The organism is Sphingobium sp. TKS, from assembly GCF_001563265.1.
GTDB lineage: Bacteria > Pseudomonadota > Alphaproteobacteria > Sphingomonadales > Sphingomonadaceae > Sphingobium.
In genome coordinates, this window is the sequence record NZ_CP005083.1 from 234,387 (window position 1) to 292,057 (window position 57,671).

Here is a 57,671-nt window from a genome sequence, read left to right on the forward strand (position 1 = left end):
CCTGCGGGATGGCATCATCGACCGTGCCGCATATGAACTATGCGCCTTGTCCCAGCTACGCGAGCGGCTGCGAGCGGGAGACATATGGGTCGCGGGAAGCCGCCAGTTTCGTGATTTCGACAGCTACCTCATACCACCGGCCACCTACGCGGCGCTTCGCGAGAAGGGGCCGCTGCCGCTCGCCATCGAAACGGACTTTGAGCGCCATATCGAGGAAAGGCGCACCAGGCTCGATACGGCGATCGAACAGGTAACGGTCCTCGCGCGACAGGGCGAACTGCCCCAGGTCAGACTTGACGAAAACGGCCTCATCATCTCGCCGCTGAAGGCGGCAACGCCGCCCGCCACCGAGATGGCCCGTCGCGCCGCCTATGATCGGCTGCCGCGCGTGAAGATCACCGATCTCCTGCTTGAGGTCGATGCCTGGACCGGGTTCAGCGAATGTTTCATCCATCGGCGTTCGGGCCGGCAGGTCGACGATCGCAATGCTTTGCTCACCGTCATCCTTGCCGATGGCATCAATCTCGGCCTCACGCGCATGGCGGAAACCTGTCGGGGCGCAAGTTTGCGCCAGCTCGCCCATCTTCACGACTGGCACATCAGCGAGGCCGCCTATGGTGAAGCGCTGGGAAGACTGATCGACGCCCATCGCACCATGCCGCTCGCCGCGCTGTGGGGAGACGGCACCACCTCGTCGAGCGACGGACAACAATTTCATGCCGGGGGTCGTGGGGCCGCGATCGGCGACATCAACGCGCGCAGCGGCAACGAACCGGGCGTCGCCTTCTACACCCATGTCTCGGATCGATATGATCCCTTTGCGAGCCGGGTGATTGCGGCGACTGCCGGCGAAGCGCCCTATGTGCTGGATGGCTTGCTGTATCACCAGACGGGCCTGACGATCGAGGAGCACTACACCGATACGGGTGGAGCATCGGACCATGTGTTCGGCCTCATGCCCTTCTTCGGCTACCGCTTCGCCCCGCGCCTGCGCGACATCAAGGAGCGTCGCTTGCACCTCCTGCCTGGCCAGGAATCTGGCCCCTTGCTCGGCGGCATGACGGCCGAGCCGATCGCATTGGGTCATGTCGCCGCGCATTGGGACGAACTGCTGCGGTTCGCCACATCGATCCGTACCGGCACCGTCACCGCTTCGGCGATGCTGCGCCGCCTGTCCGCCTATCCGCGACAGAATGGACTGGCCCTCGCGCTGCGCGAGCTTGGCCGCCTCGAACGCTCGATCTTCATGCTCGACTGGCTGCGCGACATCGATCTGCGCCGGCGCACCCAGGCGGGCCTCAACAAGGGTGAAGCCCGCAACGCGCTCGCTCGCGCGCTCTTCTTCAACCAGCTCGGCGAACTGCGCGATCGGCGGTTCGAGAACCAGACCTATCGCGCATCCGGCCTCAACCTGCTCGTCGCCGCCATCATCCTGTGGAACACCCGCTATCTCGAAATGGCGTTGGCTGACATCGCAACGCCCGACGAGATTGCACGCCACATCGCGCCATTGGGCTGGGAGCATATCTCGCTGACCGGCGACTATAGCTGGAATGTCGAAGATCGGCCTGATCCGGATGCCCTGCGCCCCCTGCGCGCCGTCAGTTCCCTGCTCGCCGCGTGATGTTCGCCCTCCGTTCTCCCTTAGCGTGCAGATACGTCACTTTCGTGTAGTGACCCCTACAATGGTCGCACCCGTCTGGGATGGCTACGCGAATGGCCGGAAGCGCCATCGGCGTCGAACCTGAAGGGGATCGTCGAACGGCTCGACGCGGTGCGCGGCATCGGGATCGCAACCGATCGGGCACGACGTATCCATGCCGCCCGCTATGCCGTCATCGCCCGGACCGCCGGCATCGTCACTGCGCAACACCTCCGGCGTCTCGAACGCCCGCGCCGACTCGCGATGCTGGTCGCCTCCATGATCGAGATGGAGGCGGCGCTGACCGATGCCGCCTTGGTCATGGTCGAGAAGATGGTGGGGGCGCTGTTCCGCCGCGCCGACCGTACCCGGTCCGACCGGCTGCTCGGGCAGGCACGGATGCTGAAAGACACGGCGCGCTTTCATGTCCGGCTCGGCCGCTTGCTGGTCGATGCACGCGCGAGCGGACGCGACGCCTTTCGCACGATCGATGACCGGGTGGGCTGGGATCAGCTCGAACGCAGCATCCGCTTCGCCGAGGATCTGACGCGTGCGGCCGATGACGGTCTGGAGGAAGTGGTCGAACGCTACCCTGCCGTGCGGCGGTTCGCCCCGACCTTCCTCGCCGCCTTCACCTTCCGGACCGCGAGATCGGGCGATCCGCTGCTCGGCGCGATCGAGGCGCTGCGAACGATGTACCGCGACGGCCGATCGGTCCTGCCGAAGCGTGTGCCGACCAGCTTCATCAAGCCACGCTGGCACAAGGTCGTGCAGCCGGCCGAAGGGACAATCGACCGCCGCGCCTATGAGATCGCGGTGATCGTCCACCTGCGCGAACGGCTCGGATCAGGCAGCATCTGGGTAGATGGCAGCCGCGCCTATCGCACGCTGGACGATTACCTGCTGCCGGTGCCCGCCTTTGAGACGATGCGCACCGATAGCGATCTGCGCCTCGCCGTGCCGTCCCGTTTTTCTCAATGGTATGAGGAACGGCGCGCGATGCTGACCCAGCGCATGACCGAGGTGGAGCGCGCAGCCGCGGCCGGCGAACTGGTCGACGTAACGATCGAGCGCGGGCAGTTGTTGATCTCGCCGATCCGGCGATCTCCGTCCGACGATGCCGAGGCGCTGAAGGCCCGGCTCTACGCGATGCTGCCGCGTGTCCGCATTACGGACCTGCTGGTTGAGGTCGCCGCGTGGTCGGGCTTTGCCGACCGTTTCGTTCATGCCCGCAGTGGCGAGCCGGCCTCTGACCAGTCCGCGCTGATGGGGTCGATCCTCGCCGATGCGACCAATCTCGGCCTCGGGCGCATGGCGGAAAGCTCGCGTGGGCTGACATTGTCACGCCTGCGCTGGACTGCGGAATGGCATGTGCGCGATGAAACGTACCTGTCGGCGCTGGCGGCGATCGTAGACTGCCACACCGCGCATCCGCTCGCCCAGGTCTGGGGACCGGGCGACACATCGTCCTCGGACGGGCAGTTCTTCCGCGCCGGCGGTCAGGGCGAGGCGCGCGCCGATCGCAACGCCCGCTACGGCAGCGAACCCGGCGTGCTGTTCTACACCCACGTCACCGACCGCTTCACGCCGTTCCATACCAAGGTCATAGCCGCCAATGCTGGCGAGGCCGCGCATGTCCTCGACGGCCTGCTCGATCATGAGAGTGAACTGGTGATCCGCGAACATGCGACCGATACCGCCGGGGCGGTCGATCATGTCTTCGGCTTGTGCCATCTGCTCGGCTTCCGCTTCGCACCGCGTATTCGCGACCTCAACGAACGCCGCCTGTATAGCCTGTCGTCGCTCGATCCTTGGCCGACGCTGCGCCAACTTGTCGCGGGCCCGGTCAACGTTCGCGCGATCGAAGAGGATTGGGACGAGACGCTGCGGCTCGCCGCCTCGATCCGCGCCGGCACCGTCAGTGCCTCGGTCATGCTGCGCAAGCTGGCGGGTTTCCCGCGTCAAAACCCCGTCGCCCGCGCGCTGCGTGAGATCGGGCGGATTGAGCGCACACTGTTCATGCTCGACTGGTTCGACGATCCCGAACAGCGGCGTCGCACCGGCAGCATCCTCAACAAGGGTGAGGCCCGCAACGCGCTCGCCCGCGCCATCTTCTTCAACCGCCTCGGCGAACTGCGCGACCGCACCTTCGAGAACCAGCGCCATCGTGCCTCTGGCCTGACCCTGCTCACCGCGGCCGTCACGCTCTGGAACACCGTCTATCTCGACCGCGCCGTCCGGCATTTGCGCGCCAGCGGTGTCGAGGTGCTGGACGAACTGCTTGCCCATGTCGCGCCATTGGGCTGGGAGCATATCGGCCTCACTGGCGACTATCTGTGGAGCGAGATGGACAAGCCCCGCGAGCGGTTCAGGCCGCTCCGCCTCCATCGGAACGGTCGGGATGCTTAGCGTACGTTTTCGAACATTCTCTCACCGGCCCCCTCCAGCTCCGCTTCCGAGATCGGCCCGAGCAGCTTCTTTGCCCAGGCGGCCCGAATGACCCGCCTGTAGATGAGCGTGATGCTGTTGGGGTGCAGCCGTTCGGTGCCGATCGCCGCGACCGACCCATCAAAATGCGTTTCGACCCGGCGGAACAGCGGTCCTTTGCGGATGCCTGCCTTCTCGCGCCATCTCGCGATCGCATCCATCGTCGCAGGCGAAAGATAGGCATAGGCCCCCTCCCCTTCCCGGTCGGTCTTGCTCGACGGAATGAACAGCGTGCCCGCGCCATCGCTGTCCGGCCCTTCGATATGTCCGACCTCGATCGCCACCAACTCGGACCGGCGCGCCCCGGCGTCATAGGCCACGCGCAGCAGGGCGGCGTCCCGCAAGCCCAGCTCGTCCCGACGGCATGCCTTCAGGAGATGGACAAGGCAAACGCCCGACGGCGGGCTGTCGAGATCCGCGATGTCACCCTTGAAGCGCAGCGCGCGCGCCTGGCGCTGGCGGACGCCGAGCGATTTGCGCGCCGCTTTCATCTCGAGCTTGACCAGCGGTGCGGCGGTGGGATCGGCAATGCCCGCCATTCGGTATGCCCAACCGACGTTTACGATGTAGCGTTCAATCGTCGCCATCGCCCGAATCGTTTCGTCGGACAGCTCGAGCCCAGCAAGCGATCGAACCCAGCGGGAGACGTCGTGTGGCTTGGCCGACGGCGGGTCGAGGCGATTGCGGCGGCACCATTGTCCCCAGATGGTCAGGTCCGATCGGAACGCGCGGCGTGTATTATGCGACCAGCCCCGGACGGCAGCAGACACAAGTTCCGCATCGATCGGCGCAGATGCACCGACCAGGTCGCGCACGTCGCGCACCACCAAGTCGAGCACAGCGCCATCGCGCACGTCCATGGCTGCCGAAAGCGTCATCGGGAGCGTCTCGTCACGCGCCCCCTGTCAGATCGGCAGGACGCGCCCTCCAACGATCCTGATCGTGGCGCCGCCATTCGGGGTCGATCGCCATCACCTCGCGATCGAGGATCTCGACGATGCGCTGCGCGGCTGGCCTCCCGAGCAGCACGTCCGCCGCGTCGTAGATGCCGCGGCCGTAGCGGCCGACGAGCAATGCCGCCAACCCCGGCGTTTCTTCTCCGCGCGATACGGCAACTGCCCGGCTTCGCGCATAATCCGTTACCAGCGCGGTGAGCTTACCTTCTGCGGCATGTTCGTCCATTGACTTCTCCGTGCTCTAGCCGTTGGCCGCGAGCGCATTCAGGCTTCTTGGTCCACTTTCACCAAGGCCGACTGGCCTTGTGAAGCGCGATATCCGTCACCGCGAAATCCTTGCCCGTGCACAGCAGCGGCTCGCCGCGTTCTCTGGCCACAGCATAGACCATAAGGTCGAGCAGGTTGAGCGGTCCGCCATTGCCGTTCCCAGAACCGTAAAGCGGTTCGGCTTCGTTTGCGATCCTCGCGTGGTCATGCGTGAACGCCAGTGTCGCGCAGCCGCGGCGTTCGAACTTGGCAAGCATATCCTCAGCTTCGGCCCGCAGACCAAATCGCTGGTTGCTCGCGACACGCACAAACTCAACCATGGCGGGTGCCGGAATTCCGCCTCGTTCGGCGACGATCGCCTCGACCAGCGCCTCACTGCCCTCCTCGCCCGTCAGCACCGCGATCAGCGCCGAAGTATCAATGATCATCGGGGCAACCCGTCCTCGTCCCAAAGCTCGGCGTCAATCTCCGCCATGGTCGGATATGTTCGCTTGGGGACGCGCGCTTGGATCGCCCTAATCTCCGCAAGGAACGCGTCTCGGTCCTTTTCCTTTGGCAGCGGCATCCGGTCCAGCGCCTCTTCGATAATTTCAACCTGGCTGCGGCCGTCGCGGGCGAGCAGTTCGAGGCGCTTGAGCGCATGATCGGAGCGGATGGTGATGGCGCGCTGTTTGCGGCGCGGCGGATGATGGGCGGCAGTAGCCACGACGGCACTCCTACGGTTCAGATTTGATCGGCCCCTGATTATAGTGGCCGTGCTGCTACAGCGCAAGCACGGTTCATCTAATGTTGATAACGATCCATTATCAACACTAGGCATCCGGGCATACTTTACTGAACTTTGCTTTCAGTTCACTATTGGGCATGGCTGACATGCCCTCGCCCGCCTCTTATGGCCCCGATTATACCCCACAAATGGCGGCAGCCATAGCGTCTTGCACCGCGTCCATTTCTCGCCTGGATGCCCGAATTTTGTGAACGGACAAAGAAGACTGCATCAGTTGCCCAACGTCGCTCTCGTCTGACAGACAGACTTTACTGCAGCGGCATCATTTTCTGACACCTTTCAGCATGCGCGCGGCTGCGTTCGAGGATGGTGCCAGCTTGCGACCGTATCGGAGCGCGGTCGCGGTGGAGGTCCAGCGCAACGCCTGCGCGATCGGCCCCGCATCCTCGCCGTTGGCAAACAAATCCTGGGTCAGCCCGACCCGCAGCGAATGCGTGCTGAGCGCCTTGACCGCCTCGTCCAGATGGACGCCCATGAGATCGACCAATCCCTGATCGGCCGCGGCCAGCGCGGTGCGCTTGATGATCAGCCGCACGGCCGCCGGGGTCAGCGCATCCTTGCCAATTTTGTAGGTCGCACTCGCCGACCGCGCGGGCTGGGCCGCCATGCGCTCGCGATCGACGAGCGCATGCAAGGCCAGATCGCCGATGCTGCGCTCGCGCCGCGCTGCGCGGGCCTTGGTCCGGGTCACCACCACCCTGCGGAACAGGACTCCCCCCCGGATCGAGGCGGCTTCCCGCCACAGGGTCACGCGCCGCATCGTATCGGGCGAGAGCCACACAAAGGCCCCCTTCCCCTCCTGGTCGGTTTTTGAGCGCGCCAGCTCGAGCAGACCGGACCCGTCCTCTTGGCCTTCGATCTGCTCAAGCTCAACGGCCACCACCTCCGACACGCGCAGCCCCGCATCATAGCCCAGAGACAAGAGCGCCGCATCGCGCAGCCCCACGACATCGCGACCGCAGGCCTCGAGCAAGACCGACAGCGTGAACCCCTTGACCGCTTGCTCCCCGATGCCTTCGCCAAAGCGCAAGGGTCCGGCCTGGCGCTGGTGGGCTCCGACCCGGCGCCGCAGGCCCCGCAGCGCATCGCGGACCACGCCGGCACCGACCCGGTTGGGAAGCCCGAGGAGGTGATGGGCCACCGCCAGCGAGGACAGGCGCCTGGAAACGGTCGCGGGCTTGAGCCGCCGCGCCTCGCAATCCTCGATATAGGCCACGAGCCGCGTTTCGCTGGCGGGCAAGCCAATCCCGCTCTGTTTCGCCGAGAAACGCGCGTAGCAGTCGAGATCGACCGCCAGCGCCTTGATGCTGGCGGGGGCCCGCGCCTCGAGGCTCTTGCGAAAGGCGAGCGCGTCCAGGCCGGCGCCTTCCCCCGTCAATTCCTGGAGCAAGGCGACGAGTTGGGCCTCGCGATCTTGTGCGGAACCGGAGTGGCGCCGGGGCAGTGTGGCCTCGCCCGGCGCCAGCACCGTCACGATCTCCTCGGAAACCACAGCTTTCGGCTTCGGCGGGCGCTGTGCCCGCGCAGACACTGGCAAGGCGGATTTCGCGCTCACTGTGTCGCTTCAAGCCTAGTCCCGGACTCGCAAGCCGTTGCATTGGCCTCAACCGCGTTTGCCGCTATAACCAGACTGTGATCTGTGGAACCCATTTGGTCAGAATAGAACCTGACTTGCGCGGTGCAAGACTCTGTCGCTGGCGAGAACGTCCATCCAGCACCGGCAGGAGCATGGCATCAGGGATCTGCGACGGCTTCCAGTCCGGCCTTATTGGACCAGAGTCCGGTCTTATTAGGACAGAATCCGGCCTTATCGGGAAAAACCCGCCCACTGCCACGGAGCGCGGGGAGTCCGGTCTTATTGGGAAAACGACACTTCGTCGGAAGATCGCGGCAAAAATATCGAAGTCACTATCGATAAGGCTCCATTATCGTTAGTTCATAAAAAGGCGTGCCATGGCTGGTGCAGTGAAGTCGATTTAACTAGACTTGAGAGATGCAGGACCTTTCAGCGCCATTGATCCCCATGAATCCGCTCCAGTCGGACGAAGACGCGCCCCTCGACGCACTCATGGCGGCGCGGGTGCGGGCCTCGCTTAGCTGGGGCCACCTCCAAGGTCGCTTGGCCCATGTGCCGCTGCAAGTGGCGCACCATTTCTGCTGTGCCTTGACCCGGCTCCTGCTCGTCGAGGCCCTCGGCCACTCTGGTTTTCCGGGTGCCGAAGGCTGGTTTACGCCGTGGTTCTGCGGCCTCGAACCGGTGCCGGACACCACAGTCCAGGCCACAGCTCCCGCATCGCTGGTCGCCGACACGCTGCTGTCCGAACTCTCCCTGTGCGCCTGGTCACCGCTGGCGCAAGCGGCCGCGCAGATCCGCGCTGCAGCGCGCTTCGATCGCGACGATCGGAGCGAGCCGCCTGAAATCCTACCCGCGTTCGCCGTCGAACAAGCGGCCAGGCTGGCCGAGCTCCTCGCCAGGGGGAACGAGGACGACTGGCCGCTCACCCCGCTCGATCGCCTGCATGGCGCGGCCGCAGATTCCCCGCATTTCGCCCCTCCTGAGCGGAACCGGCAGCTGCTCGCCCTGCCCTCTGGACCGATGGTGTTCGAGCAGACCAGGCCCGGCATGGCGCTGTGGGCGCTGGATCTCGTGGCCGGTCCCCTGATCGCCCGCGCCAACCCTGGCGCCCGCCCCCTCCCCTTGCCCGGAACCGTGCGCGCCGAAGCGCTCCGGCCCGAATTGTGGCCCCGCGAACGGGCCATCCTCGTCGCCCAGGCCGCCGGACAAGCCGCGCAGCGCCTCTGCGAGCAACTGGATGCGGCCCATGCGCGCGTGCAGGACATGCAGCAACCCCTATCCGGCCTGCGCTCGACCTCGCGCGCCCCGCTGCTTTACCGGCTGCTCGCCGGCTTTGGGCCGCTGCGCCCGCTCCAGATCGAGCAGGCCCTCGCCGTCTCGAAAAATGGCGTGCGCGATCTCGTGGCGTCCCTCGTCCATGCGGGTCTGGCCGAAACAAGCCTGCACCGCCATCAGACGGTCGTCCGGGCCTTGCCGCCCCGACGTGCGCCCACTGTCCCGGCGACAGAGCATGAAGAACTGCCCGACAGTCCTTATGCCGAACACGATGCGGCCATGGCCGATCTCGACCGCTTGTTGGCCCGCTCGGATGCCTCACGGCCATGAGCTGGTCAATCGCACAGCAACGCAAGCGCCGGATCGGCCCAACAGCCGATGAAGGAGACATTGGACGCGCTGAACAGGTTGTTTGGACAGGCACGCCGGCGATCGGCCAAAAATAGCGGCAAATGATTGGTTTTGAACGAAAAATTAAATTGCCCGTAAAGGCCCCTTAGGGCGCGAAAAGCGCGCCTTGGGTAGTCATGGGTGCCCAGATGCCGACATTGAGCTCTACGGGCCTCTGAGGGCAAAATTGAGCCTAGACAGTCATTCCCAACGATTGCCAGGGTGATAACCCGCCAAATCGAGCGGGATCCGAAAGAGGGGATCAGCAAAACGCTCCTTGAGCCGCGCCCGCAGAAGATCGACGTCACCGTGGCAGCCCGCCCATGGATCGCCGCCGCAATGCCCGACCAGGACCGCATCATCTGCCATCCCGGATTCTTTCAGATAGGACAGCGCCTCCTGGAAACCGCGCAAGCAGGTCTGCGTCAGCGTCTCAGCCCCGGCACTGGCGGCCGCGCGACGGAGGCGCACCTCACGCGCCAGCGCCACACGCGACTTGAGCGCCATATTCCGCGAATACACAAAAACGTAGTTCCGCTTGGCTCGCTCCAATTGCTGGCCGACCGCGTCCAGCATCCGTCGCTTTCGCTCAAGCTGCCGCAGGCCAATCCTTGCGATCGTCGTCATCAGGTCCGATAATTTGGGTTTGACCCCGCGGCGCACCCGGACGGGTGACGCGACGCGCGCGGGCCGCGTCGCGAAGCGGAAAATCTGCTCCAACTGCCCGGCTTCCAATCCTTCGGTGCTGTGGACGGCCGCCAGGAGCAGGTGGCGCGCAGGCGCATAATGGAAGTGGTTGCCGACCAGCGTCGCCCGATAGCGCGGCGAAACGATCTCGGTCCGGGGGCGAAGACCGCGAACATGCTCGCGCGAAAGGGTCCAACTCCAGGTCAGACGCGTTTTGACGAAAGTAAACCGCGCCATGTCCGCGCGGGTTCGCTCGACCCTTTCCTCCAGCAACCTCCGCGCGACGTTGACGCGTCCCAGCGCCATGATCCCCCGCAAATCGGTCAGCAACAACATATGGGTTTGGCAGCAGGTCGCCACGCGCAAAATCCAGCTCCGCTCGATCCGCCATGGCTCGCCGGCTACCAGCCATTCATGCCAGCACTGGGCGCAGCCAATCGAGCGCAGCGCCCGTGGCAAGAGATCGGCCTTCCCGCAGCCCACGAACGTCCCGACAACCGCCTCCTCGGGTACCATCGTCGCCCAAGCCAGCCGTTCAACCATGACTTGACGCTGCTCCGGCACGCCAGCGGTCAAGGAGGCCAGGTCACGACCGGCCAGAGCCGCGTCGATCCCGAGATGGTGAAACAGTGCTTTGGAGGTGGTGTCATGACGCTCAGCCAAGCGCCGCAACCAGGATTCGAAACATTCTTCGGGCAGCGGTTTGACCCGAAATGCCAACGGTTCGATTTCCTGCCCCCTCATTCCGGGCTGTAGGGCGTAAAGAACTGCAAGGCCTGGCTGATATCGTCTTGCGTCACCAGCGCACGGTCGTGCCGTTTGGCGACCTTTCCAGACCAGCGCAGGATCCGCTTGAAATTCCCGGTGACCCCGCCGCTTTCGCGCCAAATGCGCTCGGCAAAAGCCGGTTCGGCCAGATGATCGGGTTCTACCATTCCCATCCCGCGGGCCAACGCCCTGATCAGGCGCTGCGAGGGTTCGCCTGGCGCCCATAACGGCAATTGGAGCATGATCGAGCGGTACGCCAGTTCGACATCGTCGGCAAAGATCTGCCGGGCGACTTCGAGGCCCGCCACGACCAGGGGCACATTGCCCGCGCTCATCAGGAAACGGAACGCATCAAGCGTGTCGCGGCGCGCGACGCCGCTGGCCGTCAGCATCACGTGAACATTGTCGATCGCAACCAGCCTCGTACCCTGTTCGGCAAGCAGATCCACCACCTTCAGATCGGCGGTTTTGTGCGTGTTCGAGCGGATCGGCCAGCCCTGTTTCCAGAGCAAGGCGAGGTTGATCTTCAGCGAGGTCGGGCTCGAGGGAATGACCGTCCGTAGCATGGGCTGATACCGCGCCTCGCCCCAACTGGCTGGCTCAGGAAATGCCTCGGCCAGGCGCCGCTGGGTTTCGCGCAGGATCGAGGTCTTGCCCATGCCGGACTGGCCGGTGAGCACGATGCAGGTTGGGCGTTCCTCGGGATCGTCATGGGCAACGTCGACAATCGTCTCGACGGCGTCGCGGGCTTCGGCAAAATCGATCCAGAATGCGGAGGATGGTGCCGACAAAGGCGCTGTATCAGCGGCGCTCATATCCGCTCCTGCAACCAGTCATCCTCGCCCAGATCCGCGACCGATTTCCACTGAACCGGCGGTTTTTCGGGCTCTCGGGGGATCCGCAGGTCCGCCAGCGTCGTCCCCTCCCCTTCCCGGCGCTTTGCCTGGCGTCTTGCCTCCTTCGTGCGAACGCGGGCGCGATGGATTTCCTGATTGGCGGCCGCGATCGCCCGCGCGGTCGCCGCGCGACCGCCATCTGCCTGATAGGCCCTGCCCAAGCCCCTGACCCTCGCCCTGGCGGCTTCCCAATCCGCCTCCCCAACGTCCGGATACTCGCCGGTTATCGGCAGTTCCACATAGCCGCCGTCCAGTTCGGCATAAACATGGCGGATCGTCCGCTCATCCCAGCTGATCTCAACCTTTTGGCCTGTAGGCGCTTGCAACCGTAGCAGCTTCTGCTCGCAAACAGCGCCTTTTCCTGCCCAGATTACCTGACAACGAGCCGACTATGCTGCTCACGCTATCCGACAATGTGCTCGCCATCATCCGCGTCTGCTCGCAAACGGCAAAGGGCCGCTCATGGTATCTGCCAACTACAAAGTCGAGATTAGCAGTCATTTGCTGATGCGCGATGCTCACGCAGCTTTGTGGAACCCAAGATCAGAAAGTACACGATGGGGCAAACCACCATCAGCATCACTGCTGGATCGGTAGCCCATCTCGTTGGGCCATCGCTGTCCGGCTCACTTGCTACCGCGAGCATGAGCGCGATTGATCCTCGCACAGCGGCGTAGGTGGCAGGAACAAGCAGGATGTGGAGAAGCCACCCGTAGCGGAACCGCATGGCGCCAAACCAGCAGAGTACAGCTATGGCGGGTGGAGCGAGTGTGGCGGCTACGAAGCCGCAGAACCAAATGGCAAACCCTGCCGGAGTCAGCGTATCGCGATAGTAGCTGGCGATCCCATCCGGTCGCAATCCGAGAGCGACGAAAGAGCCTGCGACGACAACGGCACCCAAAGCCGTCAGTCCGACGCCACGCAATGTCCCGTGTCTCGGCATCAATCTATGCAATCCAGTAAGCCATTGATCAGGCTGCTCGCACTTTGGCTCGGAAGAAGGTCGTTTCCGACCCAATCAGATCGGGGTCGATCCCGCTCTCCTCGGCGGCCAGTTGCTGGATGATCCGCCAAATCTCGGGGGCGGTGAGGCGCGCGCCGTCGCGGGCAAGCCTGCCACGGTTCTGCTCCGTGACCAGTCGGGCGAGATCGCCGATAGTGTCGCACCTCCGAGGTAATCGCCGGCGGTCGAGGTGCCGTAACCATAGCCCCGCGTAGGCGCTCGCTCCAGCAGCGAAGATGCGAAGGGGAGGTGCCAGCGTCGTGAAGGCGAGGATCGCGACCGCGACAGCGAAGCAGAGACCACTGACAATCCCAAGCCATCCGGCTCGCGTCGCCGGCATCTTGAGGTCGGTATCGGCTTCCAGGTCGCTGAACGCTTGGCGCAGCTTCCCACCGATCAGCGGCGCCAACGGCGCATCCGGCCCGACGTGCCGGCCAAGCCCGAGCGCGCGTCGAAGCCTGTAGAACGTCATCTGCGTGGCGCATGTCGTGCCGCCCCCGCTGTAGGCTGCGACATGCGCGACGACATGGTCACGCACCTCGCCGAACGTTGTCCAAGGCAGGTTCGAGCGCAGGCGCAGATCGAAGGTGCGCTCGATTGCGAGGAAGAAGTCGGTGTCGTCGCCATCACCGACCCAGCCAACCGTATCGAGCACCTGCATGAACCCGGCTCCTCAGCGGTTCTGCAAAACGACCGTTTCTGACGAGCCGATCGCCTTGCTGGGCCGGCAACGTAAATCTGCGGGCCGCACTTTGTCAAAACTGTTCTGGAAACCCGCGTCGCAAAACGGTATGCCCCGCACGAGTTTGGAGAAGATCAGACGCTCATGCGGGTCGGCTATGCCAGGGTCAGCACCAGCGACCAGAACCCCGAGCTCCAGCTCGATGCGCTGCGGCGGGCCGGCTGCGAGCGGGTGTTCACCGAAAAGGCGTCGGGCGCGCGCGATGACCGGCCCGAACTGGCGCGCATTCTGGAAGACGTGCTGCGCGCAGGCGACACGCTGGTTGTTTGGAAGCTCGACCGCCTCGCCCGCTCGCTCAAGAAGTTGATCGCCACGGCCGAGGATCTGGAGCGCGAGAAGATCGAGCCTGACGGCGAGCGCCTGGTGCCAATAATGGCGATATTTGATCCGAACGCCCTTGGGGTGGACGGTTAACGACGTCGAGGGCAGGAACTGGCGGAAAAGCTGGTCGGAATTAACCGACAAAGGCAGCAGCGGGCCGTGCCTCGCTGCTTCCCGCTCCCACATCTGAGCCGGGCACAGGCCCCCCAGCGCGCTATGCGGCGTGTAATGATAGATCGCGATCTGGCACAGGAGCCAGCGCTCGAACTCCGCAAGGGTCATCGCCGCTTCAGCCTCAGCATCATGCCCGTCACGTGCCAGGACGTTTGATCCCGTCGCTCCGGGCAAAAGCCGCAGCTTTCCGACCATTGTTCCGATCAGCCGCTCGATATGGCCGCCCAGATGGGCGGGTCCAGGCTTGCGGACATCGGGGTCGATTCCGTTGCGGACACAGGCCCGCCTGAAGGCCTCCGACCGATGCGGTTTGGCCTGATCCGCATGCAGGCGCCTGAACAGGCCATACATTGGGTAACTGACATCCACCCCCAGATGGGCGAGGATCGGCTCCTTGGGCAACAAGGCACTCGCAACGGCCCGCCCGCACCGGAATATCGAGGGGTCGCCAAAGCTGACATAATAGCCAAGGATGGATCGGGTCCAGATTTCGATGAGGAAGGTGATCCAGGGCCTGCCGAGCTCTTCGCGCCCCAGACTATCGACCAGGATGACGTCTGCCTTGGTATGATCCATCTGGACGAGATCGAGAAATCCTTCGCTCGAATATTCGCCGGGGTGCGGCTCATGGGCACTTCTGGTCTTCGATCCCATGGTGGCTTTGGCCCACTTGCGGCTCGAAATTTCCGACAGCAGCCGCTCGATCGTTTTCTCACTGGGGATCATATCGGCGGGAAACCGGTGATTTCCGTTGTCCGCGTGCAGCAGACCCCATATCTGCCGCGCCACTTCCGCGCGCGATGGCGAGACCATCTTGAGCGCAATTTCGTCGATCAACACGTCGATGCTAGCCCTCACCGCCGGATCGATCCTGTGCGATCCGACAACGGGTCCACGTGGTTTTGGCGCAAGCGACTCCGCGACCGGATGCGTCCGAAACCGCGCGGCCAGTGTCCGTATCTGGCGCTCTTTCAATCCGGTTGCCTCGGCAATCGCCGCGATCTGGGCTGCCTTCACCGGGCCGGTGGGCGATATATGTTGTCGGAAATGCGGGTACAGCGCCAACCCCGCCTCGAGCGATTTGAGGCTGCGTCGGGGCGCAGGAGACGGCTTCCGCTCTATCATGGAATGGGCTCCACAACGATTTTTGCTGTCGCCGAAAATGTAGCTTATTTTGTCGAACCCCGCGATCTGCAAATCGCGTTACCCAGAATTGCTTGCAGTATAGCCGCTATAAGAGTCTGATTTTACTATAAATCAGTGCGCTGCAGGCTATTCTGTCTGCTGACAGCATGGAACCGGCGGGCTACCTGGTCAGGCTATGCGCGGGCGCTGCAACTGCAATCGGCCGAGGTCGACGAAATCGACGTATTTTCCTGGGGTTGCGGGCTCCAGATCCCCGGCCGGCCGCTGCGCTCGACCACCCTCGACCTGTTCGACCGCTTCGATGCGTGGGCCGCGGCGCTCGCCGATCCCGACCCGCTCGCCTGGCGCGATACGCTGCCCACCGCCATCAGCGCGCCGGCGGTTGCCACGCAGCACCCTGCCCTCGTCCGCGCGCTCGATCAGGTCCGCCAACACGCGCTGGCGGATGGCGGCATCCTGCCCTGGCTCGGCCTGCCGTTCGCGCTACGCGATAGCGGCCTCTCCGCGAGCACCCTCCCCTGCCTCGCCGGCGGCGCCAAGGCGTTCCGGCTGAAGCGCAAACCCGACGCCGATGATTGGCTGGCGGTGTTGCGGGCGCTCGAACGATCGGCGCGCGAGGGTCTGGAACGGCTTCACGATCTGGAGAAATTTCATCGCAACGCCCAACGCGCGATCGTCGAAGCGTTCCGTCCGGGCGCCCTCCCCCGGCTGCTCGCGCTCACGCATCATCGCCCGCTGCTATCGCCCCAGGGAGTTGCCGATGCGCTGGCCCTCAGCGTCGCCGGAGCGAGCAAGCTGCTGGAGCGGGCCGTCGCCGCGGATCTTCTGGTCGAGATTACCCAGCGGCGCAGCTGGCGGCTGTTTCTGCCACCGGACCTTGCGGTCGAATTCGGTTATGCAGCACCGAAGCGCGGCCGTCCGGCGAAGGAGCCCCCTCCCCTGCCCGCGAGCCGCGACCTCACCGTGGCTTTCGATGCATTTGATCAGGAAATGGCCGCCATCGACAAGCTGCTTACAAGCGCGCGCGGGCCAAAGCTTTCGTCGCCATGACAGGTGTTGCGAATCAAATGCGAATTTGCGGTGGGAGCAAGTGGGGTTCACAATCATGTGCGCTCTGATTTTGATCACAAACTTGTGACAACTGGCCCAAAATACGGCCCAGCCAGACGCCCGCACAGAGCGATTTGACGCTATTCATGAGGCCGTGGATGCCAGAAGGCCCAAAAGCGCCTGGTAAGGCTCTGGCGGCGTTTTAGGACTATTTCTCGGTTTGTTCCGATTTTGAGGGGTGCGCTGGATATGAAGCACCCTGGCTTCGGCGGTATGTACCCTAACATTTCACAAGCTGATCGAACGAGGTGATGTCGCGTGAGCGCTACGCCAGCTGGATGCCCGTTCGATGGCAGACGTTCAGCATCGAGGTAGATCCAGGCTTCCAACAGGCCCTCGAGAGTTTGGACTTCGATCTGGGCTCGCCGACATTCGATTCTTTCGAAGGCGTCGAGGCAGACCCGGTGATGAGGTAGGTCAGGCGACAGGATGAGGTGAACCGGGATCTCGTCCGCCATCGTCCGCGGGAATCAAGGCAGGGTAGCCAAGATGATGGGACCAGCTTCGAGTGCGCATCGTCGAGTGTTGTCGCGCTGATTGATCGGGAGGCGGGCGATGCACGGTTCGGCAGCGGATGTTGAACGCCATCCTCTGGATGCTCTATGCTCGTGCGAGATCGGGCACTGGGCCTTGTCATTGTGTTCGGTGCTTGCCGATGGCGTCCCCTCCCCCTTCAATCTTTTCAAAGAAAGGGAGAAGCGCCGCAGGCGCCGTTAATTCCTTTAGAAATAAAGATAGAAAGTTAGGCTGTGGATGCGCCGGACGCGACTCATGGATTCATCACGAGTCGGGGAATTCAGCGCGTTCCCGTAATACCGTCTGACCGTTCCTGAAATACCCTGTGCGGTGTTCCCATTGGACCGTGATTCGGTTCCCAATGTACCGTGCGCCGTTCCTGAAATACCGTGTGGGCGGGTCATTGGAGATCGGGGCGGAAAGGGCGGTAAAACGCGTTTTACTCGATGCTACATCCCTGATTTCCCGGAGTTTTGAGCTTCCTGACGACACAGGCGGACACAGTTGATAGCCACTCTTGTAGCCGCGATCATGACACTCGGGCACTTGCTGGCCGGGAAATCGGCAAGGCCTCCCGACTCTCCCACGGTATATTAGGAACGAAGGGCCGATCGAGACAGGCGGCCAGCCTCTGGAGCGGAGTTTCGCTCTGGTTTGAACTTCAATGACTGGCTGCCGGGCGCTTGAAACGGCGGTCGCCGGGCCATCATCTCCGGGCCTGGCGAGGCGTGAATACACGTCGATGGCGCGGTACTTTGGGAACGGCCGCCTATTGGGCTCGGCCGTTTGATCTCGTCTGCCATGGCGGACCGAGGCGGCGGAGTTTTCCTCCGCACGGTATTTCAGGAACGCCTGATCGATTGCCGCGGAGCCGATCTCGATAAACGATCGCAGCGTTCCCCCCTTCCCTTCCCTCTCGTTCCAGGAAGCGCCGGCACGAGATTGACCCGCCATCTGCTTTATCCGGCTTATATCCTGGTTGCTTGGAAACGACGTGCGATGATCGAAAGGGTGTCCGCGTTCCTGATGTACCCGGCGCCGGTCAACTGGTGGGATGATCGATGCCCGAGCCTGGCCCGGAAGGACGTAACGGCTTGGCCAAGGTGGCTGTGACTTCGGCCCGCACAGCGTAATAGGCGAAAATAATGGCGGCAACGCCCGGCCGCTGAGCCCCGCGTCATGGCTGAGATCTCATATTCTATGGGATAGCGTCCCGGTAGGACGGGGTGCTCGGTGGGGAGGGGCCGCGCAACTGCCGGCCCTTGTCCGTCGGTACTTCAGGAACGCAAGAACTATGCGCAACTCGGGTAGCGGAAGGTTGTTCCTGAAAGGCCGCGCTGTTCGAAGCGGCGCTGTAGCGCGCTACAGCGCCGCGCGTTGCTTCGAACAGAATGTTGCGAAGATCTGCGTGATGTTCCTGGCGTCGTATGCGATTTCGCGCTGCCTCAGGAATGACCGAAAGTCGTCGGCGACCATGCCGTGGTCACGCTGCGGTTCGGGCAGGTTGGCCCGTGCGATGGCGCCAAAGGCGCTATGGGCGATATGTCCATATTCCGGGAAGGCGATCGGCGGTTCGTCGATCGCCTTGTCTTGTGCGGAAGGAGTAGCCCGGCCAGGCGTGGGTGCAGTCTGGACCAGGGCAGGGGAGGGGGCTCCGGGTTCGCTCGTGAGGTTGCGCCTGACCATGCGCAGGAACGGTTCGGCCTCTGCGCGCAATTCCAGTTCGAGCGCGTAACCCGGCAGCGCGTTTTCCCGGACGATCTTGGTCATCTCGAATTTGAAGCGACGATAGTCACCTTCCGCGCCCGATTTTTCGAACAGCGTCGGCATGGAGATCGCGAAGCCGTCCGTTCCGGCGCCGCCGGCGTGCTTGCGCGCAACCCGGTACAGCCAGCGTTCTCTCCCCCCGGTGAGCGAGAAATAGGCGGGATCGATCGCGAGGACGCCGCCTTCCATCAGCACGCCGTCGTAAAACCACTTGGCGAGGGTGATGCGCATACCTCGCACGTTGCCCGTGCGGTCCTTGAGCTGACTGTAGCTGTCGATCCAGGAGAAAGTGGTTTCGACAGCGTCGCCCGAGCGGATATTGGTCTTCACCGTGGTTGACTGCAGACGGTCAAGCGCATTGCCCAGCAAGTCATAGGCTCGGCCGCCGACCTCGCGTTTGAGTGTCCTGAGCATGTCGTAGGGCACGACGTTCAAGGTTTGCGGAATGTCGTTCGCACCGCGGCGCTTATGTTCGATGAGCACCGAGGCGCAGTAGATCAGGATGTCGAGATCGTAGATCGTGGCGAGGCCATATTCCGAGTTGGCCGAAACATGGACGGTAACTTTTCGGTCCGGACTGACATAGTCGATCGGCTTCAGGCGCTTGCGCTTGGACAGGGAAAAGAATGGGCGTTCCATCGTTTCGCGCTGGTCGCGAAGCGGCAGTGCCGTCAGTTGCGGCAGAAAGAGGTCTACTTGACCGTCTTCGCGGTAGTCCTGTGGCATCTCATGTCCTGCAACACGCGTAAAACGCGTTTTACTCCATCATAACGATTTGAAAATAAAAGATTTATTGTGGATTCTCATTATCGCGCAAATCTCGCGCTCTCGATGACCGGACGCAGTGCGTCCAGAATCTCATCGACCGATGCGCGGCCTTTTGGATTGATGTTGATCGTGATGCCCTTCGCCTTGGTATCGGCGAGAACTTGTCCGATCTCCTTGCCCGAAGCTGCCGTCAGAGCCGGCTTCGCCTTTGGCGAAGGCGCAGGCCTGGAAGGTGTCACGGCCGCGGCCAGGCGTTCGCAGACTTTGCTGCCCTCGATCTTTTCCGCGCCGGCGGCCAGCAGCTCTTTCTGCTCGGCGGCGATTATGGCCGCCTCACCGAGAATGGCGTCGCGATAGCGCTCATCCTTGATGAGCGGCGACAGGCGCATGCCGTGACGGACCTTCAGGTCGCCTGGTTCCGCAAATGCGCTCACCACCTCGTCGGGGAGTTCGGCGAGTTGCAGCAGATTGTGAAGATTCTGCTTGGGGATCGCCAGGCGCTCGGCCATCTGCGCCCTGACGCCCTTATAATAGGCTTCCACCGCGTGCCGATAATTTCGGGCCCGCTCGAGATCGGTGACGTCCTCGCGCTCCCGGTTTTCCAGGTCCGCGAGACGGAAGGCGCCTTCGTCATCGAGCGTTTCGATCCGGGCTACGAGTTCGATCTCGCTATGGTTGTTCGCATGGAGCCAGGAGATCGAAAAATGACGACGTGTGCCGACGATCAGCTCATAGGGCTGTTCGGCATTGGGGGTTCGCCTGACGACCACCGGTTCGCGATTGGTTCCTTCCTCCCTGATCGATTCAATCAGGGAGGCGCAGCGGTCATAGCTAAGCGCCGCATAGTCGCGCGCATTGCCTGGCCAGATCGAGCATTCCGACGGCTTCAGGCGAATGGTGAGGCGCTTGACGGTGCGCGCGATCTCATCGAACGCAACCCCGCGCCGTTCGAGGAAGGACGGTGTCGCCGGTTCTTCGGCGGGCTTTTCTCGATCCGCGTGATCCCCGGCGACGGGACCATCGGCCGCGCGTGTCGGGGGCGGTGTCGTGCCGATGCTTTCGATGGCGTTCGCCAAGAGACTCCGCCGTCTGCCCCCCGCGCTGCTCATGCGGCCTCCGTCAACCGATCGGTGCCAAGCTGCGCCATCCGCGATGGCCACTGCTTGCAGATGTCTTTCTCTACCTCGCGGAAGACCATGTTGAGATTGTCGCGGCAGCGAACATAGGTCTGATGCGAGCCGTAGGGTTTGTTGATCTCGTAAATCGAAGACATCGAAAGTCCCGCATTCTTGATCTCTTCCGAGAGCAGAATCGGTGTCGAGAGCATTTGTCCGGCGTAGGTCTTCTCCATGACCTGGAGCATCTGCGCCTCGTTCGTGCGACTGGGCTGGAACATCGTGCAGACGACCCGAATGAAGCCATAGTCGATCGACGTGTCGAACTTGGAGACGAGATCCATCGCCTCGCGGCAGGTCTGCATGAAATGAATGGTCGACAGATAGTCGAGCTGCCGGGCAGGGACGGGGATCAACAGGCCATCGGCCGCAGTCAGCGTGTTCACGCCGAGAAACCCCATGGCCGGGGGAGGGTCGAGAATGACGACGTCATAGTCGTGACGAACTTCCTCCAGTCCGATCCGCAGCATGCGGAACGCGCCCGCGATCGCTGTCGGTCCTTCCTCGATCGTCGCGGTCAGTTCCCATTCGGTGTCCTGCAGGCCGAGGTTCGCCGGGCAGATGTCGATATTGGGCCAGGCTGTCTTCTGGATCGTCTTGCGCAGCGAATCCGCTTCGTCGATGCGCGGCGACAGGAAATTCGACAGCGTATGGGTCTCGTCGACCAAGGCCTCGAGATTGACGTCGAACATCACGCTCATCGAAGCCTGGGGATCGCAGTCCACGACAAGAACCCGGTAACCCCGCAGGGCAAGATAATCGGCAAGGTGCTTGCCCGTGGTCGATTTGCTGACACCGCCCTTGAAATTCTGCACGGCCACGACGACCGCTCGCTCGGACGGCAATTTGCCCATCTTGATACCGAGCGCTTCGCGAATCGCGATCAAATCCTCGACCGTGTAATATCTGCGCCCGTTGGCGGACGTCTTCGGCGCAGGAAGGCGTCCACGCGCTTCCGCCTTGGACAGGGCTTCGGGCGTCCTCCCCAGAAACTCCGCGGCGACCGAGGCCCCCATTGAAATATTGAGGGTTTTCCTGTCGGATGGATCTATCGCCGCTTGCCGCAGAACGGTTTTTGCATTCTCGCACGAGGTGATCATCGCATCGAGAATCTGACCCGACAGCATGGGCGTTGTCCCCCTTCTCAACCCAAATTGGCCTTGGTTCGTGAAAAAGGTCGAAAAAAGACCCCTTATCCCGGACAGCTATGCCAAAAGGATGGTGGTTAGTCAAATTGGTAGCAGCTGGCGCCATCATGCAAGGACAACGCTGCTCTCAGATGGAGAGTCCGGGATCATTCCGGGCGAACGGACAAGCTCCGGTTTCCATGCGAATCAAGTGATCGCCAGAATTGGCGGCAAGCATAGATCGGTCTTGTCGCCGCTTCGAGAATGGAACTCAAATTCCTTCCCGGCGGCATCCGAGTTGGCGGTGGTCCACGAATCGGACAGGGCCAGAACTGCCGCTGACGATGTTCTCCTGGCGCTCGAATAGGCGGCGACAAGGCCCACCGCCATCGAGGCATTCATTCCGCTCGCAGGAAATCCCATCCGCAAACCGGCCGTGCACCCCGGTGGCTATTCGCGCTTCCTCGATCCGCGCACGCAGCCCGGAGCACAGATAGACCGCGATCTGATGGCCGGGAGAAAGAGGGAGAGGGGCAGGGGCATGCAAGCAGGAGGAATGCCATGCCGCTTACAGCCCGACGACCATCCCAGGAACTCATCGATCTCGTAGGTGCTCTCGGTGGCACCTGGCATGGCCGCACCGCCATGTGCCTGTGCCCGGCGCATGCTGATAGCACACCAAGCCTCTCGATCCGTCAGGGCGATCGCGGTATTCTTGTCACTTGCTTTGCCGGTTGTGATCGCGAAGATGTCCTGCGCGAATTGCGCCGGATACCGATCCGGCAACACTACTCCTACCGGGACATGCCCGCGCGCGCTTCGGGCAATGCCGCACGGCTCTGGGAGAAGGGGCTTCCGATCCCGGGCACTCTCGCTGAGCGTTACCTGACGCTGCGGCATCTCGAGCCGCCTACCGATGATCTCCGATTTCATCCACGCTGTCCTTATCGTCCCAAGCCCTGGACCACGTTCCATCCCGCCTTGCTCGTGGCCGTGCGCGAAGGGCGGCGACTGACTGCCATCCAGCGCATCTTCCTCGACCGGGAAACCGGCAAGTACCGCATGAAGCTCATGCTGGGGCGGCCAGGGCAGGGGGCATGGCAAGGGGGAGGGCGGGCGGCTTCTTGCCTGGCGCTTGCCGAGGGCTTCGAAACCGCGCGGGCCTTCACCCTCATTCAAGGAGCTCCCTGCTGGGCGAGCTTGGGTGCACGGCGTCTCGATCAGATCCTGCTGCCGCAAGGTCTGACATCCTTGATCCTCGCCGTCGACAATGACGCCGAAGGTGAACTGGCGGCGGCACGCGCGGCGTTGCGATATGCTCGGCCCGGTCTTGAGATAACGTGGATGGCGCCGCGCGGCGTCAAAGACTGGGCGGAGGTATTGGAGGCGTCTATGGGATCATTGCGATGAACGAGGCCCGCAGGACGCATATCCGCTCGATCGCCCTGGACCGCGACGTGCGGTTCCTGCTGCATTTCACCCAAGCTGCGAATCTCACTGGGGTCGTGAAGCATGGCTTATGGCCGCGCCGCGATCTGGCAGCAGCCGATCATTTGGCATACGCCAGTGATTACGGCCGATTGGACGGAAACAAAGACGCCGTCTCTGTTTCGATTTTGTGCGTGAGCGAGCCGAGGTTCGCTGGCGGCGAAGAGGAGAGGCGAGACCTCGCACCCCATTTTCCCACCGACCGTGAAGCCGAAGTGCAAGTTTTTCAGCGGATCGAAGCCGACCACATTCCTGGTGCCATCGTCGGTCAACCGGGACTGGCGGAACCCGTGAGAGCTACTCTGAAATGGCTGTCCGGCCGACTGCGGCAGGTTGAATTTCAGGATTTCGGTCTGGTCTGAGGATAGAAGCGACTGCGGCGGTGGTCGATCGCATCCTCGCTACTGCTCCGATTCGAAGTTGCGGTTTTCGCGGCAATGCCAGAGGCGCAGTATGAAGATCGTTCCGGCCGCGATCTCGTAGCGCATCTCGTAGTTGCCGACGATGATCCGGCGGACCTCGCGCGGCTCATAGGCTTCCAGCTTCTCGCCGATCCTCGGATAATCGATCAGCCGATCCGGTGCGTGGGCGAGTTGCTGGACCACGCGCGCCGCCGCTTCGGGGGCGACCGGACCCAGATGCTCGTGCAGTCGCACAAGGTCCGACGACGCCTTGCTGGTCCACTGGATCTTCATTTGACCGGCGAGGGTAGCGGCTTGTCCGTCCCAAGGCTGTCGGCCCATGCCGTGATCGCCTGGTGGTCGATCACCCGTCCGGCATCGACATCCTCCAGGGCTTCGAGCGTCATCCGGTGACGCTCCTCCTCCTGATCGACCCAGGCGGCGAGCGCTTGCTTCACCACCCAGCCGCGCGAGCGTTCGAGTCGCGAGGCCATTGCTTCAACCTTTTCCGCGAGCCCCAGAGGGACATGCGCGGTCAATACCTTCGTCTCGGTCGCCATGTTTATCACCTGTTATCAGTCCGATTAAAATATAATCATACTGACGAGAAAACGCAAGTTGGGGAGCCGTGGAGTCGAGAACCGGGCGAAGGCGCTGGAGGCCGCGCTCCGCTATTTGCCGTCCTTCAAGGCGTCCTTGACCCGCTGCCGCATTTCCGCAGCCTCCGCCACGTCATGCGGCCTTAGATCGAAGCCGTCGGGCAATTGCCAGCGGCACCGATATTCGCTGGCGCGCATCGAATGGGACGAGGACAGGTGCCGCTGCAGGTTGCGTACACAAAGCGCCGAAAGAGTGTCGGAGCAGCGCGTTCCGGATTCGAACAGCCAGTCCAGGGCGGCTTGATCTGAAGGTCGCTCGGCTGTCTCAGGCCAGGGAGCATTCCGAGTGAAGGTCTTCGCCGACGACAGATCGGGCGATCGCCGCCAGATGGGGGTGATGGGTGAAGAACAGCACCTGCGTCGATCGCGCGAGTTCCGCCAGCACCCTGAAACCGGCCTCGGAACGCTCATCGTCGAAATTGACGAACAAGTCGTCCGCGAGGAAGGGCAGGCGAACACCGGCCGCGATGGATTGCTCGACAGCTGCGAGGCGAAGCGCGAGAAAGAGCTGGTCCGTGGTTCCCTCGCTCATCGCCCCGACGTCCACCACGGTCCTGCCATCGTCGCGCAACCCCAGGAGCCGTGAATTGGGTCCGTCGCTGTCGATCCGCAGCGCCGCATACCGCCCGATCGTCAGCCGGCGGAAGATCTCGCTTGCGCGCAGCAGCATGGGATCCTGATGGCGCTCGCGATATTGTTCAATCGCCCAGCGTAGCGTGACGGCCTCGGTTCGCTTCAGGATAAAATCTTCGGCAAGAACAGCGAGCTCGGCCCGGGCCTGCTCGGCATCCGAGGCCGCGTCGGCGGACGAGCCGCTTTGCGCCTCCAGACCGGCAAAGACTCTCCTGGCATCGCCGTGGGCGCTTGCGGCAGTGGCAACCTCATCGTTGAGCTGGGTCAGCTGCCCCGAGAGCGACTGGATTCGGACAGCCAGACCGTCAGCATCGACGTCTTCCAGGGACGCGACAAGCTCATCCAGTCCCTTGCCGTCGCCCGCCGCGACGATCGCGGCTTCCGCTTCGCTGACCGCGTGGCGCAGGGCGCGCGCTGCTCGCGAACGCTCGATGGCCGCACCCAGGCCCTGCAGGTCGGTAGCGCCCGTCTCCTCCAGAAGCGCGGTCAGCGAAGCCCAGGCCGCAGCATGCCGTGCGTCTTCGGCCGCCATCTCAGCGCTTCGGCCGGCAATGCTTTCCTCGAGTGCCTCCAGGACGCTTGCGGTCGAGCGCGCCGCCGAGAGCCGGGCCCGCATCCCTTCGAGTAGCGTCACTCCGCCGCCCGAGGCGGCAATCCCCAGCCTTTCGGTTAGGGCCGCAACGCTTTCGTCATGTTCACGCGCGTCTCTCGCTATGCCGTCGATGCGTGTCTGCAGGTCTCGCTGCGCGGCAATCGCGGCTCTGAGCTCGTCCAGGACGTCGAGAGTTGCCGGAGCGCTGGCTATGTCGAGATCGATGTCCGCTTCGACCAGCAGCGCGCGCCAGGCCTCCATCCGCGTCGCCATACTCTCATCGACACGCGTGCGGCGGCGCTGCAGACCTTCCGCATCCTGCCCGATTTGTACGAGTGCGGCCTCGTCGAGTCTGTGCTGCTCGGCGGCCGCCTCGCCGGCTTGCCGAATCCGTGTGGCGAAGGCGAGCAGCGGCAGGAGGTCTTCTCCCTTGGGCACCGACTCGTCTGCGAGGGCGGCGACCAGGCTGGCACGCAATTCATTGCGCCGCGCAACGATCGCCCTGGCATCGTCGTGGGCATCGATTGCCTCCTGATGTGCTGCTTCAGCCGTTTCCCGCTCGGACACCCAACCGAGGAACCGATTGGGCTCCAACGCCGGAAAGCCCGCCTCCGCCAACTTTCGTGCCCAGCCCGTCAGCGCGCTTTCGCGACGATCGCTTGCCGCCTGCGCGCGCGTGTCCGCCTGGTCAGCGGCCAGAAGGAGCCTGGTCCGGCGTTGACCCATGACCGTCAGACGGCTCGACTCGTCGGCGGCGGCGTAGCGGGCATCTCCGCGTTCATCTGCTCGAGCGACTGCCGTCTCATAAGCATCGACAGCTTCATCAGGGGAGGGGAGGGCCATGCCTTGCCGCATGTGCGCGCGCAGCGGTCGCCAGAACGCGTCGCGCTCGCTTCGAACCGCGGTGATCTCCTCGTCAGCCACCGCAGCGCCCGACGAGAGCTGCTCCATTTCGAGCGAGAGCGCCTCGGCCTCTTCGCGGGCGCGCGAAGCGGCGTCTGTTGCCCGCTGCAGATCGGTCTCGGCCTCGGCAAGGACGGATCGCACGTCTTCGATTTCGTGCCGTGCCAGTCTGGGAAGCGCGGCCAGGGCCGATGCGTCCCCGCTCCAGGGCGTGAGCCGAGCGAGCGCCACGTCCAGGCTGGCCGCGGCCCGGTCGGCTTTGCGCTGCGCCAGTTCGCAGCGCGCGTCCGCATCGGCCCCGAGGGTCCTGGCAAGGTCGATCGCCGTTACGATCGCGGTCAGATTTCCTGTTTGGGGGCGATCCGCAATCTTCCGCTCGATCGCGACACGCCTTTCAGCCAGGTCCTGCTCACTCTCGTCGATCTGCCGGAGCGCCGCGAGATCCTCGGCATGACCGAGCGCGATTTCGCGCAGTCTGGAACTTACGATCCGGGTGGGGGGATCGGAGGCGAGCGCGCCGGCTTCGGCGCGGAGCCGGGCGACAAGACCTCCCGATGCGGATCGCTCCTCGCTCAGACGCGCTAAGTCCTGTTGACCCTTTGTCACCGCGCCCGACGAAGCGATCAGCGCGTCGATTTCGGCGTCGTGGGCGAGGACCGACGGATCAGGAGAAAGCGCCTCGATCTGTGCCCGGGCTTCGTTCACCAGATTCTGCGCGGCGGCCCTTGCACGCGAAGCGGCCTCCATCTCGGCCATTGCCGCTTCGGCGGCGTGCTCGCGCTGCGGCCCGATATCAATCGTATCCATGTGGGCGGCAAGCGCCGCGAGATGGTCGCTGCGAAGACGGACGGCAGGCGCAATCCGGCGGATGCGCTCGAGGCGGCTGACCTCGGCAAGAACTTCGTCGCGCCGCCGCTGAACCTCTTCGAGCATCTGCTGGGCGTCCGCGACCGCGCCTTTGGCATCGAGCCAAGCCTTCGGCTTGAGGGCCTGGTCCCGGACTGCTCGGGTCTGCGCTTCGAAATCGCGTTGGGCCTGCGTGAAGCTCCGCCTCGCCGCGGCGCGTTGTCCCCAGATCGCATCGGCTTCGCTCTCGAGGCGAGCCAATTCGTCCGCAACACCCGTGAGCCCGGAGCCTGCGGCAAAGAGGGCTCGGCCCAGGTCGTTGCGGGCCTCGACCATGGCCCGCCCGCCCGCTCGCAGGCCATCCTGGTCGAGGCTGAAGGAGAGTGCGAATGTCTCGCGCGTCTGCCCCCGCAGCATGGCGAGCAGCATAGCTTCGTCGAGGAGACGATCCTCGGCATCGATCAGTGTCCCGGCCGTCCCCTTCTTGCGGCGACAAGCGAAGCTGTGCCCCTCGTCCTCGAGCACGGCCCCAACGCGCAGCAGGGCGTAGTCGTAGACGAAGTTGTAGGGAGACCGTGCCGGGAAACCGAACAACAGATCGGAGACCGCCGCAAGCGAGGTCGATTTTCCCGCTTCGTTGGCGCCGTACACCACGTGAAGATCGGGCTCGCCTTGGCGAAAGGAAAGCTCGCAATCCTCGAAACGACCATAACGCTCGAGTGACAGGGTGGCGAACCGCATCGCTCAGTCCCCCTTCGTCAAACGCGAGCGGAGCGCCTGGGCGGCGGTTCCGATGACCGCGTCCCACTTGCCGTCGCCGGCATAGCGGCGAAGGTCCGCTTCGTCGGCATCGGGGAGCAGGCTCTGCGCCGCGAGCAGGAAGGGCGCAAGGTCCGCGGCCAGCAGTTCGTGCAGTTGAGGATCGGTGGCGGCCCGATCGATCAAGGCAGCGAGATCGTCGCCGACAATCACCTCACCGGCGGCGGCGGGCTTCGTCACGAGCAGCTTCACTTTCTCGATGAAGAGATTGGGCGAGATCGAAGCGGCCACGGCGCGCGCGACGTCGCGCAGGTCCGCGGCGCTGTCGATGAGCGCGCCGGCGCTGTCGGTCTCGCCCGTCAGCACAAGCCGCGTAACGAGCGGCAATCCATCGCCGCCGTGCTGCCACGCTTCAAGAAGCGCCGAGCGCATGCGTTCCGCAATGCTATCGGCCGGCACGTCGGTACAGTCGATATCGACCGCGAGCCAGCGGATCACATCCAGATCCAATCGATCGATGGAGGAAACCTGACCATCCTCCACGGTGACGATCACCGCGCCCTTGGGGCCCGTCTCGCGGATCGTGCGACCCTGGATGTTGCCCGGGAAGACGACATGAGGCGCCTCGCACACGATCTCGTGTTGATGGACATGGCCGAGCGCCCAGTAGTCGTATTGCTTGGCTTTGAGATCATCCAGGCTGCAGGGCGCGTAATCGGCGTGGCCCTTCCGGCCTGCCAGCGCGGTGTGCAGCATCCCGATATTGAAGTGATGCTCCGCAGCGGCGGGATAGGACGGAACGAGATTGTCGGTGACAGCCGGTGTCGAGAAGCTCTGTCCGTGGACCGCGACCTGGAGCTCGGCAAGCAGATGGGTTTCCGGTCGGCGCGCGCTGAACAGGCGGACATTGGGCGGCCAGGGAATGCTGCGGGTGATGACGGAGGCGGCATCATGGTTGCCGGCGAGAAGGAACACCGGGATTTCGGCCCGATCCAGGCGGCCCATGGCGCGGGCGAAATAGAGGCCGGTGCTCATGTCCTTCCACTCACCGTCGAAGAGGTCGCCAGCGATCACGACGAAATCGACATCTTCGTCGATGGCGCGTTGTACCAGATTGTCGAAAGCCGCGCGGGTGGCTCCTCTTATGTCGTCCTCGGGCAGACCTTCATATCTCGACAGGCCATGGAGCGGGCTGTCGAGATGAATGTCGGCGGCATGCAGGAAACGAAAATCGCTCAAAACTCTTCCCCCCTCGAAAGCGGCGATATTCTCTGGGTCACCGCGATCCTCCGTTTGTGTAGTGCCCCATGGGAGAACACCCCCAACATGGCCGCAGAGCTATTGGCCATGCGTTCCGCACAGTCGCATGTATTGTAATCAGGGTTCCTCCGCCAGTTTCCCGACTCTTGCGAGGAAGAAACGCTCCCCCTCATAGCTCAAGTGATTTCATCTCGGCTGGCCGGTGCCTGTCGCCACCGACACTCCGGGATAATCCCAATTGCACGACGATGCGTGGATGGCGGATTCAGGAGATGTCATGACCCGCATCACGATTATCGATGGGCATCCCGACCCAAACGGGACCCGGTACGTTCATGCGCTTGCGGATGCCTATGCGGCGGGCGGCGAGGCGGCAGGCCATGAAGTGCGCCGGATCGAGATTGCAGAACTTGATTTCCCTATCTTGCGATCGGCCGGGGAGTGGCGGGACAATGCGCCCGCCGCCGCCATTCACAAGGCCCAGACAGACATTCGCTGGGCGAATCATGTGGTCATCCTTTACCCACTATGGCTCGGAGACGTTCCTGTGCTCAGAGGTCATTCAGTGTATTTATTGCGTTGCAGATGCCAGCGAGTCGGGGAAACTTCTCGGGACCGGAGAAGTTCATAGATCCGAGGCACAATTGAAACCTTAGGGGGTAATGTGCAACGCTTCATCCTGCACGAAAACTTGAAGAAATTCAGGGCCTGCCTGGGCGCAGACGTTGCCGACACCGAGCGCAGCTATCTGCTGCAGCAGATCCGTTCAATTCAACGCGAGCTTGCATTGCTCAACGCCGCCGCACTTGGCGTGCAGAGATATCCTATTGAATTTGGCGCGCTATCATCATGTGATCGGAGCCTTTTTCAACGCCTGACGGAGACCTCTACCCAGCCTACGATGATCATCGATCCGAGGGCTGGTATGCGAATCCTCGACGTCAACGATGCGCATACTGCCATCACCTATACCGAGCGCAGCAGAGTGGCCGGAGAAAGGCTCTTTGACGTCTTTCCGGATAATCCGGATCTTGAGGATGCAACCGGCGTCGCAGGCTTGTTTGATTCCATCCGCATCGCGGCACAGGGACGGCGCCAGCATGCCATGAAAGCACAGCGCTATGACCTGCGGGGTTCCGATGGCCGGTTTCTCGAGCGCTATTGGCAGACGGTGTCCGTTCCGATCCTGAATGACGAAGCGCAGCTGGTGTGCATTCTGCATCAAGCACGAGATGTCACCGAAACAGTCGGCACTGCGGGTTTCGTTGGTCATTGACACCCTCTAATGACGTCTCATCGGCGGTCAGCGCCGCTCTCACAGGAGAAGTCCGTCACATTCAGATTGTGAAGCATCGCGTAGCGGTGACGACGTTTACCTCGAGATCGGGGGGAGGGCGTGTCCAAAGCGGCGAGGATAGCTTCGCGAGTGGTGCGCCATTGGTATTCCGAAACTCGGGGCGGTTTCAGCCCACAGTGAGTTTCATGATTTCATGATGGGTAACTCGGCAAGGCTGTTTCTCAGGCGCAGCATGTCCCATGGCAGATGTTCGGCGATGGCAAGGCCAACCATATCCACTGCCGCGCCGATCTCTTTCAACAGGCGCACCACCTGGTCCAGCTGCATACGGCCTTGCTCTATTCCATCGAAGGCCCCCTCCGGCATGCCCGGCCTGTTGAACAGCAGCGGAGAAAAATGAGCCGGATCGAGGACATCGAGGTCGAAATGTACCGCAAGATGCGTGATTCCCTCGGTCTCGATCCAGTCGAGGATCGGCCGGCTGCTGTCAGCAAGGACGGCTGGCGGGATATGCCGGATGCCCAGTTCCTTCAGGATCAGGTCTTCATCCGCGTTCCATCCCTGCATGCCGGCGATCATCACACGCCGGGCGTCCAGCTTGCGGGGCACTTCTGCCGTGAAAGCCTCGTCGCCCCGGCCAAGCAGCAGGGCAAGCACATGGGCATGGGCGTGCGAAAACTCGGCAGCGCTCATCACGTCGGGATGGGCATCGAGCCAGAGAACGCCCAGCTTTTCACCATATCTGCGGCTTAGATACGCCATCGGCGCAAGATCGACCAGGCAGTCGCCGCCAAGCGTCACGATCCGATCGGGCGCATGCCGCTCGATGGCTTCGCGCGCCGCTCTTGCTTGAGACAAGAGGGCGGCGCACCACTTGATGCCACGGCTAACCGGCGGGGAGCTTCCGTCCGGTTCCGGAACCGCCACGGTTTCCTCGGGGCCGTCATGCGGCGGGGCAAGCCAGCGCAACAATTCGGAACCAAAGCTATAGGCGGGTTCATCGCCACCCTGCCATTGCGGCATGTTCAAACGGAGCGTCGTGGAGGTCACCGCAGATCATATTCTTTCGAGGCCGGAAGAGAAGACAATGTAGGTTGTCCGGCGGAAAAAAGCCACGCCCACGGGGCGCCCCGGGGTTCGAGAGGGAAGGGGGAGTGATGCTGGTGTCCGGGCTGATCCGGATGCCAGAAGGAGTTCCTCCGATGACCACGACCGTTAAGCTCTCGAAGCTTACGCTTTCTCCCATCAATGTCCGCAGGCGGCCCGACGACCTGCTGGAAATACCGCAGATGGCCGCCGATCTCGAAGCTCGCGGCGTACTCCAGAACCTGCTCGTCACGCCTGTGAAAAAGCCGCGCGGCACTTTCGAGGTCTTCGATGGCGGTCGCCGCCTGCGCGGTCTGCTCATGCTCGCCGAGCGCGGCACCATCGACCCTGAAACCTACGATGTTCCCGTCAAGGTTCTCGTCGGCGACGAGGCGACCCTGTCCGAGACCTCGACCGCGGCCAACTTCCATCAGCTCAAGATGACGCCTGCCGAGGAATGCCGCGCGTTCCAGTATTTCATCGGTCTCAATAATGATATCGACGGTGTCGCCAAGCGCTTCGGCCTCACCCGTCGGTTCGTCGAGGGCCGCCTGCGGCTCGCGACCCTGGCCGAGCCCATCTTCGAGGCGCTGAGCGAAGGCACCATCACGCTGGACGTCGCCAAGGCCTATGCCTCGACCGAAAACCAGGAGAAGCAGCTTCTCGTCTGGAACAGCTACGGCACCAGCTATGCCAATGCCGACACTATCCGCCGCGTCATCGCCAACGAAACGATGAAGTCGACCGATCCGGTCGCGATCCTGGTCGGCGAGGACCGCTATGCCGAGGCTGGCGGCAAGATCGACCGCGACCTTTTCAGCGACAGCGGCGACAAGTGGGTGAACCCCGAGATCGCGCAGCGGCTCGCCGCGGACATCATGGAAGCGGAAGCCAAGCGGATCGGCGAGGAACTCGGTCTCGCCTGGATCCGGCCGATTGCGTCGAACTACACGCATAGCGCGGCGACCGGCCTCTACCGGGTGATCCTGCCGCAGCCTGATTTCACCGAGGCGCAGCTGGCCCGCCTCGATGCGATTGCACAGCGGCAGGAAGCCATCGCCGAGGAGATGGATGACGAGACCATCGATGAGGATGCCTACAAGGCGCTCGACCAGGAATATGATGCCCTGTCCGAGGAAGAACACGCGCTCCACAACATCCCGCCGGTGCTGCCTGACGAGATCAAGCCGCTCGTCGGCGCGTTTCTCAAGCTGACGCCCAGAGGCGAGATGGTCCTCGACACCGAATATTATAGCGAGGAACCGGTCAGCATCGGCGGCGCTGATGAAAACGGCGAGGACGACCACGGCGATGGTGCCGGCGGTGGCGGTTCGACCGGCCCGGGCGGCAGCTACACGCCGCCTGCTCCGCCGCCCGAAGCGATCGCCCCGGGCGGCAAGCCGCTCAGCGCCCGGCTCTACGATGAGCTGGCGATGCAGCGGCGCGACGTGCTCGCAGCGACCCTGCTCAGCCATCCGGCCCTGGCGCTCGACTATGCGCTCTTCGTCATGATTGACGATCGCGCCAGCACGTTCAGCGCCTATGGCTCGACCATTCGCGCTCGCTCGCCGCAGGATCCGGTGAGTGGCGACCAGCCGACGACCCGCGCGCGGGGCTATCTCGCCGAAGCCCATGACGGGCTCGATGCGAGTTGGCTGGAGCACAAGTCCGAGGTCGACCGGTTCGAGGCGTTCCGGGCGCTCGACGACGACAGCAAGGCGGCCTGGCTCGCCTACATCGTGGCGATGTCGCTCGAAGCGAAGGCGAGCTACCGCGCCGAGCAGTGTCCGCTCCACAACCGGTTGGCGACGATCATGGATGTCGATGTCGCAAGCTGGTGGCGGCCGACATCCGAGAACTTCTTCGACCGCATCAGCAAGGGCTCGATCCTGACGCTGCTCGCCGATGTCGGCGGCGCGGCGCTGACCGCGCGCCACGCGACGATGAAGAAGTCGGAGATCTCGGAATCGTGCGCGAAGCTCTTCGCGGGCGAAGCGATCGTCGAGCCCGAGGTCCGGGACGCGGCGCTTGCCTGGGTGCCCGACGCCATGCGCTTCCTCGACAAGACCGAGGCGGACGATCTCGAACCCGCCGAAGGCGATCCTGAAGAGCAGGCGATCGTCGAGCCCGAGGATGCCGAAGAGGTTGGCGTGGCTGGCGTCGACGAGACAGTGTCCGGTGCCTGCGAAATCGAAGCGGAATCGCCCGATCAGGACGCTCTCGCGGCCTGACGCCGCTTTCTCCTGGATGCCTTGCCGCCGGCGCGTGGTCCCGTGCCGGCGGCCTTTTCCCCTTCCGCACGGAGAAGCGCCATGTCCCTTGCGAAACGCACGAGCCGCGATGTCGCCGCCGAAATCACCGACCTCATCATCCGCAAGCTCGAGGAGGGTGTTCCGCCCTGGTCGAGGCCCTGGCGGCTGAACGGGGCGGGCGGACGCCCGCTGCGTCATTGCGGCACGCCGTATCAGGGCATCAATACGCTTTATCTCTGGGCGCTCGGCGATGCCCAGGGTTATCGTTCGCGTTACTGGATGACCTGGCGCCAGGCGGAAACGCTAGGCGGGCACGTCCGCAAGGGTCAAACCGGCGCGCTTTCGGTTTATTATTCCTCGTTCAAGAAGCGTGAGGAGCACCCCGAAACCGGCAAGCAAGTGGAGCGGAGCATCCGGTTCCTGCGCCATTACATCGTGTTCAACGCCGATCAGATCGACGGTCTTCCAGCCTATTTCTACCCCTCTGACGAACCGGAGCAGCCTCTGATCCCGTCCGAGCGGCAGGCGGCGATCGACGCCTTCTTCACGGGAATCCCTGCCGACGTTCGCCATGGCGGAAACCAAGCCTACTTCACACCGACCTTCGATCATATCCAGCTGCCGAACCGAACGGCCTTCCGCAGCATGGATCACTATGCGTCCACGCGTTGCCACGAGACGGTTCACTGGTCGGGCCATTCCAGCCGACTCGCACGGACCTTCGGCAAGCGCTTCGGCGACAAGGCCTATGCGTTCGAAGAACTGGTCGCCTTATCTGGACAGTCTGCGCCGCCCGCAACATTGCAGTAAGGTCGGCGATGGACGCCCACGGTAGGCAGTAATCAGGCTGGCCGTAGCGCTGACCCAAGAGCTGGCGGAGGCCAGCCTGATTGCTGCCGGGCCATCAGGCGCACCGGTGTGAAGGTCAGCTTCCGGGTGGGGGGTCCGGGGGGAGGGTTTCGCGCCGGTGTCGATCATTACTGTTTGCGAGCGCCGCGAGGCCAAGGGCCTTGATGCGCATGTGCCGCTGATCCTGCGGGACGATGCGCTCTATGATCCCGATCTGGATCGCTTCTTTCTCGACCTGCCGCTGTCGGGGGTCCGCTCGCGGCACTCGCTTCGCGCCTACGCCTATGATGTTGCGGTCTGGCTTCGCTTTCTCGATGCCTGCGGCAAGACCGTGTGGGCTGCGACCCGCGACGATGTCGATGCCTATCATCGTGAGCGACGCCGCGACGAGGCCGATCACCGGATCACGGCGGCAAGCTGGAACCGGGCTGTCGCCAGCCTCGATCGCCTCTACCGCTGGGGCGAGCAGCAAGGGCTGATCGCCGACGCGCCGTTCAGCCGCCGCGCCGTGTGGCGACCGGCGCAAGGTGGCCGTCGTGGCATGATCGCGGCGCGCAACGACGCCTATGAACGTGTCGCCAGGCGGTCGGATGTGCGGTTCGTCACGATGGACGACTACCACATTTTCCGCGAGGTCGGCCTGCGCGGCCTCGCCCCGGACGGCACCGAGCGCCCCGGCGCTCGCGATCGCAACGGGCTGCGCAACGCGCTGTTCGCCGACCTTCTCGTCACCACTGGCCTGCGTCTTGAAGAGGCGTCGGGCCTGCTCGCCGATGAGCTTGCGGCCATCGATCACGACCACGATCAGGCTCAGCAGCTTTGGCTGCGCCTGCCGCCGCCGCTCACCAAGGGCGACCGGGGACGCAGTGTGCTGGTCCCGCGTCGGCTGCTGCGTCAGATCGCCGCCTATGTCGCCGTCGAACGCGCCGCAGGCGTGACCAAGTTCGCCGCGCGCGACGGCGCGGCCAAGCTCGAACGACCGATCCCTGTCACCCGCGCCGGTCTCGACCGCATGCGCGATGTCTGCACCCCAGAGGAACGATGCCGCCTGATCCTGTGCGACGAGGATGGACCGCCCCACGAGCCGGCGGCGCTATGGCTGACCGAGGTAGGGCAGCCTGTTCGCCCCAACTCGTGGGAGGTGATCTTCACCCGTGCCTGCAAGCGGTGCGAGGAGAACGGTTTCCCGCTGTCGATCAGTCCCCACCAGCTTCGTCACACCTTCGCAGTCCATATGCTCGCCTTGCTGATCCAGCAGCGGCTGCGCGAAGCGGCATTGCCGGCGGGGCCGGTGGAGAGCTACCGGCTGATCCTGGGCGACCCGCTGCAACAGGTGCAACGTCTGCTCGGCCACGCGAGCCTCACCACCACCTATATCTACCTCGATCATATCGCGACGCGCGCCGATACAGTGGACGCGGCCGTCGAGGAGCTGCTCGCGCTGCTGCCGGGACCGCAGGGCGCATGAGCGGGCATCCCCGCAAGGGCCGGCCTGTCGCTTTCGCGCCGATCACGCCGGAGTCCGTGCAGCCCGATGCTGTGCTCGGCCTCAAGTTCACGATCGAGGCACGGCATGGCGGAACGGTCCTGATCGATATGATTGGGCTCGTTCCTCGCCCACTCGCCATCGCCTTCGCGGGCGCGCTACGTCGGTCAGCGGCGCTCGGCGGCCCCATCGGTGCGGCCAGCGTCATCAAGCAGTATGTAAATGCCTACCGCCTGTTCTTCGCCTGGCTTGGCGATGACGCGCTGAACGTGGCTGGCGTCAGCGACCTGCGCGCAGTCCATATCGATGGGTTCGCCTCCGCGCTCGGACAGCGCGGGATGGGCGCGATCCACCGGCACATAACGGTCGGCAAGATCATCAACACATTGCGCGCGATCGAGGCAGACCGGCCCGATCGGATCGCGTCCGACCTGCATGAGCGGCTGCGCTACACGCTGGCCACATCGGCGGGCCGCTCGACCCCGCGCGATGCTTATAGCCCCTTCGTCGCCCGCGCGTTGCGCGACGCCGCGAGGACCGATGTCGAAGCGATGTTCCGCCGTCTCGGCGCCGACGACCGGACCGATGAGGGCGACCCGGTCATCGCCAGCGCGCGCGCCGATGTCGAAGCGATCATCGCGCGGCAGGGCTTTATCGTCGCAGACCAGCCCGCGCTGAAGAGCCTCTATTTCATGCGCATGCGGCGCGCATTGCCGATCAGCACGCTCATCGACGACCTGCATGGCCGCCATCACCTGCTTGCGCGCGATCTGCCGGCGCTGCTCGTGTTGCTCACGCTCGATACCGGCCTCGAGCCCGAGTGCCTGAAGACGCTGACCGTGGATTGTCTCACCAACCCCCATGCCGGCACGGTGGAGCTGCGCTATCTCAAGCGCCGCGCTCGCGGCGCCGAGCACAAGAGCATGCGCGTCCGCGACGGCGGTGGTGGCACGCCTGGCGGTCTTATTCGTCGCCTGATCGAGGCCACGGCGACTGCCCGCACGCATCTAAACGACGATCGTATTTGGGTTTATCACAACGCTGGCGGCCTGCGGGCAGGTATCCGCCACCCGACGGAACGGATCGATGCCTGGGTGGCGCAGAACGATATTGTCGATGACGACGGCAAGCCGCTCCACCTGCTGCTCTCCCGGCTCCGCAAGACCCACAAGGCGCTATGGTACACCAAGACCGAGGGGCATATGGCCCGCTTCGCGGTCGGCCACTCGCGCGAGGTAGCGGCGCGCCACTATGCTGATCTGCCGTCGCTCCGGCCCCTGCACGAGACGGCCGTCGCCGACGCCTTCCGCGCAGCGGTCGCCGCCGCGATGCCGACCGTGCTTCCGCCCACCGCCGAGCAGGCGTTGCGCAAAGCGCCCGATCAGGCCGAGCCGCTGATGCCGCTGGCTACCGTGGGTCCGTTGCTCGACGGCGAACAGGATGTCTGGCTCGCCGCCTGCGCGGGCTTCCATAACAGTCCCTTCGCCGAGGCCGGTTCGCCCTGTGCGCAGCCCTTCTGGGGCTGCCTTGATTGCCCTAACGCCGTCATCACCGCGCGCAAGCTCCCCGCGATCCTGGCTTTCCTCGTCTTCGTCGAAGAGCAGCGGCTGAGCCTGCCCGCGACCGACTGGGCGGCCAAGTTCGGCCGCGTCCATGCCCGCATCACCGCCCAGGTCGTGCCGGCCTTCTCCGATGCCGTCATCGCCGATGCGCGCCGGCAGATGGAGAGCGAGCGGCTTTATCTGCCGCCGGAGGCACGCGCATGACCATACCCGCCCATGCCCAAGAGCCTGCCTTCGACGATCGCCCCGTGCTGGCGAGCGCGCCGCTCAAGGAGGGCCACGCCCGCGAGGAGCTGTCTCGCGTCGGCGACCCGAGCTGGGATCTCGGTCTCGCCGTATTCCGCGAGAACGCCCGGCGCTGCCACGTCACCGTGCATTTCGACGTGCTCGAACATGCCGATGTGCAGGCGGCGATGCGCGCCTATCTCTACGCCCGTCTCAACGTCGATCTTCCCGGCTACCGCCCGAAGCTGCCGCCGGCGAGCATTCGCCAGGCATTCAACCGTGCCCGCCGGTTCTTCGCCTTCGCCCGTGAGCGGCTCGGACGGCTCGACGTTTCCCGTATCGATCAGGCATTGGTCGATGCCTATGCCCGGCACCTTCGTGCCGATCCGGCCCGGCGACCCGTCATCGTCGGCCACCTCCTCGAAGTGGTCCCCGATCTCTATCACTATCGTGACCACCTCGCTGGCGGAGGCCTTGCATTCGAGCCCTGGGCCGGACAGGCGCCCGCCCGCGTCGCGGGCTACCGGCATGTCCGGGAGAACCGCACGCCGCGGTTCCCGGAAGAGGTCATCGCCGCGCTGCTCGCATGGTCGTTGCGCTACGTCACCGTCTTCGCTGACGACATTCTCGCAGCCCGTCGCGAGCTTGATCGGCTCGAAGCGCGCCGGGATCGTCTCGTCGCCGCCGACTCCGGCCTCCCGGACGCTGATCGCCGGCAACGTCGCCGCACCCGCCTGAAGGCCTATTTCGGTCGCCGACGCAGCGAGGGGCGCGGCGCACCGATCTGGGGCACCGCTCATAACGGCAAGCTGCGCGTCGACCCCAACACCGGCGCCGTGACCCCACCGATCAACGCCCATCTCCTGCATCTCCATGCCGGGATCGACGTGCAGGCCGAGCCAGGCGCGCATCTCCTGCTGACCGGCGGTGAAGCGAGGTTGATCGACGCAGTGGCGGCCGAGCTGGGGGTAGAGGTCGGCGGCATGGACACGCCGATCTCGATCGATCCCGAGAGCGGTCGGCCATGGCGCGAGCGCTTCGACGCGAAGACTCTCGCACACGAGGAACGGATGCTCCAGGCCGCCGCCTATATCGTGTGCGCCTACCTGACCGGCATGCGCGACTGCGAGGTGCAGGCGATGCGGCGCGGGTGTCTCTCTATCGCGCGCAGTGAGGACGGCCTGATCGAGCGGCATCGCATCCGATCGACCATCTACAAGCGCCGGGCGGCCGTGGGCGAGGCGGCGAGCTGGGTGACGATCGAGCCGGTCGCCGATGCGATCACGGTGCTCGAACGCCTGTCGGCAGGACCGGCGCGCGCCAGCGGCAGCGATACGCTCTGGCCGGTGCTGCGCGCGAGCGCCGTCTCCAAAACGCATCTGTCGAGCGAGGTGGTCCGTCAGCTCAACACCTTCCGCGATCACCTCAACACCGCCTTCGGCAGCCCCGATATGCCGGTCATCCCGCCCGGTCCCGATGGCAAGCCGTGGCGCATCACGACGCGGCAGTTCCGGCGCACGATCGCGTGGCACATCGCCAACCGTCCGTTCGGCACCATCGCCGGCATGATCCAGTACAAGCACGCCTCGGTCGCCGCGTTCGAAGGCTATGCCGGGACCAGCGCATCGGGGTTTCGCGCCGAGGTCGAGGCGCAGCGCCGGCTCGGTCAGACTGATGACCTGCTGGACTATTTCGACCGGCGTCAGAGCGGCGCATCGCTTGGCGGGCCGGCGGGACCGCGTATCGGGCGGACGCTCGACGATGCCGCCGTTCAACTCGGGCCATTGCCCGCCATGATCGCCGATCGCGCCCGCCTGCGCGTCATGCTCGCCAGCGTCGCGCGCACCTTCCATGTCGGTCCGCTCGCGGATTGCTTCTTCGATCCTGCAACCGCGCTCTGCCTCAAGCGCGTGACAACCCCCGATCCCGCGCAGCCACTCACCGCCCTGTGCGAGCCGACCCGCTGTCCCAACGCCTGCATCACCGCCCGGCACAGGCCGGCCTGGGAACGCGCGGCGGCCGATGCCAGGGCGCATCTACGCGAACGGCGCATCTCCGATCTCCAGCGTCAAGCTCTCCAGCGCGAGCTCGATCGCCTGACCGCGGTGATTGCCGGGATCGATCCTCCCGCGCCGTAGACCACCCCGGCTGTTGGCGGAGTCCTGCGCCGGTCGGCGCGCCCGCGCAACGGCTTCGCCGTCCTTCGCTTCGCTGCGGCCCTGACGGGTGCGCGAGCCCCCCTGTGCCCGGCGCGAACGGGCCTCCGCCGCCGGGGATGGTCCCCGGCGCGAGAACGGAGAACAGATCATGTCAGCCTCACCACGCTCAGACGTCTACGCTCGCGTCACGCAAGCGATCGTCGACGCCATCGAAGCCGGCACCGGCACCTGGCGCATGCCGTGGCATCATTCCGGCGCCGACGTCACCCGCCCGACCAACGTCGCCAGCGGCAAGCCGTATCGCGGCATAAATACGGTCTCGCTCTGGGCGGCCGCCTATGGCAGCGGCTATGCGAGCGGGGTCTGGGGCACCTATCGCCAGTGGCAGGCGCTCGGCGCGCAGGTCCGCAAGGGCGAGCACGCCAGCCTCGGCGTCCTCTGGAAGGAGTTTCGCGCGAAGGGTGACGAAGCCAGCGACGATGATGGCGACCACCGACGGCTTTTCGCCAAGGCGTTCAGCCTGTTCAACGCCGATCAGATCGATGGCTATGCGCCCGAACCGGGGCCGGTCCTGCCCGAGAGCGAACGCCTCGCCGCCGCCGAAGCCTTCATCGCCGCGCTCGGCATCGATACCGTCTACGGCTCGGCCAGCGCCTATTATCACATCGCCGAAGACCGCATCCACATGCCGGATTTCAGCGCCTTCCACGACGCCCACGGCTTCTACGCCACCCATATTCACGAGGCAGCTCATGCCAGTGGCGCAGCCCATCGGCTCGACCGGGATTTCAGCACCAAGTGGACCAAGCACGCGCTCGCCATGGAGGAAGCGACCGCCGAGCTGACCGCATCGTTCCTGCTCGCCGATCTCGGGATCGCGCACGAACCGCGACCCGATCACGCGGCCTACATCGCCTCCTGGCTGCAACTGCTCAAGGACGAGCCCCGGGCGATCTTCACCGCGGCGAGCAAGGCGCAGGCGGCGGCCGACTGGATGCACACCCGGCAGCCATGATCCAGCAGCAACCAACGCTGAGCGGCCGATCCCTCGCGGGCTCGGCCGCTTCGTCGCGCATGGCGATGCGCGGGCTTCGCCCGCTCACCAGCGGACGCCGCTGGCGCGGCGGCGCTGATTTTTCGGGCCTCCCTCGATGCGGGTCTGGTCGGCGCTCCCTGCTAGGCCCGCCACGGCGCGCCGCAAGCCCGGCTTCGCCGAGCTGCTCCATTTCATTTCGCCCCTCCGGGTGCGGCCCGCCGCTTGCGCGGGCCTCTCCGGTCGTTCTCGCCGCCCACCCCCGCCTCGGGGGAGCCATGGGGTTTTTGGGCAGTGCTGGAGGCACCGATGGTTTTCACCTTCCAACCGCCATTTTTCGCTGGACTGTCAGGATATGTCGCCGAGATCGGGGCGGGGCTCTGCTGTGCTGACCTTGGTCTGCCCAACGTCCTCCATGACAGTCATGCGAGCTATGTGGCGCATTGGCTCGGTATCCTCCGCGGCGACAAGACCGCGATCATCCACGCTGCCGCCAAGGCTGAACAGGCTTTCGCGTATCTCAAAAGCTTCGGCGCGGCGAGCAAGGCGCAGCCGGCAGCCGACCGGATGCACGTCCATCGGGGCCACCCCCACGCCGAGGTTCAGTATTTCAGGCCGGTATCACAAAGCACCGTTGCCACGACGGCATCAGCCGTCAACCGCCCCGATGCCAGCAGCTTTGCCGCGGCGCAGACGTTCGCAGCGGCAGAATAGCCGACGTACAGGCCCTCGCGATGGGCCAGAGTACGCCGCCACTCTTCAGCTTCATCATCGCTGATGCCGACACTCATATCCATCAGCGACGGATCCCAGTGCGGCGGAACCGTGCCATAACCGATGCCCTGGAGTTTATGCCGGGCGTCGAGCACCGGTTCTCCGGCCAGCGGCCGCGCGTTCAGCGGTTCGACAGCGGCGCAGACCGTACCGGGATTGGCGCGCTTCAACGCCTTTGCAACGCCCACGAAGGTGCAGCCCGTGCCGACCGCTGCAACCCATCCGTCGACCGGGCCACCGAACTGCGCCAGGATCTCCGGGCCTGTCGTGGTCTCGTGCGCTGCGATCCCCTCTGCAGCGTTGAACTGATCGACGTAGAAACCGTCACGCGCCCGGGCGATCGCGCAAGCCGCCTGTGCGGCAGCATTGACATCGGAACCCGTCACCTGGCCCGGGCTTCCATCCACCTGGGCGATGAGCACCACTTCGGCGCCGAGTCCTTCGAGCATCTTCGCTCGCGCCGGACTGTTGCCTGCCGACATCGTGACGACGAGGGGATGGCCGAGCGCGGCGCATGCCACCGCCAGTCCGGCGCCCATGTTTCCGCTCGTCATTTCCACGACCGGCATTCCCGGCTTCAGCCGGCCATCCTCTCTTGCGGCAAGCAGGATCGCCTTGGCGGCACGGTCCTTCACACTTCCCCCGGGCAGCAGGAACTCGGCCTTGGCGATGATGCGACCAGGACCCGTGTAGATGCGATCCAGTGCGATCAAAGGCGTGCCGCCGATTATCTCAATGGCCGACGCGGCGAGCATGACTTCTCCGACAATGACGGGTGCGGAAGGTCACATCCGCACGACATGAAAATACTGCGACTTTGATACGCGGGCGTTCGCCTGCTGACCAGCGCTCGCGGCCCGACGATCCTCAAACCGGAAACGGCCAGCGGCCGGTTTCCTTCCTCAAGAAAGGACTCATCATGGGATGGCTCTTCATGCCCTTTACGTCGATGGGCGGCCACAAGACCGCCAAATCCTATCTCGACGCGCAGCTTACCTACGAAAACACGCTCGAGGACGGCACGAAACGCGGCCTCAGGGTGCTCGCGTCCTCCTGTCCGGGAAATCGGACCTATTACGCCGCAGCCCAGGAAATCGTGGACGGCATTGCCGGCAACGTTTTCGCGGTAGTGTGCCTGGTGCGCTGGAATCCACGCTCGCGCGATGGCCACCAGTTCGGGTACAAGGATAGTGCGCCGTTGCGGCGCTGAAATGGAGTATCAGTGATGATGAGGTAAGTTGAGAATGCCTCTGCTCGCCGGACTAACCTCGGGCCTCACAAGGTCTGAAATCCCGAAAGGGACGGGGAACAATAGCATGTTCGGAAAAGGCCAGATGCGTCTTAGTCGCAAATGGAGGCGATGACGGTCAGGGCAAGGTGCGTATGGTGAAGGCTACACTGCTTAAATCCCAGTCTGCAGCAATCTATATAGCGATACTGGCGAAAGCGACTGTCACGCCAGGTCCGGATGATGACAGCGGTCTCATGTCTTGGCCGCCTGTTTCTCAGCCCATCCGGTGCGCCTCTCGTCGAGGGGTTTAGTGGACGAACGGGACACCTAACCGCGCCGCATCTCCATTCAGCGTAACTACGGGATGCCCTAAACAGGCGGCTTCTGCCGGCCTGCATGGGTACGGAGCCGCCATATTACTCAAATGCCCGGGGTAATGCCCGGGACATCGACCTCTTCGGAGGCGGCGGTGCAACTGTATAAGGTCTCGAGCGATCGGGCCGAAAGCGGGGAAGACCGGGGGAAGGGCGGCAGCTGTGATTCTTCAACCACCGATCATGGGGTGTGCTGATGCTGCCAGAAACTGTGAAAGGCCGGTTGGAGGCCATTCCGGCGCTCGTTGCGTCGGGCAAAAGGGTGAATGGACTCTATCGTCTGATGGGGTCTCGCCTCCTTTGGGAGGAGGGGCTCCAGAAGATCGGATCCAACAAGGGTGCGATGACGCCGGGTATTGACGGCGAGACCTTCGCGGACTTCGGACCGGAAGACCTCGACCCGATTATCGCCAGCGTGACGGCAGGGACCTATGATCCCAAACCAGTGCGTCGGGTGTTTATCCCGAAAGGCAAGGGCAAACGGCGTCCGCTGGGCATTCCCACGCGCGACGACCGCCTCGTTCAGGAAGTGGCGCGGCAACTGCTCGAACGGATCTATGAACCGGTGTTCTCGAACGCCTCCCATGGATTCCGGCCGGGCCGGTCGTGTCATACGGCGCTTGAACACGTCAAAGCCGTATGGACGGGGGTGAAATGGCTCGTAGATGTGGATGTCGCGGGGTTCTTCGAGAACATCGACCACGACATCCTCCTGCGGCTGTTGCGGAAAAGGATCGATGACGAGAAATTCATCGGCTTGATCGGCAGCATGCTTAAGGCGGGTGTTATGGAAGACCGGGTTCACACCCGGACCTACAGCGGCACTCCGCAGGGCGGTATCGTCTCTCCAATCTTGGCCAACATCTACCTCCATGAACTCGATATGTTCATGGCGGAACGGATCGCGGCTTTCGAGAGGGGGAAGGTCCGTGCCACGAACCCGGAATATGGGCGACTGGCTGGGCGCATCCAGAAACAACGGAAGCGCGTCACCATGCTGCGGGCCAAAGACAATGTCGACGAGGTGAAGGTTGCGGCCTCCTTGGCCAAAATCCAAACCTTACTGCCGCAAAAGCGGTCCATCCCGTCGAGAGACGCGATGGACCCCGGTTATCGCCGACTTCGTTACTGTCGCTACGCGGACGACTTCATGATTGGGGTTATCGGTAGCAAGGAGGATGCACGAAGCGTGTTCGCCGAAGTCAGGGCATTCCTGACCGAGGCGCTGGCGCTCACGGTGTCCGAGGAGAAAAGCGGTATCCGCAAGGCGAGCGATGGAGCCGCCTTCCTTGGATATGAGGTCCGCACATATACGACACGCCAACGGGTTGTCCGGAGCCGACAAGGTTCCGTCAGCTTCCTTCGTAGGCCGCCGTCGGAAGTGATGCAGCTGCATGTCCCTTGGGAGAAGGTCCACGCGTTCGCTTCTGCAAAAGGTTATGGTGATCTGTCGGTGTTGAAGCCGCGTCATCGTAGCCTGCTGCTCAGCTGCAGCGACGTTGAGATCGTCCTAGCTTACAACGCCGAATTGCGGGGTTTTGCGAACTACTATGCTCTCGCCAAGGATGTGAGCTTCAAGCTGAACAGGCTTGAGTTTCTCCAGCGGTGGAGCTTGTTCAAGACCTTGGCCAGCAAGCACAAAACCAATGTGCGAGCGGTCTTGGCCCGCATGAGGACGGGGCAGGAATTCACCATCGGCTACGACGTCGATGGCCAGCCCCGATCGGTCAAAGTCTGGAAACTGGCTCATCTGAAACGTGATCCGGCCACCTCGTCCAGGATTGATATCCAGCCTTGGACGCAGGTGTTCACCCACTCACGTACGGACTGGGTTGATCGTCAGAATGCCAAGCAATGCGAGGCTTGCGGTCGATCCGATGTTCCGTGTCAGGTGCACCATATCCGGGGGATGGCCGATGTTTCGCACCGCGGTTTTGTCGTGAGAATGAAGGTGGCACGCGCCCGCAGGACGGTGGTCCTGTGCGAGCAATGCCACTGGGATACTCACAGAGGCCGCCTGCCCGATCTACGGCAAAGTGATGGTTCGTCACAGTGGAGAGCCGCATGCGGTGAAAGCTGCACGTGCGGTTCGGCGGGGGGATCAGGGCTGACTCCATGAGCAGCACCAATCCTACCCGACTGACCGAAAATATGGGGCCATGCGAGGCCGACTGCCCCGCGGCGATCCTCGATCTGCTGAGCCCGACCGAGCATGAATATGCGCTCGATTGGCGCGCACGTTGCCGGGCGAACCTTGCGCACCGCGCGCGCAAACTCGCGGACGGGGATCGCATCCGGCTTCCCGAGCCGGTGACCTTCACCGACGGTAATGTCGCGCAGGAGTTCGTCGTCTGCAAGCGCGGCCGGAGGCTCGTGCTTCGCGATCCGCAGAATGGCTGCTTCTACCGGATCAGTCGCCTCATGACGCGCGCCTGGGTGGTCGTACCGGTCACCAAGATCCACAAGACGCTGTTTGCATGAGCGTCAATCCTCGAGGAGAAAGGGATCAGGTCATGACGACGGCCATCGACAGGCGTTGTCTGTCTCCCAAACGCCAGTTGCTCTGCAGCCGCGAGAATGCCCTGCGCGTCGCCAGCCGGATTTTCGATCATTCGCAGGGTAAGGTAAGCATCCTGCGCACTACCGATGTGGACCGGCGTGCAAAAGGGACCCCGTTAGCGGGGTGATCGGCGTCTAAATGGGACCCCTCATTCTGGTGGTGTAGTTGACTGCCTGGTTTTCCAGGTGGTGAGATCGGGATGTTGGTGGTGGAGACGGTTGTTCGGATTCGGCGGGAGCACGCGAGCGGGAAGGCGATCAAGGCGATTGCGCGGGATCTGCGGCTGTCTCGCAAGGTAGTGCGCAAGGCGATCCGGGCGCCGGAAGGCGCGTTCGATTATCGCCGCACGGTTCAGCCGCTGCCCCGGCTTGGTCCGTTCCAGGAGCGGCTTGATACGCTGCTGGCGGAGAACGAGGTCCGGCACCGGCGTGATCGGCTGCGCATGACCCGGATCCATGATCTGCTGTGCCGTGAGGGGTTCGAGGGATCCTACGACGCGGTCCGGCGCTACGCCCGGCGCTGGACGGAAGCGAGGCGCAAGGATGCGGGTGATGGGGCGCCCGCGTTCATCCCGCTCATGTTCAAGCCCGGCGAGGCCTACCAGTTCGACTGGAGCCACGAGGATGTGGAGATCGCGGGCAAGCCGATGCGAGTGAAGGTGGCGCAGATGCGGCTGTGTGCGTCGCGGGCTGTCTACGTCCGGGCCTATCCGCGCGAGACGCAGGAGATGGTGTTCGACGCCCATGCCCGGGGCTTTGCCTTTTTTGGCGGCGTTCCCCTGCGCGGCATCTACGATAACATGAAGACCGCGGTCACCACCGTGTTCGTCGGCAAGGAGCGCGTGTTCAACCGCCGCTTTCTGGTCATGGCCGATCATTACATGGTCGAGCCGACCGCTTGCTCGCCGGCGGCGGGATGGGAGAAGGGTCAGGTCGAACACCAAGTCCAGACGATCCGGGGCCGGTTCTTCCAGCCTCGCCTGCGCTTTGCCAGCATCGAGGAGCTCAACGGGTGGCTGGAGGCCGAGTGCCTGCGCTGGGCCGCAACGCACGCGCATCCCGAGCAGAAGGAGCTGACCGTTGCCGAGGCGCTGGCTCTCGAACGGCCAGCCCTGCAGCCGATGCTGGCGCCCTTCGACGGCTTCCACGAGACCGCCCATGCCGTGACCGGCACGTGCCTGATCAGCTTCGACCGCAACCGCTACTCGGTCATGGCCAAGGCTGCGCGGCGGGCCGTCCAGGTCCGCGCCTATGCCGACCGCATTGTCGTGCGCCTCGGCGACGAGGTCATCGCCGAACATGCCCGGCACTTCGGCCGTGACCGGACGATCTATGATCCCTGGCATTACCTGCCCGTTCTGGCGAACAAGCCCGGCGCTTTGCGGAACGGCGCGCCCTTCCAGGGGTGGGACCTGCCACCGGCACTAACGCGGTTGCGGCGCAAGCTGGGCGGCGGTGATGAAGCCGACCGCCGCTTTGTGCGCGTGCTGGCAGCCGTAATGACCGATGGTCTGGAAGCGGTCGAGGCCGCGATCCGGGAGGCGCTCGATAACGGGGCCGTCAGCGACGAGGTGATCCTCAACATCCTGGCCCGATACCGGGACCCGCCATCCGAGCGCCCTTTGGACGTGGTCGTTGATCTCAAGCTCAGCCACCCGCCGGTTGCGGACTGTGCGCGCTATGACACAGTGCGAGGCCTCCATGCAACGGCATGAGATGATCGAGGCGATGCGAGCGCTCGGGCTCAAGGGCATGGCAGGGGCCTTCGACGAGGCGGTCACCACCGGGTTGCAGCGCAAGCGCACGACCAACGAGATCCTGACCGACCTGCTGCGGGCAGAAGCGGCGCATCGTCATGCCGCCTCGATCCGCTATCGCATGACCGCGGCCAAGCTGCCTGTAATCAAGGACCTCGATGCCTTCGTGTTCGAGGGCACCCCTATCAACGAAGGGCTGGTGCGTTCCCTGCACGCAGGTTCGTTCCTGCCCGGTCGCCGCAACATCGTGCTCATCGGCGGCACAGGGACGGGCAAGACCCATCTGGCCACCGCAGTCACCGCCAGCGTCGTGCGTGCCGGTGCCCGTGGGCGCTACTTCAACACGGTCGATCTCGTCACCCGGCTCGAGGAAGAGGCGCGCATCGGCAAAGCCGGATCCATCGCCGCCCAGCTCAGCCGGCTTGATCTCGTGGTGCTCGATGAACTGGGTTATCTGCCGTTCGCCCGATCCGGCGGGCAGCTCTTGTTCCACCTGATCAGCAAGCTCTACGAGCAGACCTCGGTCATCATCACCACCAACCTCGCCTTCGGCGAGTGGCCCACCGTGTTCGGCGACCCGAAGATGACCACCGCGCTGCTCGACCGCATCACCCACCATTGCGACATCGTCGAGACCGGCAACGACAGCTGGCGCTTCAAAAACCGCAGCTGACCCAATCAGAAAAACGCCTTCGCGCTGCTGACGCCTCCGGTCGGGCTACGCCCTCCCTACGCCGCCAGCAGCGCGAAACCCGCGCCCAACATCGATCGATCTATGCAACGCTAACGGGGTCCCTTTTGCGCGCCGATAGGGGGGCCCGATTGAACGCCGATTGACACACTACCGATCCGCTGCAGCCTTTCCGCATCTCTACCGACCCTGCGTCGTCGGGCCTGATCGTCCTCGAGATGGTCGCCTGAAGCCCTCTCCATTCATGTCTTCCGGAGCAAAGCCCATCCGCATGCTGACCGCCGCTGCAACGCAGCCAGGCCCATGATCCCGCCGCTCGCGACCCATGGCAAGAGGGAAGGGGGATGAATGACGGTGTTCTCCAAGCTGGAAGGATCCGCCATGGACACTAACTTTTACATTACCGCGCGGTCTTCGAAATTCCCCCTCGACTACGCACACAGCAGGGAGGACGCAGCCGCGCTGCTCGCGCGTCACCGCGATCGCCATCCCGACGCTGTTGTCGAGTCCACCAACGCCTATTTCGAACGCACGCGCGCCGAAACATTGGCGTCATTTCCTCTCAGCCGGATCACGCAGCGTTTCTACGACGCTATGCTGGGCGTTCTCCCGCCACAATATATCAAGGGCGTTGCGGGCTTCTTTCTCTCCGAAGCGGCGACCCAGAACATCCACGCCCAGTTCATCGTGCATGGCGGCTGCACCTACGGTGGTTACGCGGACCTGGCGCGCGAATCCCGCAAGATCTGGACCATTGCCGACGTCCTTGAACTCGAAAGCCGGGCCGGCGCGCGCACCTTGACGTTCGACTGGTTTCCTGGGGACTGAACTTCGTGTTCGACGCAATGGAAAAGATCAGCGCCCTTTGTCATAGACATCGAATGTATCGTTTTCTGTGTTTCCTATTCCTTGTCTCCGCATGCGACGTCCGGGGTGCTCCCGTCAATGAGCCGGGGTTTACCGCATCCGCTCGCGCGCTCGATGGCGACACGATTGCAGCCGATTTCCGTCTCCTTGGTGTCGATGCGTTCGAGCGCCGTCAGCTCTGTGAACGGGCGCGGTCGTGCTGGGAATGTGGCAAGGCGGCTCAGGATCATGCCGCGCGGATTCTGGGCGAAGCCGACGCCCAAATCCGGCTCACCAACCGCTCGAGCTATGGTCGGCCGGTGGCGACTGTGACCGTGAAAGGCCGCGATCTCGGAGAGACGCTGATCCGCGCGGGTCTCGCCATTCCCCAACCCCAATTCCTGAAAACCGATCCGGCGCGTGCGAAGCAATATACCGAAGCCTTTGCCGCCGCGCAGCGAAACAAGGCTGGCGCGTTCGCTGGCCAGTGGATCGAGCCGGCTCGGTGGCGGCGCGGCGACCGCCTCGCTTGTGAGCGGTGATCTCCAAGGCTGGAGCGGCGTACCGCGCGGTCCCGTCAGGCAGTGAGGCCGGGATCGGCCCACCAGGAACGGCCTTGCCTGAAGTTCTCGGTTGAGGCGACGACAGGGCCATCCGGTTCGTCAGCTACATAAGGCGAGACCAGCGGACGTGCCCTGATTTTCCGGCGGTGGATGCTGCCCGCGACGCGGCCGCGCGCTTCGAGCAGCTCTTCGAGCCACATCAGATCGTCGAGCATCTCGACGATGCCGCGGCCAGCGAGGCAGAAATAGATGCAGCGCTGGAAATCGTCGCCTGCCGGATTGCTCAGGATGGACGCGAGCTTGCGCTTGCCGCCCGTCTCACCCTCATGGACCCAGGACATCGCCTCGCGCAGTTCGCGCACCGAATAATAGGCATCCTCGACATGCATACCGATCGCCGCATTGGCCAGCATGCGGCGGGTGGGGCGGTTTTGATCGTCAAGCGCGGCATCGCGCAGCGTCACATCGAGATCGAACGGTTCAAAATAGCGGGCGGCCTGCTCGGTCATTAAAAATCTCCCTTGAATGGAACATAACATGAACAATTATCCGGTCAAGTCACGCTCGATCGCTGTCATGGTGGGACTGCCGCACCTTGCTGATGGGGTGCTCCTGCGGCGCGCCCGACAGCTTCAGCAGCCCGTCCTGATTTCCGCCAATGCCCTGTCGCGCTGGTCGACGAAGCGAGGTTGGCGCGAATGGGCCGGCTGGACGACGCGGCCACTCATGAATGCGCATGGTCTTCGCAGCCTCAGCCTCGACAGCGCGGGGTTCAGCGCAATGGTCACCTATGGGCGCTATCCCTGGACGGTCGATGATTATGTCGGCCTGGCCGCAGCCTATCCATTCCGCTGGTGGGCAAGCCTCGACTATTGCGTCGAGCAGGAAGTGGCCAGCGATCGCAACGAGGTGCTCGACCGCATGTCCCGTACCATCCGGGCCAACATCGAATGCCGGCTGCGCGCTGAAAATGCCGGGATCGATGCGACCTTCATGCCGGTCATTCAGGGACGTCATCCCGGTGATTATGAACGCTGTGCAGTGGCGCTCGCGCATATGATCGAGCGCGCCGGGCTTGTCGGTGTCGGCAGCATGTGCCGGCGCCCTGTCCATGGCGCGGATGGACTGATCGCCGTCGTTGATCGTCTCGACCAGGTGCTGCCAAGGCAGACCCGTCTGCATCTCTTCGGCGTCAAGGGCGCCGCCATCCCCTATCTCACCGCCTTCGCCCATCGTATCGCCTCGATCGACAGCCAGGCCTATGGGGTCAGCGCGCGCATCGCCGCGCGACGTTGTGGTCAAGCCAAGACCGACCGCTTGGTGGCGGACCATATGACGCAGTGGTTGCTCAGACAGCATGCTCGCCTTGATCGGCCTTCGCGACAGTTGCCGGTGCAACCTGAGGTGCCGCCACCTCCCGAACCGGCAGACCCCTGGGAGCGGGTGATCGCACAGGCGCGCCGCGAGATACGCGATCTCATCGAAACCGGCGATCTCGACCATGACGAGATGACGGCCCTGTGGACCGAGCAATGGGCAGCGGACATCTACGGCGCAGCATCAGCGGACTGAAGGTGAGGAGAGGGGGAACGGAGGTGTGAGCGGCCGAACCGCTCGAGACCCGGAGACTCTCATGAATTATGATCTCGCCTTCCGCTACAGTCAGGCTCTCGATCCCAGCGCGCTGATCACGATCGGCACGGCGCTGCATGCGATCCACGCCGCCATCACCGATTGCCGCAACGCCGGCATCGATCTCGAACGTGATCCGGCGGTTATTCTGCTTGCGCGCCATCTGGGGACGGTGTGCGAAACGCGTGCACCGGACGCGGATCTGCGGCGCGACTGCATCGCGCGGATCGCCGAGCTGCGGAACCGGCCGGTTCTGAAGACGCTCGCCTATCGCGGCGTTGCCCATGACGAGCCCGCCAAGCGCCTGTTTCATTCGGAGGGGCGCGCCGCCATGCGCCGCCTGGCCGACGCCCTCGCGCTCGACGAGGGCAGTTTCGATATCCGGTCCAACAAGGGTGGTCCCGCCGTGTCAGGCGAAGTGACGCTGCACGGCGAGGATGTCTGGGTGCAACTCTCGCTCGGCCTCTCCGGTCCCGATCGGGAAGTGTGCTTTCGCAAGGTGCAGGGCCGCGACGATCATCTTGGAGACCGTAATTGTTGGGCGTCAATCCGCGAACTTGTCGACCCGGGCCGCTTCGCCGCACGAATCCGGCGGGAGCTTCGCTTGTCCACATCGCAGCCCGTTGTTCCCCGTCTCGTCGCCTGAACGAAGGCGATCATGCGCATTCTTTTCGTCCGCGTCAGGATCGGCGTCCAGGAGTCGGGCTATTCCTATCGCCTCTATATACCTTTCACGGAAAGTTCGTTCGAACGGCAAGCGTTGATCTCGGTGCATTCCGATTTCGGGCGCGGGCTTGCGCGCGCGTATGCCAGTTGTGGGTGTGATCGAGAAACTGTCGGAGCGGTACGCTGTCCCCTCCGACCATCGCCGCCACGTCTCCTGGGATTCGCATCGAAGGAGACCGATGATGTCAGAGCCGTTTGACCCCGCTGACACCGACGCATGGATTGCCCATGGTCGAAGCCCGGTACAAGCAGCGGCGCTCGCTGATGCCTGGCGCCGCTTCCCGGACCTTGCGAACGATTCCCCACTCGATCAGCGCATGGCACGTATGCGCGAGCGTGTCACGGCACTGCGGCCGGTGATGGAAGCGATGGCGCACATGGTCGAGGCGGAACGACAGGCCCGCAATTTCGCCTTCACCGCAAGACGAGTCGCCGAGGGACGGGGGGATGATCGCGATCGTGCCATTCTGCGCGCGCGCGATCTCCATGGCCATGACTGGGATCGATCGGTCCGCTATGCCGATGGCTGGTATGCCGCGCATGCGGGCTGGGATCCCGAATGCCGCAAGCCTGGCCCACTCGATGCGGGCGCCGAAGCCTATGATCACGGCTTTTGCGATGGTGGCGGCAACCGCGATGACCTCTTCGACACCGCGCGCCGCGCCTTGATGGTGGATCGCACACCAACGTCTTCGGCCATTTTGCCCGCGCGGCCTCGTCCCAGCGAATGGCTCAAGCCGACTGACGTGCCGCGGCCGGCACGCTGGCATCGTCGCCTCCTCCTGATCGGTGCGCCCGAAGCCGGACTGGTCGCCGCGCCGGCAAAAACGGCCCTGCTTCGTCCGGCTCTCGATTCCTGCTCGGGCTGCGGGGAGGCGACCATCGTCGTCATTTCCGGAGCCGGTTTTCACCCTCTCGATAGAGCCGATACGGCGCTGCCCCTCGGTGGTCCCGAAGCACTGGAGGTACTCGCGTCCGATCGCGCACTCCAGGCCTGCTTGCGGGCGCTGCTCGGTGATCGCGACTTTGATGACATCCTTGTCGCTGCCCAAGGGTATTATCTGGCTTTGCTCGATGCACATGCTGCAGCGCTTCCGCTTTGCCGGACAATGGAACGAACGCGGAACACCGCGCTCCAGCAACGGACGCACTTTCGTATCTGGCTCGACCGTGGGTTTCTCGCGGGCCAGACGGTCGGGGCAGGCCACATTCGTTGGGGCAAGGCCGTCAATGGCCTGACGGGCCGGCTCGGAGAATTTACGGCCCGTTATGCCGGCAAGCTTCCCCCGCGCGGCCACCGCATCGTCATCGAAACCGCCGACGGTAAGCCTGCCGCGGGCTTCGTCACGGCGCGAGGCGAGCCATTGGCATGGGAAACCGTCATCGCAAATCGCGCCCGTCTGCGCAGCACGATGGCAGCGCGCCTGCGGGCATTCGGCGGTGCAACGCGGCTGGCATGGCCAAGGCCAGCAAACACGTCAATCCAGGGAAGGAACGATTCTATGGACGCCTCCCGCGCAAGGTAGTTTCTCGATGTTGCTCCGGCATTGGATGCGTGAATCTATCCGGCCTGTTGATTGAGGTGTTTTCGCCCCTGGCCATGATGGGAATCCGCGCGGTTCAGTGCCTTTTAAGATGAGCGGCCTCGAGGGCCATCGTTCCTTACAGGCTGTGAAGCGGCGGTCCGTGCCGTTACACCATCAAGTCTTCACCTCGCATTTGTAACCTCTGATCAGATTGCGGCCCGCTGCCCGAACGGTCACGCCATTTTGTAACTTTCGCCGCTTCGCAACATCGCCCAGGCCATGCGAGCAGTCTTGTTTGCCATGGCGACGAGTGTCTTGTTGTGGCCTGCCCTTGATTGCAGTTCCTGCGCCCATTTTGAACGCCGGTCGTCATGCTTGGCGATCCGCAGCAACGCAGACCGTGCACCATGTATCAGCTGGCGCCTCAGGTAATGATTGGCTCTGTTCCCGATACCACCGAGCCTTGGCTTTCCGCCGGTCGTGTATTGTCGCGGAACCAGTCCAATCCAGGCAGAAAGGGCTCGGCCGGATGCGAAGTGTCGGCCATCGTCAATTGCGGCGATGAGGGAGGTTGCGACAATCGGTCCTACCCCCGGCAGCGTAGTCAGACGTTTGCAACGATCGTCTCTCCGGCAGATATCAACCAGCATGTCATCCAGAGTGGATACTCTGGCATCCAAGTCGCGATACTCCTCGACGAGCTTCAGGAACAGGTCCTTCGCCAAGTGCGATAGTTCGGCAATTTCGATCATCTTGTCGACCTGCAGCCGGAACCGGGACGCACCTGCCGGCATGACGACGCCATACTCGGCCAAAAGACCACGAGTGTGATTGATCAACGCGGTGCGCTGCACGATCAGTCTGTCACGCGTTCGGTGCAGAGCTTGCAGATCCTGCTGTTCGACGCTCTTCAGCGGCACGAACCGCATGGTTGGCCTGTTGGCAGCTTCGAAAATGGCTTCGGCATCAACCGCATCATTCTTCGATCCCTTCACTAATCATCAGGTTCTCAAAATGCGAAGGAATGCGGGCTCGGTGTAGGAAATCCGCGCATTTCTGGCTTGGATCGGCAATTTGCTCCGCATTATTTTGCTGCGAACCTCTGCGGTCGTTTGACCAGCAGAGGAGGAATTGATGTTGCAATCCGAGCATGAGCTGCTCACCGAGCTCAGAGCCATACTGACAAACCAGCGTTACAATCCGACGGTAATCCGAAATCACTGTACCTATGCGCAGGAGTTTCTCGACTATCTCCAGCATCGAGGAATCTGTGTCACGGACGTGACTGAGGCGCAAGTTGAGCGATATCTGGATTATGCGATCGCGTTATTCCGGAAACGTCGTGGCAGGCATCCCAGCGAGCGCTGGCACGCAGTTCCGCGATCTGCAATTCACGCGTTGCTACGGCTTGGGCAGGGTCAGTGGCCACCCTCTGAAAAAGTAACATGCGACGCCGATGCGCTGCGGATTACGATCTGCAATGAATATGAAACCTGGCTTCGTGAGGAGCGTGGCCTTGCCCAGGCCAGCATCGACGCGTTCCTGTGGGAAGCGCGCTACTTCCTTGCCTGGCAACTCAACCGGTGCGGGGCCGATGGCCTCGAGGCAGTGACCGTGGGTGAAATTGACAGCTACATGGACTTGCGCGGTTCGAAACTGACGCGCAGTTCTCTGAAATCCACAGCCGAGCGGCTGCGCTCGTTGCTGCGTTACCTGCATTGGACGGCCCGCGTTGCGGAAGACCTGACACCGCATATCATCGCGCCGCGGCTCTACGCTTACGAAGGGGTGCCGTCGATTTTGGAGCGCGACCAGATCGCCGCGGTTCTGGCAAGTGTGAGCAAGGACAAGACGGCTGCCGGTTTGCGTGACCACGCGATATTACAGGTCCTCGCCACCTATGGCCTTCGCGCAAGCGAAGTCCGCAACATGCGGATCGAAGACATAGACTGGCGGGCCGAAGTCATCCGCGTCCGCCACAATAAAACGCAAGCCTACACGTTCCTGCCATTGATGGGACCGGTTGGCGAAGCGATCCTCGCCTATCTGCGGTCTGGTCGGCCCGCCACTGATGCCAGGGAACTCTTCATCCGAACGCGCGCGCCCTATTGCAAGCTTGAGAAGATATACAGCCTGATTCGGCAGCGGCTCCGGGATGCCGGCGTCAAACCCTCAGGCAGGAGCGGGCCTCACATCTTCCGTCACGCTCGTGCGACCGAGTTGCTGCGCGCCGCAGTGTCGAAAAAGGTAATCGGTGATCTGTTGGGACATCGCTCCGTTGGATCGACGGCGCCCTATCTCAAGCTCGCCACGGAGGATCTGAGAGCCATCGCTCTGGATGTGCCGGGACCGGAGGTGCTGGCATGACCTCCCGTTGGCCCGATTCCGATCGCGCGTGCATTGGCCGCTTTGTCTCAAGCCTTGATCTGCGCAATCCCAAAAGCCGCGTCTGCTATCAACAGGTCCTGCATAGCTTCCAGGATATTGTCGAACGGCATGGAGCGCTCGATCAGCAAGCCCTGCAGGCCTGGTTGCGCGAATTAGCCACTCGCTGGGCGACATCTACCCTTCTGCATCGCACCCGAATCATCGACCGGTTCCTCGATCATCTGCTCGCAACCGGGGGGATCGATCACCACCCGGTCAAAGCTCTACGCGAGGCATGTCATATCAAGCAGTGCATGCCGATCTGGCGCGCGCTGATATCGCGTGATCCAGAACAGGCTCTTGCCAGACTGCGCAAGCCCAAACCGTTCGGCAGCGTGCTGGGCGAGGCCATGGCCGAACATGTCGCGATGATGCGGCGCAGGGGGTACAAATATACTTCGCAACCCGAGCGGTTCTTGCAGTTCGACCGGTTCCTACAGTTGAATCCGCAACTGGAAACCGAGCCGCTGAGCGTTATGATCGATCAATGGGCGGCCACAAAGGGCACCCGCAACCATGCATATGAACGCGAAAACCTCGAACGTATCTTCGCAAAAATCCTACGGCGCCGCGACCCGTCAGTTCCTCGGCGTCGGCCGGATCCGCGACCCCGGAAAGAGGTGCGCAAGCAGTGGCGCCAGCCCCATATTTACTCTCCTGGTGACGTTCGGCGAATGCTCGACATTGCCCGTTCGTATCCCTCGCCACGCGCAACCCTTCGACCATTGTGCATCTACACCATGCTGTTGCTGGCCTACTGTGCGGGTCTGCGACGCGGAGAACTGGCCCGGCTGGATCTTGGTGACGTTAATCCCCGAGACGGCACCATCACGGTTCGGCAGACCAAGTTCTTCAAGACCCGAATCCTGCCGCTCCCCGACAGTGTGATGAACGAGTTGCGGACCTACATCGCAGCCCGACGTCGGGCTGGTGCATCGCAGGATCCGCACTCCGCCCTGTTCTGGCACGTCCAGGGTAGGTCCCGCTACACGCCCGAAATGATAACCTGGGTGCTTACAGACGTCATACGTCGCGCCGGGTTGAAGCCATTGCAGGGGCACGACGGACCTCGCGTTCATGATCTTCGGCACTCGATGGTCGTGAACCGCATCCTTGAATGGTACCGTCTGGGGATCAACCCGCAGGATCGGCTGCCGTTCCTCGCGACCTACCTCGGACATCGAGATATCAACTCCACGCTGGTCTACATCACCGTTACGCAGGATCTGCTGCATCTCGCGAACGAACGCTTCAGGGCCCTGGGCGCGCCATGCCTCAATCCTGAACGGGAGGTGCGGCCATGAGCAGGACCAATCCATTCCCGGAACTGATGCGCGCATTCTTCTACGAATGGCTCGTTGAGCAGCGCAATGCGTCGGTCAACACGGTCCGTTCCTACCGCGACACTTGGCGGCTCTTCCTCCGGTTCGTCGCTGATCGCGCGGAAAAGAAGGTTGCGATGATCTCGCTGGCCGATCTGACTGCCGCGCAGGTC

The 57,671-nt window shown here is 63.6% G+C and carries 47 protein-coding genes and 6 pseudogenes (2 of these 53 cut by a window edge); 31 read left to right on the forward strand and 22 right to left on the reverse strand.

The window, feature by feature from the left end; translation table 11 throughout:
• Both K426_RS01140 and K426_RS01145 read left to right on the forward strand, forming a co-directional pair.
• Positions 1-1,624, forward strand: the 3' portion of a protein-coding gene (locus K426_RS01140) for a Tn3 family transposase (RefSeq protein WP_031286075.1). 1,334 nt of this gene lie to the left of the window's left edge; only the last 1,624 of its 2,958 coding nucleotides appear in the window; the start codon falls outside the window, past its left edge; the stop codon is at positions 1,622-1,624.
• Positions 1,625-1,684: 60 nt separating this feature from the next.
• A pseudogene (locus tag K426_RS01145) lies at positions 1,685-4,051 on the forward strand (Tn3 family transposase); the annotation flags it as partial.
• Here K426_RS01145 and K426_RS01150 read toward each other — a convergent pair.
• The 5 genes from K426_RS01150 to K426_RS01170 form a co-directional block, all read right to left on the reverse strand.
• Complete coding sequence (locus K426_RS01150; RefSeq protein ID WP_237229873.1) at positions 4,048-5,007, reverse strand: site-specific integrase; 960 nt, start codon at positions 5,005-5,007, stop codon at positions 4,048-4,050. The pseudogene K426_RS01145 and the gene K426_RS01150 overlap by 4 nt on opposite strands.
• Positions 5,008-5,020: 13 nt before the next feature.
• A complete protein-coding gene (locus K426_RS01155) occupies positions 5,021-5,311 on the reverse strand; it encodes a hypothetical protein (RefSeq protein ID WP_020819378.1) in 291 nt (96 codons plus the stop codon).
• Positions 5,312-5,369: 58 nt separating this feature from the next.
• Positions 5,370-5,780: a type II toxin-antitoxin system VapC family toxin gene (locus K426_RS01160; protein WP_020819379.1), complete on the reverse strand. Its 411-nt coding sequence runs from the start codon at positions 5,778-5,780 to the stop codon at positions 5,370-5,372.
• Positions 5,777-6,058 carry a hypothetical protein gene (locus K426_RS01165; protein WP_020819380.1) on the reverse strand — a complete coding sequence of 94 codons (282 nt, stop codon included), beginning with the start codon at positions 6,056-6,058 and terminating at the stop codon, positions 5,777-5,779. The genes K426_RS01160 and K426_RS01165 overlap by 4 nt, the downstream gene beginning before the upstream one ends.
• Before the next feature lie 343 nt (positions 6,059-6,401).
• Complete coding sequence (locus K426_RS01170; RefSeq protein ID WP_237229874.1) at positions 6,402-7,631, reverse strand: tyrosine-type recombinase/integrase; 1,230 nt, start codon at positions 7,629-7,631, stop codon at positions 6,402-6,404.
• Between the two features lie 501 nt (positions 7,632-8,132).
• Here K426_RS01170 and K426_RS01175 point away from each other — a divergent pair.
• Positions 8,133-9,320, forward strand: a complete 1,188-nt coding sequence (locus K426_RS01175; protein ID WP_066553236.1) for a hypothetical protein — start codon at positions 8,133-8,135, stop codon at positions 9,318-9,320.
• 261 nt (positions 9,321-9,581) lie between these two features.
• Here K426_RS01175 and K426_RS01180 read toward each other — a convergent pair whose 3' ends face one another.
• The 4 genes from K426_RS01180 to K426_RS01200 form a co-directional block, all read right to left on the reverse strand.
• Positions 9,582-10,811 (reverse strand): TniQ family protein, encoded by a 1,230-nt coding sequence (locus K426_RS01180; RefSeq protein ID WP_066553241.1) that lies wholly within the window; start codon positions 10,809-10,811, stop codon positions 9,582-9,584.
• On the reverse strand, positions 10,808-11,650 hold the full coding sequence (locus K426_RS01185) for a TniB family NTP-binding protein (RefSeq protein WP_066553243.1): 843 nt from the start codon (positions 11,648-11,650) through the stop codon (positions 10,808-10,810). Before K426_RS01185 ends, K426_RS01180 begins: the two co-directional genes overlap by 4 nt.
• Positions 11,647-12,057 (reverse strand): hypothetical protein, encoded by a 411-nt coding sequence (locus K426_RS01190; protein WP_066553245.1) that lies wholly within the window; start codon positions 12,055-12,057, stop codon positions 11,647-11,649. Before K426_RS01190 ends, K426_RS01185 begins: the two co-directional genes overlap by 4 nt.
• A 645-nt stretch (positions 12,058-12,702) precedes the next feature.
• Positions 12,703-13,395, reverse strand: coding sequence for a hypothetical protein (locus tag K426_RS01200; RefSeq protein ID WP_007685994.1), 693 nt, complete (start codon positions 13,393-13,395; stop codon positions 12,703-12,705).
• A 165-nt stretch (positions 13,396-13,560) separates the two neighbouring features.
• Here K426_RS01200 and K426_RS31755 point away from each other — a divergent pair.
• The 3 genes and pseudogenes from K426_RS31755 to K426_RS01210 all read left to right on the forward strand — a co-directional run.
• A pseudogene (locus K426_RS31755) lies at positions 13,561-13,818 on the forward strand (recombinase family protein); the annotation flags it as partial.
• Positions 13,819-14,274: 456 nt separating this feature from the next.
• On the forward strand, positions 14,275-15,216 hold the full coding sequence (locus K426_RS32290) for a hypothetical protein (RefSeq protein ID WP_237229878.1): 942 nt from the start codon (positions 14,275-14,277) through the stop codon (positions 15,214-15,216).
• A 15-nt stretch (positions 15,217-15,231) separates the two neighbouring features.
• Positions 15,232-16,167 carry a hypothetical protein gene (locus K426_RS01210; protein ID WP_066553249.1) on the forward strand — a complete coding sequence of 312 codons (936 nt, stop codon included), beginning with the start codon at positions 15,232-15,234 and terminating at the stop codon, positions 16,165-16,167.
• Between the two features lie 1,938 nt (positions 16,168-18,105).
• Here K426_RS01210 and K426_RS01215 read toward each other — a convergent pair.
• The 4 genes from K426_RS01215 to K426_RS01230 form a co-directional block, all read right to left on the reverse strand.
• The gene (locus K426_RS01215) at positions 18,106-19,236 is read right to left on the reverse strand and encodes a replication initiator protein A (RefSeq protein WP_020819382.1); all 1,131 of its coding nucleotides are present in this window, start codon (positions 19,234-19,236) and stop codon (positions 18,106-18,108) included.
• Positions 19,237-19,316: 80 nt separating this feature from the next.
• The gene (locus K426_RS01220) at positions 19,317-20,387 is read right to left on the reverse strand and encodes a ParB/RepB/Spo0J family partition protein (protein ID WP_025160828.1); all 1,071 of its coding nucleotides are present in this window, start codon (positions 20,385-20,387) and stop codon (positions 19,317-19,319) included.
• Positions 20,384-21,580: an AAA family ATPase gene (locus tag K426_RS01225; protein WP_015460581.1), complete on the reverse strand. Its 1,197-nt coding sequence runs from the start codon at positions 21,578-21,580 to the stop codon at positions 20,384-20,386. Before K426_RS01225 ends, K426_RS01220 begins: the two co-directional genes overlap by 4 nt.
• 207 nt (positions 21,581-21,787) lie before the next feature.
• Entirely contained in the window at positions 21,788-21,970 is a 183-nt protein-coding gene (locus tag K426_RS01230; protein ID WP_020819384.1) for a hypothetical protein, read from the reverse strand.
• A 171-nt stretch (positions 21,971-22,141) separates the two neighbouring features.
• On the opposite strand from K426_RS01230, the gene K426_RS01235 reads away from it, so the two are divergent.
• Both K426_RS01235 and K426_RS01240 read left to right on the forward strand, forming a co-directional pair.
• A complete protein-coding gene (locus tag K426_RS01235) occupies positions 22,142-22,990 on the forward strand; it encodes a DUF7146 domain-containing protein (RefSeq protein ID WP_021224597.1) in 849 nt (282 codons plus the stop codon).
• On the forward strand, positions 22,987-23,430 hold the full coding sequence (locus K426_RS01240) for a hypothetical protein (RefSeq protein ID WP_020819387.1): 444 nt from the start codon (positions 22,987-22,989) through the stop codon (positions 23,428-23,430). Before K426_RS01235 ends, K426_RS01240 begins: the two co-directional genes overlap by 4 nt.
• 39 nt (positions 23,431-23,469) lie before the next feature.
• On the opposite strand, the gene K426_RS01245 is transcribed toward K426_RS01240, so the two are convergent.
• From K426_RS01245 to K426_RS01260, 4 genes are all read right to left on the reverse strand, one after another.
• Entirely contained in the window at positions 23,470-23,811 is a 342-nt protein-coding gene (locus tag K426_RS01245) for a type II toxin-antitoxin system RelE/ParE family toxin (protein ID WP_223308239.1), read from the reverse strand.
• Positions 23,760-24,029, reverse strand: coding sequence for a CopG family ribbon-helix-helix protein (locus K426_RS01250; protein ID WP_020819389.1), 270 nt, complete (start codon positions 24,027-24,029; stop codon positions 23,760-23,762). Before K426_RS01250 ends, K426_RS01245 begins: the two co-directional genes overlap by 52 nt.
• Before the next feature lie 364 nt (positions 24,030-24,393).
• Positions 24,394-27,843: an ATP-binding protein gene (locus K426_RS01255; protein ID WP_020819391.1), complete on the reverse strand. Its 3,450-nt coding sequence runs from the start codon at positions 27,841-27,843 to the stop codon at positions 24,394-24,396.
• A 3-nt stretch (positions 27,844-27,846) separates the two neighbouring features.
• Complete coding sequence (locus tag K426_RS01260; protein ID WP_020819392.1) at positions 27,847-29,100, reverse strand: metallophosphoesterase family protein; 1,254 nt, start codon at positions 29,098-29,100, stop codon at positions 27,847-27,849.
• 298 nt (positions 29,101-29,398) lie between these two features.
• Here K426_RS01260 and K426_RS30000 point away from each other — a divergent pair, with 298 nt between their 5' ends.
• Complete coding sequence (locus K426_RS30000; RefSeq protein WP_079640273.1) at positions 29,399-29,752, forward strand: NAD(P)H-dependent oxidoreductase; 354 nt, start codon at positions 29,399-29,401, stop codon at positions 29,750-29,752.
• Positions 29,753-29,785: 33 nt separating this feature from the next.
• Complete coding sequence (locus tag K426_RS01270; RefSeq protein WP_020819394.1) at positions 29,786-30,397, forward strand: PAS domain-containing protein; 612 nt, start codon at positions 29,786-29,788, stop codon at positions 30,395-30,397.
• 204 nt (positions 30,398-30,601) lie between these two features.
• Here the strand turns inward: K426_RS01270 and K426_RS01275 are convergent, their stop codons facing one another.
• A complete protein-coding gene (locus tag K426_RS01275) occupies positions 30,602-31,468 on the reverse strand; it encodes an arginase family protein (RefSeq protein WP_021222983.1) in 867 nt (288 codons plus the stop codon).
• A gap of 152 nt (positions 31,469-31,620) precedes the next feature.
• Between K426_RS01275 and K426_RS01280 the strand changes: the two genes are divergently transcribed.
• The 6 genes and pseudogenes from K426_RS01280 to K426_RS01305 all read left to right on the forward strand — a co-directional run bounded on the left by K426_RS01280 (position 31,621) and on the right by K426_RS01305 (position 41,052).
• Positions 31,621-33,735 carry a ParB/RepB/Spo0J family partition protein gene (locus K426_RS01280; RefSeq protein WP_020819396.1) on the forward strand — a complete coding sequence of 705 codons (2,115 nt, stop codon included), beginning with the start codon at positions 31,621-31,623 and terminating at the stop codon, positions 33,733-33,735.
• An 81-nt stretch (positions 33,736-33,816) separates the two neighbouring features.
• A pseudogene (locus tag K426_RS01285) lies at positions 33,817-34,536 on the forward strand (ArdC family protein); the annotation flags it as partial.
• Between the two features lie 187 nt (positions 34,537-34,723).
• A complete protein-coding gene (locus tag K426_RS01290; protein WP_066553252.1) occupies positions 34,724-36,073 on the forward strand; it encodes a tyrosine-type recombinase/integrase in 1,350 nt (449 codons plus the stop codon).
• Complete coding sequence (locus K426_RS01295) at positions 36,070-37,857, forward strand: hypothetical protein (protein WP_066553254.1); 1,788 nt, start codon at positions 36,070-36,072, stop codon at positions 37,855-37,857. Before K426_RS01290 ends, K426_RS01295 begins: the two co-directional genes overlap by 4 nt.
• Positions 37,854-40,016: an integrase gene (locus K426_RS01300; RefSeq protein WP_066553256.1), complete on the forward strand. Its 2,163-nt coding sequence runs from the start codon at positions 37,854-37,856 to the stop codon at positions 40,014-40,016. Before K426_RS01295 ends, K426_RS01300 begins: the two co-directional genes overlap by 4 nt.
• A gap of 169 nt (positions 40,017-40,185) precedes the next feature.
• Positions 40,186-41,052: an ArdC family protein gene (locus K426_RS01305; RefSeq protein WP_066553259.1), complete on the forward strand. Its 867-nt coding sequence runs from the start codon at positions 40,186-40,188 to the stop codon at positions 41,050-41,052.
• An 84-nt stretch (positions 41,053-41,136) separates the two neighbouring features.
• Here the strand turns inward: K426_RS01305 and K426_RS32815 are convergent, their stop codons facing one another.
• Positions 41,137-41,268 (reverse strand): hypothetical protein, encoded by a 132-nt coding sequence (locus tag K426_RS32815; RefSeq protein ID WP_257721804.1) that lies wholly within the window; start codon positions 41,266-41,268, stop codon positions 41,137-41,139.
• A gap of 111 nt (positions 41,269-41,379) precedes the next feature.
• Between K426_RS32815 and K426_RS32985 the strand changes: the two genes are divergently transcribed.
• Positions 41,380-41,784 carry a zincin-like metallopeptidase domain-containing protein gene (locus K426_RS32985; protein ID WP_443018203.1) on the forward strand — a complete coding sequence of 135 codons (405 nt, stop codon included), beginning with the start codon at positions 41,380-41,382 and terminating at the stop codon, positions 41,782-41,784.
• Here K426_RS32985 and K426_RS01315 read toward each other — a convergent pair.
• On the reverse strand, positions 41,673-42,599 hold the full coding sequence (locus K426_RS01315; RefSeq protein WP_020819407.1) for a PLP-dependent cysteine synthase family protein: 927 nt from the start codon (positions 42,597-42,599) through the stop codon (positions 41,673-41,675). The genes K426_RS32985 and K426_RS01315 overlap by 112 nt on opposite strands.
• Before the next feature lie 164 nt (positions 42,600-42,763).
• Here K426_RS01315 and K426_RS01320 point away from each other — a divergent pair.
• The 8 genes and pseudogenes from K426_RS01320 to K426_RS01350 all read left to right on the forward strand — a co-directional run.
• A pseudogene (locus tag K426_RS01320) lies at positions 42,764-43,033 on the forward strand (DUF6927 domain-containing protein); the annotation flags it as partial.
• A gap of 612 nt (positions 43,034-43,645) precedes the next feature.
• Positions 43,646-45,568, forward strand: coding sequence for a reverse transcriptase domain-containing protein (locus K426_RS01325; protein WP_020819409.1), 1,923 nt, complete (start codon positions 43,646-43,648; stop codon positions 45,566-45,568).
• A gap of 20 nt (positions 45,569-45,588) precedes the next feature.
• Positions 45,589-45,930, forward strand: a pseudogene (locus K426_RS01330) (DUF6927 domain-containing protein); the annotation flags it as partial.
• A gap of 32 nt (positions 45,931-45,962) precedes the next feature.
• On the forward strand, positions 45,963-46,136 hold the full coding sequence (locus tag K426_RS32050) for a hypothetical protein (protein ID WP_197672743.1): 174 nt from the start codon (positions 45,963-45,965) through the stop codon (positions 46,134-46,136).
• A gap of 72 nt (positions 46,137-46,208) precedes the next feature.
• Positions 46,209-47,723 carry an IS21 family transposase gene (gene istA, locus K426_RS01335; RefSeq protein ID WP_061939592.1) on the forward strand — a complete coding sequence of 505 codons (1,515 nt, stop codon included), beginning with the start codon at positions 46,209-46,211 and terminating at the stop codon, positions 47,721-47,723.
• A complete protein-coding gene (gene istB / locus K426_RS01340) occupies positions 47,710-48,438 on the forward strand; it encodes an IS21-like element helper ATPase IstB (RefSeq protein ID WP_061939590.1) in 729 nt (242 codons plus the stop codon). The genes istA and istB overlap by 14 nt, the downstream gene beginning before the upstream one ends.
• Positions 48,439-48,804: 366 nt before the next feature.
• The gene (locus K426_RS01345) at positions 48,805-49,284 is read left to right on the forward strand and encodes a hypothetical protein (RefSeq protein WP_020819412.1); all 480 of its coding nucleotides are present in this window, start codon (positions 48,805-48,807) and stop codon (positions 49,282-49,284) included.
• A gap of 53 nt (positions 49,285-49,337) precedes the next feature.
• Positions 49,338-49,844 carry a thermonuclease family protein gene (locus K426_RS01350; protein WP_020819413.1) on the forward strand — a complete coding sequence of 169 codons (507 nt, stop codon included), beginning with the start codon at positions 49,338-49,340 and terminating at the stop codon, positions 49,842-49,844.
• 35 nt (positions 49,845-49,879) lie between these two features.
• Here the strand turns inward: K426_RS01350 and K426_RS01355 are convergent, their stop codons facing one another.
• A complete protein-coding gene (locus K426_RS01355; protein WP_020819414.1) occupies positions 49,880-50,374 on the reverse strand; it encodes a hypothetical protein in 495 nt (164 codons plus the stop codon).
• A gap of 28 nt (positions 50,375-50,402) precedes the next feature.
• Between K426_RS01355 and K426_RS01360 the strand changes: the two genes are divergently transcribed.
• The 3 genes from K426_RS01360 (at position 50,403) to K426_RS01370 (ending at position 53,749) form a co-directional block, all read left to right on the forward strand.
• Positions 50,403-51,437, forward strand: coding sequence for a deazapurine DNA modification protein DpdA family protein (locus K426_RS01360; RefSeq protein WP_020819415.1), 1,035 nt, complete (start codon positions 50,403-50,405; stop codon positions 51,435-51,437).
• Between the two features lie 61 nt (positions 51,438-51,498).
• Positions 51,499-52,143, forward strand: coding sequence for a hypothetical protein (locus K426_RS01365; protein ID WP_020819416.1), 645 nt, complete (start codon positions 51,499-51,501; stop codon positions 52,141-52,143).
• 262 nt (positions 52,144-52,405) lie between these two features.
• Positions 52,406-53,749 carry a hypothetical protein gene (locus K426_RS01370; RefSeq protein WP_335339766.1) on the forward strand — a complete coding sequence of 448 codons (1,344 nt, stop codon included), beginning with the start codon at positions 52,406-52,408 and terminating at the stop codon, positions 53,747-53,749.
• Between the two features lie 233 nt (positions 53,750-53,982).
• Here the strand turns inward: K426_RS01370 and K426_RS01375 are convergent.
• Positions 53,983-54,744: pseudogene (locus K426_RS01375) on the reverse strand (IS110 family transposase); the annotation flags it as partial.
• A gap of 139 nt (positions 54,745-54,883) precedes the next feature.
• On the opposite strand from K426_RS01375, the gene K426_RS01380 reads away from it, so the two are divergent.
• The 3 genes in view from K426_RS01380 to K426_RS01390 are tightly spaced (each overlapping or abutting the next) and all read left to right on the forward strand, a layout consistent with a single transcriptional unit that may run on beyond the window.
• Positions 54,884-56,116: a site-specific integrase gene (locus K426_RS01380; RefSeq protein ID WP_048574961.1), complete on the forward strand. Its 1,233-nt coding sequence runs from the start codon at positions 54,884-54,886 to the stop codon at positions 56,114-56,116.
• A complete protein-coding gene (locus K426_RS01385; protein ID WP_053085586.1) occupies positions 56,113-57,480 on the forward strand; it encodes a tyrosine-type recombinase/integrase in 1,368 nt (455 codons plus the stop codon). Before K426_RS01380 ends, K426_RS01385 begins: the two co-directional genes overlap by 4 nt.
• A protein-coding gene (locus K426_RS01390) for a site-specific integrase (RefSeq protein ID WP_048574814.1) crosses the window boundary here: on the forward strand, positions 57,477-57,671 show its start. Its footprint extends 810 nt past the window's final position; only the first 195 of its 1,005 coding nucleotides appear in the window; it begins with the start codon at positions 57,477-57,479; its stop codon lies beyond the right edge, outside the window. The genes K426_RS01385 and K426_RS01390 overlap by 4 nt, the downstream gene beginning before the upstream one ends.

Excerpts from the sequence above, each read along its gene's own strand:
- K426_RS01305 (WP_066553259.1), top strand. The coding sequence starts at position 40,186 with ATGTCAGCCTCACCACGCTCAGACGTCTACGCTCGCGTCACGCAAGCG.
- K426_RS01230 (WP_020819384.1), bottom strand. The coding sequence starts at position 21,970 with ATGGCGGTGGGCCTTGTCGCCGCCTATTCGAGCGCCAGGAGAACATCG.
- K426_RS01215 (WP_020819382.1), bottom strand. The coding sequence starts at position 19,236 with ATGCCACAGGACTACCGCGAAGACGGTCAAGTAGACCTCTTTCTGCCG.
- K426_RS01180 (WP_066553241.1), bottom strand. The coding sequence starts at position 10,811 with ATGAGGGGGCAGGAAATCGAACCGTTGGCATTTCGGGTCAAACCGCTG.
- K426_RS01220 (WP_025160828.1), bottom strand. The coding sequence starts at position 20,387 with ATGAGCAGCGCGGGGGGCAGACGGCGGAGTCTCTTGGCGAACGCCATC.
- K426_RS01235 (WP_021224597.1), top strand. The coding sequence starts at position 22,142 with ATGCCGCTTACAGCCCGACGACCATCCCAGGAACTCATCGATCTCGTA.
- K426_RS01160 (WP_020819379.1), bottom strand. The coding sequence starts at position 5,780 with ATGATCATTGATACTTCGGCGCTGATCGCGGTGCTGACGGGCGAGGAG.
- K426_RS32985 (WP_443018203.1), top strand. The coding sequence starts at position 41,380 with ATGGTTTTCACCTTCCAACCGCCATTTTTCGCTGGACTGTCAGGATAT.
- K426_RS01150 (WP_237229873.1), bottom strand. The coding sequence starts at position 5,007 with ATGACGCTTTCGGCAGCCATGGACGTGCGCGATGGCGCTGTGCTCGAC.
- K426_RS01245 (WP_223308239.1), bottom strand. The coding sequence starts at position 23,811 with ATGGGCCGACAGCCTTGGGACGGACAAGCCGCTACCCTCGCCGGTCAA.
- K426_RS32290 (WP_237229878.1), top strand. The coding sequence starts at position 14,275 with ATGCGGTTTGGCCTGATCCGCATGCAGGCGCCTGAACAGGCCATACAT.
- K426_RS01365 (WP_020819416.1), top strand. The coding sequence starts at position 51,499 with ATGAATTATGATCTCGCCTTCCGCTACAGTCAGGCTCTCGATCCCAGC.
- istA (WP_061939592.1), top strand. The coding sequence starts at position 46,209 with ATGTTGGTGGTGGAGACGGTTGTTCGGATTCGGCGGGAGCACGCGAGC.
- K426_RS01155 (WP_020819378.1), bottom strand. The coding sequence starts at position 5,311 with ATGGACGAACATGCCGCAGAAGGTAAGCTCACCGCGCTGGTAACGGAT.
- K426_RS30000 (WP_079640273.1), top strand. The coding sequence starts at position 29,399 with ATGACCCGCATCACGATTATCGATGGGCATCCCGACCCAAACGGGACC.
- K426_RS01355 (WP_020819414.1), bottom strand. The coding sequence starts at position 50,374 with ATGACCGAGCAGGCCGCCCGCTATTTTGAACCGTTCGATCTCGATGTG.
- K426_RS01300 (WP_066553256.1), top strand. The coding sequence starts at position 37,854 with ATGACCATACCCGCCCATGCCCAAGAGCCTGCCTTCGACGATCGCCCC.
- K426_RS32815 (WP_257721804.1), bottom strand. The coding sequence starts at position 41,268 with ATGAAATGGAGCAGCTCGGCGAAGCCGGGCTTGCGGCGCGCCGTGGCG.
- K426_RS01280 (WP_020819396.1), top strand. The coding sequence starts at position 31,621 with ATGACCACGACCGTTAAGCTCTCGAAGCTTACGCTTTCTCCCATCAAT.
- K426_RS01315 (WP_020819407.1), bottom strand. The coding sequence starts at position 42,599 with ATGCTCGCCGCGTCGGCCATTGAGATAATCGGCGGCACGCCTTTGATC.
- K426_RS01380 (WP_048574961.1), top strand. The coding sequence starts at position 54,884 with ATGTTGCAATCCGAGCATGAGCTGCTCACCGAGCTCAGAGCCATACTG.
- K426_RS01345 (WP_020819412.1), top strand. The coding sequence starts at position 48,805 with ATGACGGTGTTCTCCAAGCTGGAAGGATCCGCCATGGACACTAACTTT.
- K426_RS01225 (WP_015460581.1), bottom strand. The coding sequence starts at position 21,580 with ATGCTGTCGGGTCAGATTCTCGATGCGATGATCACCTCGTGCGAGAAT.
- K426_RS32050 (WP_197672743.1), top strand. The coding sequence starts at position 45,963 with ATGACGACGGCCATCGACAGGCGTTGTCTGTCTCCCAAACGCCAGTTG.
- K426_RS01175 (WP_066553236.1), top strand. The coding sequence starts at position 8,133 with ATGCAGGACCTTTCAGCGCCATTGATCCCCATGAATCCGCTCCAGTCG.
- K426_RS01185 (WP_066553243.1), bottom strand. The coding sequence starts at position 11,650 with ATGAGCGCCGCTGATACAGCGCCTTTGTCGGCACCATCCTCCGCATTC.
- K426_RS01360 (WP_020819415.1), top strand. The coding sequence starts at position 50,403 with ATGAACAATTATCCGGTCAAGTCACGCTCGATCGCTGTCATGGTGGGA.
- K426_RS01325 (WP_020819409.1), top strand. The coding sequence starts at position 43,646 with ATGCTGCCAGAAACTGTGAAAGGCCGGTTGGAGGCCATTCCGGCGCTC.
- K426_RS01200 (WP_007685994.1), bottom strand. The coding sequence starts at position 13,395 with ATGCAGGTGCTCGATACGGTTGGCTGGGTCGGTGATGGCGACGACACC.
- istB (WP_061939590.1), top strand. The coding sequence starts at position 47,710 with ATGCAACGGCATGAGATGATCGAGGCGATGCGAGCGCTCGGGCTCAAG.
- K426_RS01385 (WP_053085586.1), top strand. The coding sequence starts at position 56,113 with ATGACCTCCCGTTGGCCCGATTCCGATCGCGCGTGCATTGGCCGCTTT.
- K426_RS01240 (WP_020819387.1), top strand. The coding sequence starts at position 22,987 with ATGAACGAGGCCCGCAGGACGCATATCCGCTCGATCGCCCTGGACCGC.
- K426_RS01295 (WP_066553254.1), top strand. The coding sequence starts at position 36,070 with ATGAGCGGGCATCCCCGCAAGGGCCGGCCTGTCGCTTTCGCGCCGATC.
- K426_RS01370 (WP_335339766.1), top strand. The coding sequence starts at position 52,406 with ATGTCAGAGCCGTTTGACCCCGCTGACACCGACGCATGGATTGCCCAT.
- K426_RS01255 (WP_020819391.1), bottom strand. The coding sequence starts at position 27,843 with ATGCGGTTCGCCACCCTGTCACTCGAGCGTTATGGTCGTTTCGAGGAT.
- K426_RS01250 (WP_020819389.1), bottom strand. The coding sequence starts at position 24,029 with ATGGCGACCGAGACGAAGGTATTGACCGCGCATGTCCCTCTGGGGCTC.
- K426_RS01350 (WP_020819413.1), top strand. The coding sequence starts at position 49,338 with ATGTATCGTTTTCTGTGTTTCCTATTCCTTGTCTCCGCATGCGACGTC.